The following is a 56,409-nucleotide window of genomic DNA, read 5'->3' on the forward strand; positions in this document are numbered from 1 at the left end:
CGTACTGCCCTCCGTGCCCCCAGTACACGCTCACCCAGTACGAAGGCTTCCGCCCGGCACGCCGAGAGCACGCCCCAGACGCCGCCCGGCCCGCCCTCCGGGCGGACGACGGGACTTTCGCAACACGCCCTAGTCGCTCACCGCCACCACCACATACCGCTCGTCCGCGACCTTCTTCCCCCACAACGCGGACTCCTCCGACAGCCGCTCCGCCCGCACCCGCGCCCCCGCGTCGAGCGACGCGAGCAGCCCGGTGAGCACGTCGGCCGGTATACCGACCGGGGCGACCGTCCCCCACACCCCCTCCACCAGCACCAGCCGCCCACCCGGCCGCAGCAACCCCCACCACCGCCTGAGCACCCGCCCCGGATCGTCCAGCGCCCACAGCACATGCCGTACGAGCACCACGTCGAACCGCTGCTCCCCCACCGGCGGCGCCTCGGCGGCACCGAGCAGGAACACCGCGTCCCGCCCCGCCAGCTTGGCCCGCGCGAGGCCGATCATGGCCGGGGACCGGTCGACCCCCGTCACCCGGTGTCCCTGCTCGGCCGCGAGGAGCGACAGACTGCCCGTGCCGCAGCCGAGGTCGAGGACGTCGCTCGTCCGCTCCGGCAGCCAGCCGCGCAGCCGCTCGGCCCAGGCCTGCCGCACCCGGGGGTCGCGCAGCCCGTGATCGGGTTCGTCGTCGAAGGTGGCGGCCTCCGCGTCCCAGTCCACAGCCGCCCTGCTCAGCCCGTCCCTGTCGTTGGTCATGGGCCCAAGAGTGACACCCGCCACTGACAGTCGATTCGTGACAGCGACCACAGACAGACCCGGACCGATGAGTCACTCTCCCGAAAAGGGTCTACCTCCGTGAGAACACGGAACTCGGTGGGCACTGAAGGAGGCAGCCATGCGCCGGACCACTGTGCACAAGCCCCTGAAGAAGACGGACTCGCGCAGGGTCCGAGAAGAGGCCGACGAGCGTCCCGCCGGACGCCCGGAGGTGCGCAAGGACATCGCACGAACGTGGTGGCCGGACGGGTGACCGGCCCTGGTCAGTCGAGCCGCTTGCGGTAGTGGACGCGGTCGTAGGGGCCGTCCACGCGCCGCTCGACGATCTCGTAGCCGTACTTCGGGTAGATCCTCTGGTTCTCCCACATCATCGCGTTCGTGTGGAGCCGGACCTCGGGCAGACCCAGCGCACGCGCGCGTGCGTCCACGAAGTGCAGCAGCCGTCGCCCCACGCCCGTCCCCTGAACGCCGGGGTGGACGGCGATGTTGTCGAGATACAGATGGTCCTGGTGCTCCTCCAGCACCACGAGGCCGACCACGGGATCGCCCGTGACGAACACCCGCCCCGCGGCCACGTCAGCCGCGTGGTCGCGCTCCATGGGCCGCGGCACCACCCCGATGCGCTCGATGTAGTGGTGGTACGCGGCATCGGTCACGGCCTTCACGGCCGCCACGTCGGCGGCCCCCGCCGCCCGGATCTCGTCGTCCGCCATGCCGGACACGCTCCCTACCTGATCCCAGTCTCAGCACTCCCTTAACGCGAGCATAAGGATCTCCCTCCCCCGTCCTCAGCAGGCGATTTCCCGGTTTCCCGGGGCTAGCTTCTGATCACACCCCACGGGATTCGCCCAGGACCGTTCCGAGGAGATTCCGCATGCCCGCACGCCTCCGCAAGGCCGTGACGATCGCCGCCCTCGGCGCGAGTCCGCTCGCCCTGACCGCCCTCGCCGCCGCCCCCGCGTCGGCGCACGGCACGATGGGCGACCCGGTCAGCAGGGTCGCGCAGTGCTACGCGGAGAACCCGGAGAGCCCGAAGTCGGACGCGTGCGGGGCGGCGGTGGCGGCCGGCGGCACCCAGGCGCTCTACGACTGGAACGGCGTCCGCATCGGTGACGCGAACGGCCGGCACCAGGCGCTGATCCCCGACGGCAGGCTGTGCAGCGCGAACAACGAGGAGTTCAAGGGCCTCGACCTGCCGCGCGCCGACTGGCCGGCGACCGGTGTGAAGAGCGGCTCGTACACCTTCAGGTACCGCGTGACGGCCCCGCACAAGGGCACGTTCACGGTGTACCTCACCAAGGCCGGCTACGACCCCGCCAAGCGGCTGGCCTGGTCCGAGCTGGACCTGGCGCACCCGGTGGCGACGGCCACCGACCCGGTCGCCTCCGGCGGCTTCTACACCTTCTCCGGCACCCTCCCCGCCCGGTCCGGCAAGCAGCTCCTGTACGCGATCTGGCAGCGCTCGGACAGCCCGGAGGCGTTCTACTCCTGCTCGGACGTGACGTTCGGCGGCGGCGGTGACAGCACGGGCGGCGCTGGTACGACGAGCAGCGCGTCCCCCGCTCCCGCCGCCCCGGCGCCCTCCGCCTCCGCGCCGTCCGACGAGCAGATCGCGGCGGGCGCCGACAGGTCGACGGTCGAGCACCACGGCCACGGCGACCAGGACGCGTCGACGCCCGAGGCAGAGGGCACTTCGCCGCACCTCGCCGCGACGGGAGGCGGCGGCAGCACCCCGTACCTCGCGATGAGCGGTGCGGCGGCGCTCGCGCTGGGGTCGGCGGCGCTGTTCGCCTCGGTCCGTCGGCGGGCGACGGCCGGAGGCCGTCGGTAGACCCCACGGGGGGCGGGGCCTGTCCGGCGGCTCAGGTCGGACAGGCCCCGTTCGTGCGTCAGCTCAGCACCGACGCGCAGGTGGTCGTGGTGGCGTGCGCCGGGTCGAGCGCGTTGGCCACCTCGTGGAAGGCGAGCCGGTCACTGAGACCCATCAGGACGTGTTCGGAGAGGTCCAGCGAGCACAGGCTCTGGATGAGGACGTTGTGCACGTCGGAACCGCTCAGGAACTGACTCGTGTACGGCGTGACGACCTCGTCGTACTTGCTGGCGATGACGGTGTAGTGGACACCGGGGACGGTGTCGCCGCCGGCGTTGAGCTTGGTGAGGAAGGCCGACCCGACGATCTGGTCGGCGAGGCCCGGAACGGACGAGGACAGCAGGTCCGACGCGCCCGGGAAGTACGGCAACAGGTTGGTGAGGCCGTCCAGGTCGGTTCCGTGGTTGTCGGGTGCGATGCCGACCAGGGCGTTCACCTTGGCGGCTCCGCCGAGGAACCTCAGGTAGTAGCGGGGCATCATGCCGCCCTGCGAGTGGCCGACGATGTCGGCCTTGGCGGCTCCGGTGGCGGCGAGCACCTTGTCGACGAAGGCGGAGAGTTGCTCGGCCGACTTGTCGATGGGGCCGAGGCCGTAGAAGACGGGGACGCCGGAGAGCTGGCCGTAGTCGAGGGAGAAGACGCAGTAGCCGCGGCTCTCCAGGTAGGGGGCGAGGCCCAGCCAGTTGTCGACCGAGTTGCCGAGGGTGCCGTGGACCAGGACGACGGGGCGGGGGTGGGCTGCGGAGGGCTTGCAGGAGTAGTCGTTCCAACCGCTGCTGGTGCTGGTGCTGCTGTCGGCGGCCTGAGCACTCGTGGCACCGGCGACGACGACGGTGGTCAGCAGTGCGGCTGCGAGGGGTCTGAGCAGTCGTTTCCAGGGCAGCATCGTGTGATCTCCTTGCGGCTCAAGGGAGTTGCGATGGCCTTACGCCCTGTGATCCGGATCACGAAGGATGCTGTTCACTCGTCAAGTTACGGGCGAGTAGCGCAAGTGTGAAGTTACGCGTCAGTAAAAACTTCCAGCGGTAACCGACCCGCCAGTAGCCACTGACAAACAATCACCAGGCGGGCCTGACAGGACCATAAGCCGCGATAAACCCCAATCAGCGACACAACACCCGCACTATGCCGCCAGCGCCCCCGGAAAGACCGCCCCCGCCCCGAACTTCGCCCGCACCCGGTCCGTGGCCTCCTCGATACGGCGGGCCTTCTCGTCCACCGGGTCGAAGGTGAGCTGGTAGGAGGCCTGTTCGGCCGGGGTGAGGGACTCGGCGCGCAGGGCGAGGGCGCGGACCCGGGCGCGCTGGAGGCCGAGGGCCTCGTACATGTCGTACGCCGTCCTGGTCAGCGCGGCCGAATGGGCGGTGGGTTCCTTCAGGGTGCGGGTACGGGTCGTCGAGGTGCGGTCGGCGTAGCGCGCGGTGAGGGTGAGCGTGCCGCAGACCTTGTCCAGGGCGCGCAGCCGGGCACCCAGTTCCTCGGTGGCCGAGAGCAGGGCACGGCGATGCCGCTCCGGGTCCAACTCGTCCAGGGGGAAGGGACGTTCGGCGACCAGGGACCGGGAGATCCCGTTCGGGACGACCCGGCCGCGGTCGACACCGTTCGCCTTCTCGTGCAGCTCACGGCCCGTCTTGGCGCCGACCAGCCGCTGGAGCGTGGCGAGCGGGGCGGCGGCGACCCGCCCCAGGGTGTCGAGGCCGTACTCGGACAGGGTGCGGGCGGTCGCCGTACCCACGCCGGGAAGCGCGGCCACCGGCAGGTCCGCGAGGAACTCCGCGATGCCCTCCGGATCACCGGGAACCTCGCAGGTCATCCCGGGCCGGGCGGCCCCTCGCGCCACCCGGGCCAGCATCGGTCCCGGCCCGGCGCCGATCACACAGTCGACGCCGTACAGGGCGAGGGCGCGGACCCGGATCACCGAGGCCAGTTCGACGGCGTCCCGCCCGAAGTACCGTTCGGCACCGCGCAGATCGGCCAGTGCCCCGTCCGGCGGCAGCGCCTCCACGACCGGGGTGAACTCCTCCAGCAGCCCGAGCAGTCCGGGCAGTGCGGCCTCGTCCGCCGCCGGCAGCTGGAAACGTACGCACACGATGGTCATCCCGCACTCCCCGGGCTCTGGTGCCACAACTTCCGTACCTGTGAGGGCTCCTGACCCGCCGGCCGCAGATCGGCCCACGGGTTGAGTTCGTATCCGGTGGGCAGCTGGATGCGCCGGCCCCGCGCCGGATCACCGCCCGTCCCCTCCGCCACCGGTTCGGCCAGCCGCTTCGCCACCTCGTCCAGCCCGCCCTCGGCCCGCAGTTCGACCAGCTCGGCGAGGTTCCAGGCGGCGGCGCCCACCACACTCAGGCTGCGCGGACCGCGCCGCTGCACCACTCCGCGCACCAGCAGCAGCCAGGAGTGGAAGACGGTGTGGGCGCAGGCGTCGTGGGAGTCGTCGAAGAAGGCGAGGTCGACCAGCCCCGTCCCGTCGTCCAGGGTGGAGAAGATGACCCGCTTGCCGGACCGGATCGGTGGCGTCTGCGTGGCCGCCTTGGCCCCCGCCACGAGGACCGTCTCCCCGTGCCGGGCCTCTCGCAGCCGGCGCGCGGACACCACGCCCAGCTCCGCCAGGAACTCCCGGTGGTCGTCCATCAGATTGCGCGAGGCGTCCATCGACAGCACCCCCAGCTCGGCACTGAGCTTCTCGGCCTCCGACAGGTCGGGCAGCCCGGCGGGCGCGGTCCTGCGCCCGCCGGCCAACGGCAGTTGACCGCCACCCGCACCCCGGGCCCCCCGCTGCAGCTCGGTCAAGTGCAGTTGCAGATCACGCCGGTTGGCCCCGAAGTCGTCCAATGCCCCCACCTGCGCGAGCCGCCCCGCGAGCGGCCGGCTCGGCCGCGCCCGTTCCCAGAAGTCCAGCAGGGAGGCATAGGGCTGCCCCTCCGCGATCCGCAGCGCCTCGCGCTCGCTGATGCCGTACACATCGGAGAGCGCCAGCCGCAGGCCCCACACCTTCTCCGATCCCTCTGATTCAGACACCAGTTCGATCCGATGAGCGACCGCCGACCGGTTCACATCCAACGGCAGCACCGGCACCCCCCGCCGCCGGGCGTCCGCGAGCAGCAACCGCTTCGGATACATCCCCGGGTCATGCGTGAGCAGCCCCGCGTAGAAGGCGGCCGGATGATGGGCCTTCAGCCAGGCGGACTGGTAGGTCGGCACGGCGAAGGCGACGGCGTGCGCCTTGCAGAACCCGTACGACCCGAAGGCCTCGACGATCTCCCAGGTCCGCTGAATCGTTTCTGCGTCATACCCGTTCTCCGCCGCGTGCTGCGCGAACCACACCCTGATCCGCCCCTGCGACTCCGGATCGGACAGCCCGCGCCGCACCCGGTCCGCCTCGCCCCGCCCACAGCCGGTCATGATCGAAACGATGTCGATGATCTGCTCGTGGAAGACGACGACCCCGTACGTCCCCTTGAGCGGTTCCTCCAGATCCGGATGCGGACAGCGCACCGGCGCCCGCCCGTGCCGCGCCTCGATGAACGGCCGCACCATGTCGGCGGCGACCGGCCCGGGCCGGAAGAGCGAGATGTCGACGACGAGGTCGTGGAAACCGGCCGGCTGCAACCGCCCCACCAGATCCCGCTGCCCCGGCGACTCGATCTGGAAGCAGCCCAGGGTCTCGGCCGACCGGATGAGCCGATACGTGGCCGGATCACCGCCCTCCACCCCGTCCAGGTCGATCCGCTCCCCCGTGGCCCGCTCCACTTCCGCCACCGCGTGCGCCATCGCCGACTGCATCCGCACACCGAGCACATCGAGCTTGAGCAGCCCGAGATCCTCGACGTCGTCCTTGTCGAACTGCGACATGGGAAACCCTTCTCCGCTGGTCGGCATGACCGGCGTACGGCTCAGCAGAGAGGCATCCGACAGAAGCACCCCACAGGGATGCATGGCGACCCCGCGCGGAAGGGCGTCGAGCGCCTCGACCAGCTCCCAGAGCCTGCCGTACCGCTCCTTCTCCCCCGCCAGCGCCTTGAGTTCGGGCAGTTCGTCCAGCGCGGCGCGGGCGTCCCGCGCCCGGATGTGCGGAAAGGACTTGGCGATACGGTCGATCTCGGCGGGATCCATGGACAGGGCGGCCCCCACATCCCGCACCGCATGCCGCACCCGGTATGTCTCCGGCATGGCGACGGTCGCCACCCGCTCCTCCCCGAACCGCGCGATGATCGCGCGATAGACCTCCAGCCGGCGGGCGGACTCCACATCGACGTCGATATCGGGCAGCACGACCCGCTCCTTGGACAGGAAGCGCTCCATCAACAGCCCGTGCTCGACCGGATCGGCGTTCGCGATCCCGAGCAGATGGTTCACCAACGACCCCGCCCCGGACCCACGGGCGGCCACCCGGATCCCCATCCCCCTCACGTCATCGACCACTTGAGCGACCGTCAGGAAATAGGAGGCGAAGCCGTGGTGAGCGATGATGTCCAGCTCGTGATGCATCCGCTCCCAGTACGCACGCCTGCCGGCATACCCTCGCACCACCATCCCGGCCGCCGCCCGGGAGGCCAGCGCCCGCTGCGCCGTACGGCGCCCCGCGCCGACGAGATGCGGCTCGGGAAAGTGGACCGCCCCCATCCCGAGGTCGTCGTCGGGATCGACCAGACACTCGGCGGCGGTGGCCTGCGTCTGCTCCACCAACCGATGCGCGAGGTCCCGCCGGTATCCGGCCGCCTCCACCACCCGCTCGGCGACCCGGAACATGTCCCCGGCCCCCTTCAGCCAGGCCTCCCCCGAGTCCAGCCCCTTCCTCGGGTCGATCGGCACCAGCCGGCGGGCGGCGTCCAGGACGTCGGCGACCGGCCCAAGGCCGGGGTCGGCATAGCGGACGGCGTTGCTGAGCACCGGCCGTACACCCTGCTCGGCGGCGAGGCCGACGGTACGGGCGGCCAGCCGCAGCGACCCGGGACCGGTGCCCTCACGCCCGTGCCAGACGGCTTCCAGCCGCAGGGCGTCGCCGTAGACCTCGCGCCAGGGACCGAGCAGCTTCGCCGCCCGGTCCGGGCGCCCCGCGGCAAGGGCCCGCCCCACGTCGGAGCCGGGACCGAGCAGAACCGTCAGGCTGTCCCCGTGGTTGTCGGACCAGGACAGCAGAGGAAGGGCTTCGGCCGTGTGGGCAGCCGTGACCAGCCGGCACAGCTCGCCCCACCCCCGAGCCCCGTCACGGGCCAGAAAGGTGACCCGCGGCGTCGACTCGTCGATGAAGGAACCCCCGCGCACCGGAGTACGCCGCCGATCACGCCGTACGGGATCCCCCTCTCGCACCCGCGCGGGCGGCTCCACCGCCAGCTCGGCACCGAACAACGGCCGCACCCCCGCCCGCGCACAGGCCTTGGCGAACCGCACCGCTCCCGCGAGGGTGTCGCGATCGGTGAGGGCGACGGCGTCCATCCCCCGCTCGGAGGCCCGCTCGGCCAATGCCTCCGGATGTGAGGCCCCGTACCGCAGCGAGAACCCGGAGACAGCGTGCAGATGAGTGAAGCCGGACATCACCCACCTCCACTCTCGAACATCAGTTCCCGACTACCCCACCCCCACCATAGACCAAAAACCGAACTGCTGTGCGACAACCCTTCGCCCCTCCACCACCTGCGAAAACGCCCAAAAGGGTGCCGCGCGGGACGGACCGCAAGCCGCCCGCGGCGAGAACCTGGGGACGGCCGCGGGCGCTACACAAGCCCCCACCGAACCCGCACCGGCGCCGCAGGCATACGAGACGAGACCTCAGCCCCGACCTCAGCCCCGATCACGGTCCTCCTGCGGAGGCGGCGAGGGAACCGCCGGCACCCCCTGCTGCGCCCTCTCCAGAAACCGCAACAACTCCACCGGAAACGGCAGAACAAGCGTGGAGTTCTTCTCGGCCGCGACCGCCGTCACCGTCTGCAGCAGCCGCAACTGCAACGCGGCAGGCGTATCCGCCATCTGCTGCGCCGCCTCGGCCAGCTTCCTCGACGCCTGCAACTCCGCATCGGCGTTGATGACCCGCGCCCGCCGCTCCCGATCGGCCTCCGCCTGCCGCGCCATGGACCGCTTCATGGTCTCGGGCAACGACACGTCCTTGATCTCCACCCGATCGATCGTGACGCCCCACTCCACCGCGGGACTGTCGATCATCAACTCCAGCCCCTGGTTGAGCTTCTCCCGATTGGACAGCAGATCATCGAGCTCGCTCTTGCCGATGATGGACCGCAACGAGGTCTGAGCCATCTGCGCCACGGCGAACCGATAGTCCTCGACCCGCACGACCGCCTCCGCCGGCCCGGTCACCTTGAAGTAGACAACCGCGTCCACCCGCACCGTGACATTGTCCCGGGTGATCCCCTCCTGCGCGGGCACGGGCATCGTCACGACCTGCATATTGACCTTCTGAAGCCGGTCCACGAACGGCACGATCATCGTGAACCCGGGCTCCCGCACCTCGGGCCTGAGCCGCCCGAGCCGGAACACCACACCCCGTTCGTACTGCTTGATCACCCGTGCGGCAGCCATCGCGTACACCACACCGGCGGACGCGAGGGTCACTCCCGCCGCCACCAGCTCCTCGACCATTCCGGCCCCCAGAGGACTGAGCCATCCGTCCTTCGACGGTAACCCCGCCCCCGGGCAAGAGGGAGCCCCCGCACGCCACTTGCGTGCGGGGGCCACCGCAGCCGAGGCTCACACCGCGAAACCCCGGCCTCGTACGACCAGGACCGTCAGCCGACGCTCACACCGTAGTAGCTCAGCGCCTCGGTGACCGGCTGGAAGAACGTCGTACCACCGGAGGTGCAGTCACCGCTGCCACCGGACGTGAGCCCGTACGCCACGGAGCCGCCGTACAGCGGACCACCGCTGTCGCCGCCCTCGGCGCAGACCGTGGTCTGGATCATGCCGTAGACGACGTCGCCGCCACCGTAGTTGACGGTGGCGTTCAGCGCGGTGACCCGGCCGCTGTGCGTACCGGTGGTGGAGCCGCGACGGTAGACCGTCGTGCCGACGCTCGGTGTCGCCGCGCTGGTGATGGTCTGGCTGCCGACCGCGCTCGGGTGCGCGATCGAGGAGTTGGTGTAGCGGACCAGCGCGAAGTCGTTGGTCGGGAAGCTGTAGCCGACGTTGGTGCCCAGCACCGTGGAGTGGCTGGAGTTGGAGTACCAGGTCGAGGCGACCTCACCGCAGTGACCGGCGGTCAGGAAGTAGTACGTGCTCCCGCTGTGCACGTTGAAGCCGAGCGAACAGCGGTAGGAGCCGCCGTAGATCGCGTCACCGCCGGTGATCAGCGGTTTGAACTGGCCGGCCGTGTGCTTGATGGTGAGGGCACCGGAGTTGGCGCCGGCCTGCCGCTTGATCTTCGCGATCTCGGCCTTGGAGACCGTGCTGTCGACGGTGACGACCACACGGTGGGTCTTGCTGTCGACGGCCCAGGCGGTGCCCGGCACGTTCGCCTTGAGCACGGAGGCGTTGGCGCTCTTCAGCTGGGCCGTGCTGAAGGGTGTGGCGGTGGACGCGTTCGCGCTGGGGACCGCGATCGCGGCGGCGGCCACGAGTCCGGTGGTGACGGCGATCAGCCGGGTCCGTCTCGAAATGCCGCTGCGGGGGGTTGTGCGCTTGATCCTCACGTTCGTTCCTCCCAAGAGGAGTCGGGGGCCCGCGTGGGGTCGGGGCCCGTGAGGCGCAGCCAGGGACCTGATCGTCCGGATTCCGGACACGCCGTGCCCCTGACAAGCGCTTGCGGGGAGTATTCGGCCGAACGACCGGTAGGCGCAAGGGCGCCTTTCGGCCCCACCGCGCCCGCGTTCAGGCCAGATTCCGCTCCCCCGCCTCGATCGCCAGGTCCAGGGTGTTGCCCGGCGGCGGGAAAGGGCAGATGAAGTGGTCGGCGAAGGCGCAGGGCGGCAGCTGGGCGCGGTTGAAGTCCACGGTCGTCCACCCCTCGTCGTCCGGAGCGGCGGGATAAAGGAAGCGGAATCGATAACTACCCCTTCCACTCCCGCCGTTCTCGCCACCACCCTCCCCACTACCACGGTCGGCGAAGACCGCCCACAGCACATCCCCCTGAGCGGCGACCTGAAGCGTCAACTCCCGCCCCTGCACCGCGAAAGCCAGCTCGCCCGCCAGCCCCAGCCCTCGCTCACGCCCGTCCGCGTTCTCGACACGGACGACCCGGTCCTCGCCGTACGGCGTGAAACGCCCCCGCACCGACCAGCGCGGATCGTACGGCGTGGCGTCGATGCCCCGGAACGCGCGGCGCGCCTCGGCCGCCGGATCGAAGTCCCGTACGCCCCACACGCCTTCCCGCACCAGCACGACCAGCCGCCGCTCGCCGTACGCGACCCGGGCCGCGTCCACCGCACCCGCGTCGGCCTCCAGCCGCACCGCGCCGTCGAGAGGCTCTCCGTCGACCGTCAGGCCATCGGCCGCCACGGCGGTCAGCGTGACGCCGTCGCTCTCGGGCGTCCAGATCCCCGGGATGTCCGGAAGTCGCCCGTCCGGATGGTCCTCGAACCAGTAGGTGCCCGTCAGCGCGAGCGGCCCGTAGGGCGCGGAGACGGACTCCACGCGCCGCTCGTGCCACTGCTTCCACTCGAAAGCCTCATCAATCGCCATATGACCAAACCTTCCGTTCCGGATCGCGCAACCCAAGATGTGAGCGCAGAGTGGCGCCCTGGTACTCCGTGCGGAACACCCCCCGCTCCTGCAGCAACGGGACCACCCGGTCGACGAACTCGTCGAGCCCGCGCGGGGTGATCACCGGCTGCAGGATGAACCCGTCGGCGGCGTCCTTCTGTACGAACTCGTCGAGCTCGGCGGCCACGGCCTCCGGCGTCCCGATGAAGGACTGCCGGGCGCCCGCCTCGATCACCGTCTGCCGGATGGACAGCCCCTTCTCCTTCGACAGGGCCCGCCACTTCTCGGCGATCACCCGGGTGTCGCCGCGCCGGGTGCGCCCCTGTGTGATCCCGGCCCCGGCCACCGGATCGATCTCGGGAAGCGGCCCGTCGGGGTCGTACGACGACAGGTCGACGCCCCAGATCTGCTCCAGGGCGAGGATCGCGTTCTGCGGGGAGACCTGCTGCCGGCGGAGCTCGGCGGCCCTCTCCCGCGCCTGGGCCGCGGTGTCGCCGAGGACGACGGTGACTCCGGGCAGGATCTTCACGTCCCCGGGCTCGCGGCCGTACTTGGCGAGCCGGCGCTTCACGTCGGCGTAGAAGGAACGCCCCTCCTCCAGCGAGCCGTGCCGGGTGAAGACGACGTCGGCCGAGGCGGCGGCGAACTCGCGCCCCTCGTCCGAGTCGCCCGCCTGGATGACGACGGGGTGTCCCTGGGGCGAGCGCGGCACGGTGAACTCGCCCGCGATGTCGAAGTGCCGGCCCCGGTGGGCGAAGGGCCGGGAGATGCCGTCGGGGGTCCAGGAGTCCCACAACTTCCGTGCCACGTCGAGGAACTCGGCGGCCCGGGTGTACCGGTCGGCCCGGTCGAGATAGCCGCCGCGGCGGAAGTTCTCACCGGTGAAGGCGTCGGAGGAGGTCACCACGTTCCAGGCCGCCCGGCCGCCGCTGAGATGGTCCAACGTGGCCAGTCTGCGGGCGAGTTCGTAGGGCTCGTTGAAGGTGGCGTTGACGGTGGCGGCGAGGCCGAGGCGTTCGGTGACACCCGCGAGGGCGTTCAGCACGGTGAGCGACTCCGGCCGCCCCACCACGTCCAGGTCATGGAGACGGCCCTTGTGCTCGCGCAGCCGCAGCCCCTCGGCGAGGAAGAAGAAGTCGAAGAGTCCGCGCTCGGCGGTGCGGGCGAGATGCTCGAAGGACGAGAACTCGATCTGCGACTTCGACCGCGGATCGGCCCATACCGTCGTGTTGTTGACGCCGGGGAAGTGCGCCGCGAGATGCATCCGCCTGCGCCCGTCGCGTCGTACGGTCATGACGTTCCCCCTGTCACGACGCTCCCCCGGTCCCGGCCGGCACGGCGTAGCGGTTGGCGGGCCGGGCGAGGCCCAGGTGCTCCCGGAGCGTGCTGCCCGGGTAGAAGGTGCGGAACAGACCGCGGTGCTGGAGCAGCGCGACGGTGCCGTTGACGAGCCGCTCCAGGTCCCGGCGCGGTTCGGTGGGTGTGAGGTGGAAGCCGTCGACGACGCCGTCGGCGTGCCAGGAGGCGATGAGCTCGGCGAGGTCGACCGGGCCGCCCCGGTACAGCGGTCCCTGCGCGGTCTGCCGTGGGCCGCCCCCGCCGTGGCCCCGCTCGGCCGCGTGTTCACCGTCGCCGAGGTCGACGACGATGCTCGCGAGGACCCGCGGGGTGCCGGGGGCACGGCCGAACTCCGCCGCGGCGGACCGGAGTCGGTCGCGCACCGCCGCCGCCTGAGCGGGGCTCGCGGCCCGTATCAGGGCCACGTCGGCGTACCGGGCGGCGGTGCGCCGGGCGGGTGCGTCGGTGGCGTCGACCACCCGGACCGGGTGGCCCTGCGGCGGCCGTGGCACGATCGAGGGGCCCTTCACCGTGAAGCCGGTGCCCTCGAAGTCGACGTGGTGCAGCTTGTCCCGGTCGATGAAGCGGCCGGTGGCCACGTCCCGTATCTCGGCGTCGTCCTCCCAGCTGTCCCACAACCGCGCGGCCACATCGGCGACTTCACCGGCCTCCTGCCACAGTTCGTCGGCGGGCGCGGCGTGCCGGCGGCCGAAGAGGCGGGCCTCTCCCTCGCTGGTCGACACGTCGATCCGCCAGCCGGCCCGGCCGCGGCTGGCCGAGTCGAGGGTGGCGACGGCGGCCTGCACATGGAAGGGCTCGGTGTGCGTGGTGGTGACGGTGGGCACCAGGCCGACGCGGCTGGTGGCGGGCGCGACCCGGGACAGCACGGCGAGCGCGTCGAGGCCGGGGCGGGCGAAGGTGTCGTCGAGGGTCACGAAGTCGAGCCCGCCGCCCTCCGCGAGCCGCGCCAGCTCGACGTAGGAGCCGGCGTCGTGGGCGGCCTCCTGATCGATGGCGGCGGCCAGGTGCAGCAGCCCCCGCCCGGGGGATGAGGTCATGAGGGGAGATCCTCTCGTTCGAAGACGGCTTCCCGGCAGGCGCGTTCGCACCGCCGGGAGGTCACGCGGCCGCCCGGGAGGCGAGTTCGGCCAGGAACCGCAGCACGGCCCGCGCCGCCCCGTCGTTCTGCCGGAACGCGGGCCCGCCGGTGCGCGGCCGGGTGAAGGCTCCGGGCGTACGTCCGTCGGTGAACGGGCCGAGCGCGAAGCGCCGGGGATGCGCCCGGCCGGCCCGGTCGAGGATCCGCCCGTCGTCCGGCCGCACCCGCAGCAGCCCCTCCGGTGTCTCGGCGGCCCCGTCGGCGCGCAGCTCCCTGAGCAGCCCGTCCCGCGCCCGCTCGACCGTCGGCTCGGGCAACCGCGCCTCCACCAGCGCCCGCGCCTCGACGAAGGCACCCGGCACGGTCGCGCTCGACGCCCGGAACACCCCGTCCTCGGCGGTGACGGCCATGTCGGCCCCCAGGAACCTCAGCACCCCGGCCCGGGACAGTGCGAGCATCTGCCGCAGCCGGGGCCCCGGCGGCCCCGACGCCAGATAGCTGAAGAAGCCGTGCCACCAGGGCCCGATGTCCCCGAGCCTGATGAGCTGCCCGTACACCGAGAGCAGCCCGAGGAAGACCGCCAGGTCGGGGCTGTACCGGGCGTCATGACGTCTGCTCAGGTCCTGCTCGACGTAGGTGCGCAGCCCGTCCTGGAACGCGTCGAAGGAGCCGTACCGTATCCCCTCCAGGGGATGGTCGAGCGCGACGAGGTCCAGCCGGTCGGCCGGATCGGGCACCGCGGACGCCACCAGCGCCTGGATCTCGGCCGCGCTCCCGGCGGCGTACTTCTCCTCGAAGTCGTCCCAGGCCATGTCCGTGCGTTCCGGGTGCACGGTGAACAGCCGGTGGTAGTGGGCGAAGCCCAGCTCCTTCTCCACCAGCGGCCACACATCCCGCCGGAACTCGAACCCGCCTTCCCTGCCGAGCAGTTCGTCCACCTCGGCCGGACCGAAGAACCGTGGCAGCGGCGGCCGCTCACCGCTCCAGTCGTAGCCGATCTTCGAGTGGTACGGCACTCCGCGCCGCGACCCGACGTGGAGCACCGGCTCCCGCCCGGACGGCACATAGGTGTCGCCCTCGTACCGTCCGCCGCGTCCCTCGGTGAGCAGCACCATCAGGTCGACGAAGGCGAGCCCGAATCCGCGCACCAGAACCGGCTCACCGGCCCTCAGCGCGGACAGGTCGCTGTCGGCGGTGTAGTCGGGCGGCAGATGGACCAGCCCGTGGGCCTCGGCGTAGGCCGCCAACGCGCGTTGCTGTTCGTCGAGTTCGGCGTCCACGTGACCGATGGCGAGGACGACGAGGTCGGCGAGCAGCGGTCGCGGCCGGCCCTCCAGCCACACCTGCTGCCGCCCCTCGCGCGGACCGCTCACCCGCAGGGCGCGCCGGGGATGGTGATGCACGGTGACGGACGGCGGAAGCGCCGCGACGGCCTCCTCGTGCACCCAGCTGAGATACGCGCCCTGCAGCTGCCGGTCCGCGAAGACCCGGCCGTCGATACCGGCCCACTCGTGCAGGGTGGGCCCCTCCCGCACCGGGCCCTCCATGACCACCGTCTCGTCGGTGAACATGGTGGTGTCCTCGGCGTGCGAGTTCATCCACAGCAGCGGTGACTGCGCCGCGCGCCAGATCCGCCCGGCGCCCGGTGGGTAGGGGTCGACGAGATGGATGTCGAGGCCCTGGCCGTCGTACAGCTCGGGGGCGTTGGCGGCGATCCGCTCGATGAGACCGGTCCCCCGCGGCCCGGCCCCGACGATCACCAGGGAAGCCCTCGGCTCGGGTGGGTACGGGAGTGCCGGGACGCCGGCCAGGGTGTCGGAAGACATGCGAAGGCTCCGTGACTCAATGGGTCGAACACGGGTGGATGCCTTCACACGGACGCGCCGCGCGGCGCGATACGGCCGAGCCCCTCAGCAGGGCCGTCCGTCGACTGTACGGCGCCGTTTCCCCTCACTGTCAAGGTTGTCCAGGATGTGAGCGGCACGTCTCAGCTCAGTTGACGCGGAACCGGATGCCTGTTCCACTTGGCCCATGCATCCACAGCAGTGGCTGGTCACGCGCTCCCACATCGACTTCGGTCGAGTGTGGTCCTCTTCCTGTTGAGCCGACACCACTGCGCGCCCGCGCCCTGACCCCTTGATTCCTCATGGGGCGGTCCCCGCGCTCTCCACGCTCCCAGGCCTTCACACGCGCACCCCCTCCCTCCCCTCGCGTTCCTCCAAGCCCGCGGTCGCGCCCGCGCCCCCAGTGGGGGCGCGGGGGCTGTACCGCCATGCGGCTCCGCCGCACGGGCACGGGCGACCACAGACCGCCCGCACACGACTAACGCACCATGGCCACCCGCTTCTTGGGCGCGGCCCGCACCCCGATCACCCGGTCCATCAAGGCCCCGAGCACATCCCGCACCGAAGCCCGCTCCCGGGCGTCACACTCCAGCACCGGCACATCCGCCCCGAGTCCCAAGGCCTCGCGCACCTCCTCCAGCTCGAACCGCTCGGCGCCATCGAAGCGGTTCACCGCCAGCACGAACGGCGCTCCCTGGGACTCGAAGTAGTCGACGGCCGGGAAACACTCCTCGATCCGCCGGGTGTCGGCGAGGACCACCGTCCCCAGCGCCCCCTCCACCAGGTCGTCCCAGAGGAACGAGAACCGGTCCTGCCCGGGCGTCCCGAACAGATAGAGCGCGATGGTCGGATCGAGCGTGATCCGGCCGAAGTCCAGCGCCACCGTGGTCGTCGTCTTCGACTCGATCCCTTCCAGCGAGTCGACCCCCACGGAGACCTGTGTGATCGCGGCCTCCGTGTCCAACGGCTCGATCTCCGAGATCGCCCCGATGAACGTGGTCTTGCCGACTCCCAGCCCCCCGCTCACCACGATCTTCACGGCGAGCGGCACGATCCTGTCAGAGCGCCCGGACATGGTCCCTGATCCTTTCGAGCATCTGGAGCGGCAGCTCCGCGGGTTGCCGGCAGTCGAGCCGGCCGGCCACGACGAGGTCGGAGACCAGCACCTTGGCGACTCCGAGCGGCACACCGACCCGCGACGCCACCTCGGCCACCGTCGTCGGCTCCTGGCACACCGCGACGATGTGCCGCCGTTCGAACGTCAGCGTGTCGTCGGCCGCACCGACGGCGACGACCAGCGTCTCCAGCCGCAGATCCGCCTGGAGCGGCTCGGCCCGGCCGCCGGTGATGATGAACGGCCGGACGAACGTCGCGTCCTCAACCGCTTCTACGTCCCTGGGGTGTTCGCCGTTCACCGCGGCAACGCCTGCCGCAGATCGGCGATGAGCGTGGGGGTGAGCAGATCGCCCGCCCGCTCGGCGAGCACGGCCATCTCATAGCCCACGAGCCCCAGTTCACCGCTGCTGTCGGCGAGCACTCCCAGACAGCTGCCGTCCCGGATCGCGGAGACGAGCAGAAAACCCCGGCCCATCTCGATCATGATGAGTTTGACCCCGTCGAAGCCGTACCGCTTGGACGCGCTGCGCGCCAGGCTGGACAGCCCCGACACGATCGCGGCGAGATGGTCGGCCTCGGTCCGCCCGAGCCCGTCCGACACGGCGATCAGCAGTCCGTCGGAGGAGACGGCGACCGCGTCCCGTACCCCGTCGGTGCTCCGGACGAAGTTGGCGAGCAGCCAGTTGAAGGTCTGCGAGTCGTTGTGGGCGTCGACGGTGGTCACTGGGCGTCACCCTCACTCTGCGCGGCGGACCGCTGCCTGTCCCGTTTCTCCAGTTGCTCCCTTTTCTCCTTCTCCACGCTGATACCGCCCCGCATATGGGCGCTGCGCAGGGTGGAGAGCATCCCGGAGATCTCCTCGGGGCTGCGGTCCGGCATCGGCTCGGCGGGGGCGATCCGGCCCTGCTGGTCGGTCTCGTGCACGGCGTCCGCGATGGCGCTGCGCTGCGGCCGCTTGACGAGCCCGTTACGGGTACGGGCGGCCGACGTGCCCTTGCTCTCGCTCACCTTCGCGTCCTCCTCCTTCTTCGCCTCCGCCGCGACGGTGACCAACTCCCTTTGCGGCTTTGCCTCTTCTTTGCGCGGCGCGGGGAGTGCCGGTGAGGTCCTGCCCTGCGGGGGCTCCGTCAGCAGCGCCACGGGGATCAGCACCCGCGCCACCACCCCGGCCGCCGGCGCCTCCCCGAGCCGCACCTCGATACCGCACTTGCGGGCGAGGGCGCCGACCACGAAGTGGCCGAGGAACCGGGTCGGTTCGGCCATGAAGCTGGCCGTCCCCGACAGCCGTACGTTCGCCTCGGCGAGTGCCTGAGTGTCCATGCCGAGCCCGTGGTCGACGATCGCGACCAGATATCCGGCGCTGGTGCGCCGCCCCTCGATCTCCACGTCGGAGTCCGGCGGCGAGAAGCTCAGCGCGTTCTCGATCAGCTCGGCCAGCAGATGGGCGACCTCGGCGACGACCGAGCCACTGATGTGCGCGGGCTCGACCCGCCGCAGGTTGACCCGGCGGTACTCCTCGACCTCGGACAGCGCGGCACGCAGGACGTCGGTGAGGGCCAGTGGGGTGGCCCAGGGCCGCGGGCTGGACTCACCGGCGAGCACCAGCAGGCTCTCGGCGTTGCGGCGCATACGCGTGGCGAGGTGGTCCAGCTCGAAGAGGTTGGCGAGGGTCGCCGGGTCGGCGTCCTCGTGCTCCAGCTTGTTGATGAAGCTGATCTGGCGGCGTACCAGGTTCTGGTTGCGGCGGCCGAGGCTGACCAGTGAGTCGGTGGCGTTGCGGCGCAGCACCGCCTGCTCGGTGGCGAGGTCGAACGCGGCCCGCTGCACCCGGTCGAACGCCTCGGCGACATCCCGCACCTCGGCGCCCGCCCGGCCCGACAGGACGAGCGGAGCCGGCGCCTCGGGGCTCTCGCCGGAGTCCGCGTCCTGTACGGCGGCCACGGCGCGCGGCAGCCGTTCTCCGGCCATCTCCCGCGCCTGCTGGGCGAGTTCGGCGAGCGGAGCGGAGACGGACCGTACACAGTCCAGGGCGAGGGCGCCGAGCGCCCCGACGGTCACCAGGGCGAGCAGCAGGAAGAGCAGCAGATCCCGCTGGGCGGCGCTCTCCAGCCCGGCGGCACGGTTCTCGACGTCCGTGCCGAGCCGGATCTGCACGTCCCGCAGTCCGTTGATGGTCGAGGTCGTCGCGTCCCACCAGGCCATCGGCCCGATCCGCCGCGCGCTCAGCTTTCCGCCGCCGCGCACCGCGACGCCCTCGTACGCCAGCATGCGCTCCGCGTCGGGCGTGGTCATGGCCGCGTTCAGGCGGCGCTCCTGGACGGCGGTGGCCGAGCGCGGGAAGGTGGCGAGGGCGGCCTGGCGGGAGGCCCTGATCTCCATGAAGCGGCTGTAGTCGGCGCCGCGGAAGCGGCCGCCGGAGGCCCGCACCGAGCCGAGCACGATGGCGCGCTCCTCGCCGGTGAACTCCTTCGCGTTGCCCAGGATCTGCAGGGCCTGGTAGGCGTTGCGCAGCGTGCCGTCATGGACCTCGTCGAGGCCGAGGTCGAGCCGGTCGAGGACGGTGATCGTGGTGGTGAAGTAGTCGAAGGTGTCCTTCACCACACCGGTGCGGTCGTCGGCGTGCCGGCGGATGCCCGCCAGCCCGTCGAGCCGCCCGAGCGACTCGCGCACGGAGCCGGCGGCGCTGTCGTCGCGACTCCTCAGTTCCGTGTCGAGCGCGGTCCGCGCGGCGTCGGTGGCCTTGCGCTGAGCAGGCAGTTTGGCCCTGAACTGCCAGACGCCGCCCACGTATCCGGTGGTGAGACCGCGCTCCTTCTGCAGCTCGTGGACGAGTCCCTGGAGGGTGATCTCCAGCCGTGCGTTGTCCTCGGTGGCGGCGGCGTTGCGATACACGGAGATCTGTTCGGCGGCCGCGAGACCGAGCAGGGCCAGCAGGACCGCCAGGGCGAGGATCAGGATCCTCAGCAGCCTGGCGCGGATGCTGGTGGTTGCTTTTGCTGTGTCGTCCACTGAAGTGCCTTATATGGGGGGCGATTTGGGACAAAGGCAGAAATGGTTCTGCTCCTGGCCAACGACCCTCGCGAGGCACCGGTCACCGGATCATGTTTTTGTTTTACGTTGCGGAAACAGGATCTCCACGAATCACCAGGTGACCACCGGCCCCGGCACCGGCCGTGCGTACTCCGTATACGACACCCTCAGTAACGGCCACCGCGATCGCCGCCCCAGCCGACACACCGTCAGCTCCCGTGTGCGACACGGCCCGCGGTTCACCCGTACGCCCCATCCATCACCCGTACGCCACGAAGAATCATATTTCACTCACAGTCAGCAGCGGTGTACGACAGGACCCTTGGGGCACCCGGGCTCTCGACGTATTCGCTGTGCACCAGTACCGTCACAAACCCCCCGCGCGGCGTCTATCCACTTGGCGCGCGATCCACATCATGGATGACCATAGGGATGCGTAAGCAAGAAGACCGCTGTGAGAGGAGGCGTCCATGGGATCGGTACGCAAGGCGAGCGCCTGGCTTGGCCTCGTTGACGACAACGATGACGAGCGTTACTACGACGACGACTACTCCGAAGGGACCGAGCAGCCCGGGGATGCCTGGGTCACCGACCCCAGGGTCAAGGTGGCCTCGGACGTCGCCGAGGAGAAGGGCCGCCGCATCGGCACGGTGACTCCGGACAGCTTCCGGGACGCGCGCGCCATCGGCGAGCTGTTCCGTGAGGGCGTTCCGGTCATCGTGAACCTCACGGCCATGGAGGCGTCGGACGCCAAGCGCGTCATCGACTTCGCGGCCGGTCTGACCTTCGGTCTGCGCGGCACCATCGAGCGTGTGGCCAACCGTGTCTTCGTGCTGACTCCCTCCAACACGGAGATCGTCAGCGGTGAGCCGGCCGCGCGCCGGGAGGACGGTTTCTTCAACCAGAGCTGAGGCAGGGCCGCTCACCGGCCCTGCCCCCGCTTCCGGGGTCAGGGGAAGGCATCGGTGAGCGCCTTGCCCGGCACGCGTGCCGGGGCTAGGCGGAGACGCGGGATTCGGCCACCTCCCGGGGGGCGGGCAGCTCCACCGGTCCGCCGACCTCCCCGCACTGCATGACCCGCGGCAGCCGCAGCGCCATCACGGCCCCGAGCAGCAGCAGTCCCGCGCTCACCAGCAACGTCACATGCAGGCCGTGCACGAAGGAGTCCCGAGCGGCCCGGCGCAGTGCCACTCCGACGGACCCGCCCAGACGCCCCGCCACGTCGTACGCCTCCCCCAGCGAATGCCCCGCCGCGGTCGACGCCGACGCCGGAACCCCCGGAACCGACGACAGCCCGGGCGCGTACGCCGCGTTCATCACGCTCCCCAGAAGCGCGATCCCGATGCCCGCTCCCAGCTGGTACGACGTCTCCCCGATCGCGGCCGCCCCACCGGCCTGCGCCGGCGGAGCCTCGCTCAGCATGGACTCGTAGGCCCCGAAGAGCGTCGTCTCCAGGCCGAAGCCGAGCAGCACGAACCCGAACACCAGCAGCCCCGGATTGTCCGTGCCGCCCATCGCGGTCAGCATCAGCACCGCGCCGGCCGTCAGACAGAACCCGAAGCAGACCATCAGCCGCGGCCCGAAGCGCCGCAGCATCCGCGCCCCGGCCAGCCCCGCCGCCATCGCGGCGAAGGTCAGCGGCAGCAGCCGTAGACCCGTCTGCAGCGGTGACAGCTCCAGTACCAGCTGGAGGTACTGCGCCGCGATCAGTTCGAGGCCCACCAGGGCGAGCATCGCCAGCACGATGCAGCCCACCGACGTGCTGAACGCCGGGCGCGCGAACATGCCCAGATCCACCAGGGGATGCGCCCGCCGCCGCTGCCGTCGTACGAAGAGAACCATCAGCACGGCGCCCACCGCCAGCGGTGCCAGCGTGAACACGCTCAGCGGCGGCTCCCCGCCACCGAGCCGCTTCACGCCGAGCACGACACCGAAGAGACCGGCCGCGGCCATCAGCGCGCCGACCACGTCCCAGGGTCCGTCGGCCGCGCCCTTCGACTCGGGCAGCAGCAGCCGCCCCACCGGCAGACTCACCAGCATCAGCGGGATGTTGACCAGGAAGACCGAACCCCACCAGAAGTGCTCCAGCAGGAAGCCGCCCAGCAGTGGTCCGACCGCCGCGCCGACCGCGGCGACCGCGCTCCACACGCCGATCGCCAGCGCCCGCTCGCGCCGGTCGGGAAAGACCTGCCGGAGGATCGACAGCGTGGCCGGCATGATCATCGCACCGCCGACGCCCAGCAGCGCCCGCGCGAGGATCAGGACCTGGGGGTCGTGGGCGAGGGCCGCGACGCCGGAGGCGACGCCGAAGAGGCCGTACCCGAGCAGCAGGATCCGTCTGCGGCCGACGCGGTCGCCCAGCGTCCCGAAGAGGATCAGCAGCGAGGCGCAGACCAGTGGATAGACGTCGACGATCCAGAGCAGCTCTATCGCGCCGGGCTTCAGGTCCTCGGTGACCGCGGGCACCGCCACGTGCAGCACCGTCGCGTCGACCGCGACCAGCAGCAGGCTCACACACAGGACGACGAGGACGACCCAGCGGTTGGCACCGGCCCCGGCCGCCCGACGGCGCAGCGCAGCGGCGGCCGTGGTCGTCCCGGACATGTACGTACCTCCCAGATGCTTCCTCGCGTTCGGCGGGCACATGGGGTGGGGACTCCCCATGATCTCGACCGGAGAGGAGCGGCTGTCTCCGGCCCGCGCAACGAAGGCGAGTGACACGTCAGCGTACGCGAGTTCGCGCCCCGGTCACGTGGCGGACCTCTCAGACTCCGTACGGAACTCGTGTGGCGTACACCACTCCCCCTCACCTGGGACCACGCTCCGCCCGGCGGCCCGGTTCCTCCGGGCGTCGATAATCGAGCCCGTGACCGATCTCGCGACGCGCGCCGCTCCAGAACGCGCCCCGGCCCTGCGCCGCGCGGCCCCCGCCCTGCTCGGGTACGCCGCCGTGCGCGCCCTGGGCCTGGTCGTGCTGGCCGTGTGGAGCGCCGCGCGCGGCAAGAGCGCGTACACCCTGCTGACGGCCCGCTGGGACTCGCTGTGGTACACGCGTGTCGCGGAGCGGGGATACGGCTACGAGGTGCGGCTGCCCGGCGGGGACGTGCACTCCGATCTCGCCTTCTTCCCGCTCCTGCCCTGGCTGGAGCGGCTGCTGCACGCGCTCACGCCCCTCGCCCACGCCGACGCGGGCTTCGTCGTCAGTCTGCTCGCCTCGCTCGCGGCGGCCTGGGGGATCTTCGCGGTGACGGAGCAGGTGTACGGCCGCAGAGCGGGCGTCTGCGCGGTACTGCTGTGGGCCGTGCTGCCCGTCGGGATCGTGCAGTCGATGGCGTACAGCGAGTCGCTGTTCACCGCGCTCGCCGCCTGGGCGCTGTACGCGGTGCTGACCGGCCGCTGGGCGGTGGCGGGCGCGCTGGCGGCGCTCGCCGGGCTGACCCGGCCGGTCGGGCTCGCGGTGGTGGCCGCCGTGTGGGCGGCCGGCATCGCCTCTTTCGTGCGGGACCGAGGCGCGGCGGACGCGCACGGCGCCCACGCGGGCGTGCGCGCCCCCTCAACGCCCACGGAGGGCCCCCTGGGGCGCGTTCCGGCGCCCGACGGCGCGCGGGGCATCTCGCGCGCCTCCAGCGCCGTAGAACGCGCCCTGGGCCTTCTCCTCGCCCCGCTGGGCGCCGCCGGCTACGTCCTGTGGGTCGGCCACCACACCGGCAGGGGGCCTCTCGGCTATCTCGACGTCCAGGCGGGCTGGCGCAACGGCTTCGACGGCGGCGCCGCCTTCGCCCGCTTCGTCGCCGAGAAGTTCACCTCGGTCCCGGGCGCCCTGGCCGGCGCCGGGATCGTCCTCGGCGTCGGACTGGTGATCCGGCTGTACGTCGTCTGTGTGCGCCGGCGCCAGCCGCTTCCCCTCCTGGTGTACGCGGGGGTGGTCACCGTCCTCGCGCTGTGCGCGTCGAGCTACTTCGGCTCGAAACCGCGTCTGCTGATGCCCGCGTTCCCGCTGCTGCTGCCGCCGGCGCTGGCGCTGGCCGGGCTGCGGACGTCCAGGTCGGCGCTGGTGGTGGGCGGTGCCGCGGTGCTGTCGGCCGTGTACGGGGCGTTCTGGCTGAACGGCTCCGGGCCACCATGACCGGCCCGCCGGACGCGTGAGCGCCGGGAGAAATCCGTCCCAGCATTCGGTGAACGAATTCAAAAGTCCAACAAAACTCATTCGACGAATGATCAAAGGAATTGAAGGGGCCGGCCGCCCGGCATTGCGGATTCCCTGGAAATTAAGCCGCCCTGAGAGCAATCCCACATCACATCGTCATCACAAAGACGTTGTATCGACGGAGAACTGACCTCACTCGCTGTAACGTCGATTGGGTGCGTACCGAACGAAACCTCACCCGTCTGGACCGGGTGTTCGCCAGACTCGACAGGGAGCCGGAACGACCGGCCCACATCGATGTGCCGAAGATGAGCCGGCACCGGGTGGCGCTGCTGGTCGGCACCCTGGCGTTCTATCTGGCGATCGTGTGGGCCGTGGTCACGACCTCCTGGCTGGTCCGCCTGGACTGGCAGGTCATGTTCTTCCGGCCGTACCAGCAGTGGGCGGGCATCCACTGGTTCGTCGACTACTACGTGGTCCTCGGCCAGCGCGGCCCGACCGCGGTGATGGTCGCCGCCTGGCTGGGCTGGCGCTCCTGGAGGCAGCACACGCTGCGCCCCCTGCTGACCCTGGGCGCCTCGCTGCTCCTGCTGAACATCACCGTGGGCGCCGCCAAGTACGGCATGGGCCGGCTCGGCCCGCACTACGCCACCACCATCGGCTCCAACGAGATGGGTCTGGGCGGGGACATATTCCCGAGCGGTCACACCGCCAACGCGGTGGTGACCTGGGGCATCCTGGCCTATCTCGCCTCCACCCCGAGGGCCCGCCGCTGGCTGTCCGCCCTCTCCGCGCTGACCGCGCTGGGCGTCGGCATGGCCACCGTCTACCTCGGTACGCACTGGCTGAGCGACGTCCTGCTCGGCTGGGCCGCCGGTCTGCTGGTCCTGCTCGCCCTGCCCTGGTGCGAGCCGCTGATCGCCCGCGCCGAGGTCGGGCTCTTCGACCTGCGCGACCGCTGGCGTGCCCGTGGCGGCGCCACCGCGCCCGCGCCCGCCCCCGCCGGGGCGACGCCGGTGCTGCTCAAGCCGCGCGTCGGCGCCCAGGACGAGGCGCGCGAGCCGGCCGCCCACCCGCCCAGGGCGGCGCCCGCCTATCTCGCCCCGGGCCCGCACCTGGCCCGCTCCGAGCGCACCCCGGTCACCCCGGTCGGCAGCCGTCGGCCGGCGCACGCGGACCGCGTCCCGCGCGCCGCCCCCACTCCGGCCCGCCCCATGACGGGCGGCTGACCGGCCACAGACGCCACCCGCACCACGGACGAACGGACAACACGGACGAGCGGGGTCCGGTACGCACAACCAAGCCCCGCACGGCGAAGGCCCCGGCACCCTCTCGGGAACCGGGGCCTTCGTCCTGCCTCAGCCCTTCCAGGCCCGCTGCACCCGGCCGTCCTTCACCTCGAAGTTCAGCCGGCCGCTCCGGTACTCCATGGTGATGATCGCCCCCGACGGCAGCGAACGCACGGTCGACCACCCCCGCTCGCGCGCACGCCGCTCGGCGCTCGCGGCATCGAGGCCGACGTACCCGTCCGGACTGTCCTGGGGCTCCCCTGAAGGAGTGGGAATCGGTGCCATGCCGCCACGCTAGGCGCTGCCCCGCGAGCAGGGAAGCCGGGTCCGTCCCAAAGGCCACGCGTCCCCCTCCGGTCACACTTCTGTCACAGGATCACGACACGCGTTTCGGCCTCGGTGCGTCACACGTTCGAGCGGTTCCCTACGCCTTGGGCAGGCAATCGGCCGTAATTCCTGCGTGTCGTGACGGCTTGTCGAATACCCCGTCGGAAAGTGCCGTGAGAAGTGGCGCCGGACGCCCCCGGATTCGAATCCCGCTCGATTCCGGGCCGAGGTCGCGGGGCCTGACACCGCATAGGAAATGCACGGATCCAGCACGGAACCCCCGCACACCCCCTGTCGGAACGTGTGACGGCGCGAGCACCATGACAGGAGCTCGCGGGCACGCGCGCGTGGGCTCGGGCGGACCCGGTACGCGACGAGCGAAGGGGCGAGCGAGCGATGGGGACCCAGACCGTGCAGGCGGCGGCGCGACCGGTACGAGGCAAGGAACGCGGCCGGTTGATCGTGGACTGGCTGACCACCACCGACCACAAGAAGATCGGTCACCTCTATCTCGTCACGTCGTTCGTCTTCTTCCTGATCGGCGGGGTGATGGCGCTGCTGATGCGGGCCGAGCTCGCCCGGCCGGGTCTGCAGATCATGGACAACGACCAGTTCAACCAGTTGTTCACCATGCACGGCACGATCATGCTGCTGCTGTTCGCGACCCCGATGTTCGCCGGCTTCGCCAACGAGCTGATGCCCCTGCAGATCGGCTCCCCCGATGTCGCCTTCCCACGGCTGAACATGCTGTCGTACTGGTTCTTCCTGTTCGGCGGTCTGACCGTGCTCGGCTCGCTGCTCACACCGGACGGTGCCGCCGCCTTCGGCTGGTTCGCCTACGCTCCGCTGAACGACTCGGTGCACTCCCCCGGGATCGGCCCCGACATGTGGATCATGGGGCTGGCGCTGGCCGGCTTCGGCACGATCCTCGGCGCGGTCAACTTCATCACCACCATCATCGGGATGCGCTGCCCCGGCATGACGATGTTCCGGATGCCGGTCTTCACCTGGAACACGCTGTTCACGTCGATCCTGATCCTGATGGCGTTCCCGGTGCTCGCCGCCGCGCTGCTGTGTCTGGAGGCGGACCGGAGGTTCGGTGCGCAGGTCTTCGCCTCGGCCAACGGCGGGGCGCTGCTGTGGCAGCACCTGTTCTGGTTCTTCGGCCATCCCGAGGTGTACATCATCGCGCTGCCGTTCTTCGGCATCATCACGGAGATCCTGCCGGTCTTCAGCCGCAAGCCGCTCTTCGGCTATCTGACGCTGATCGGCGCGACGATGGCGATCACCGGGCTGTCGGTGGTGGTGTGGGCGCACCACATGTTCGTCACCGGCGCGGTGCTGCTGCCGTTCTTCTCCTTCATGACCTTCCTCATCGCGGTGCCGACCGGTGTGAAGTTCTTCAACTGGATCGGCACCATGCTGAGGGGCTCGCTCTCCTTCGAGACGCCGATGCTGTGGGCCAACGGCTTCCTGGTGACCTTCCTGTTCGGCGGCCTGACCGGGGTGATCCTGGCGTCGCCGCCGCTGGACTTCCATGTCTCGGACACCTACTTCGTCGTCGCCCACTTCCACTACGTCGTCTTCGGCACGGTCGTCTTCGCGGTCTTCGGCGGCTTCTACTTCTGGTGGCCGAAGTTCACCGGCAGGATGCTCGACGAGCGGCTGGGGAAGATCCACTTCTGGACGCTGTTCGTCGGCTTCCACACCACGTTCCTGGTGCAGCACTGGCTGGGCGCCGAGGGCATGCCGCGCCGGTACGCCGACTACCTGGCCGCGGACGGCTTCACGGCCCTCAACACGGTCTCGTCGATCGGCGCGTTCCTGCTCGGCATGTCCACGCTGCCGTTCCTCTACAACGTCTGGAAGACGGCCAAGTACGGCGAGAAGGTCGAGGTCGACGACCCCTGGGGCTACGGCCGCTCCCTGGAGTGGGCCACCTCCTGTCCGCCTCCGCGGCACAACTTCAAGACCCTGCCCCGGATCCGCTCCGAGTCCCCGGCGTTCGATCTGCACCATCCCGAGTACGCGGCGACCCCGGACGAGCCGCTCGGAGCGGAGCGCGGGACAGCCGGACCCGGGCGCCCCTGATCCCCAGCGGCGCCCGGTCAGGGGGTGTACGGCAGTTGCGGCACGTCGAAGCAGTTGCCGTTCATGTCCCCCTGTGACACCCACCCCTTGCCGTCCTGCCAGCGGGCCACCGACAGACAGGTCCGGCGGGTCCTGGGCGGCTCGGCGAGGCGCTCGAAGGAGACGGGAAGCAGCAGCCCGCCGGCGGTGTAGTCCTCGCTCCGGTTCATGAAGGCGTCCACGCACGCGCGCGTGATGCCCGTGCCCGCGCAGGACCTGGCGGCGTCCGTGAACCACATCGCGGCCGCCCAGCCCTCCAGCTGCCACTGGGAGTGCGTCTTCAGGCCCTTGGTGGCGTCCCGGAACTCCCGTACGGCCGCGTCGCCCGTGTCCTCGTAGTTGCGGCTGGAGCCGGTCGCCCAGAGGGCGTTGCGGCACCGCGGTGAGTCCCTGTAGTCGGCCGGGACGGTGGAGGTCCAGTTCTGCACGTTCGTCACCTTGGCGATGACCTTCGCGCCGACCTCGTCCATCGCCTTGCACAGTTCGGCGTTGCCATGGGTGTCGATCGCGTCGAAGACGAGGTCGGCGCCCTGCTCCTTCAGGTCGGCGGCGGCGGCACGGAAGTTGGGCAGCGCGAAGTCGACCTGCTCGGTGACCACCTTGTAGCCCTCGGCCTCCAGGCCCCGCCGCACCAGCCGCGCGTAGGCGGCGGAGGCGGCCTGGTTGTACGAGACCACGGCGGCGGTGCGGGCGCCCTTCTCGCGCTTGAAGTACCGGTAGACCTCGGTGCCGCCGTACAGCTCGCCGTCCCAGCCCGGCGTGCCGTTCCGGGGCGCGAGGCTGCCGTAGATGCCGTAGAGGTGCGGCCAGGTGTCGTAGGCGGGACCGATGGGCTGGCCGCCGATGTCGGGCACGCGCGCGTGGGAGACGCGGGACGCGCCCGCGTACTCCAGCGCGGTCGTGGCGACCAGGGCTACGACCCGGTCCTCGTCGACCAGCTGGTGCACGCAGGTGTTGTCGCCGACACCGCTGCCGCCGTCGTCGCACTCGCGCACCTCGACGGGGTGGCCGTCGATGCCGCCGCGCGCGTTGAGGCGGTCGAAGTACGCCTTGGCACCGTCGCGCGGGCCGGTGAAGGTGGTGCCGCCGACCGGGCTGGTGGCGCTGGTGATGATGCCGACCGGGATCGGCGTGGCATCGCCGCGCGCGGTCGCGGGTGAGCGCGTGTCGTGCTCGAAGTCGCTCTCCGGCAGGCGGCTGCCGCAGGCCGTGCCCATCAGGAGCAGCAGCACCGCGGCAGCGGCGCCCTCAGCAGCCCGGTGCCGGCGTACCCGACGCATCGCCGCTCAGCTGGACCAGCGCGCACAGCGTGTTGACGGACACCTTCCAGGTGCCGCCCTGCTCGACGGAGGTCCCGGAGGCGTTCGGCAGGGCGGTGGCGCCGTTCAGGGTCAGCGCGTACGTCACGGTCGCCCGGGTCGGCGAGGTGAACTCGATCTTCTGGACCTGCGCCCGCACCTGCCCGCCGCGCTTGTCACCGCTGAAGGCCTTCAGCACGGGCTGCATCGTGTCGCCGTTCTCCAGCACCTTCTGTTTCTCGGCGAGGGAGGTCTTCGGATCGAAGAACTTCTGCCAGTTCGCGGTGACCTCCCGCTTGGCCGCGGCCGGGTCGGCGGGCGCGGTGGCGGGCGCGCCGGTCGCCGTCTTCTCCACGGACGGGGTGGGCGGGGCGCTGGAACCGCCGCCGCCGCTGTCGTCGCCGCAGGCCGCGAGGGCCGGGGCCAGGAAGAGAACAAGAGCGGCGAGCGCCGCCGTCCCCCGTCCCCCCTCCCGTGGGCCGCGCCCCCTTCGTGCCTTCCGCCGCCTGAGGTCGCTCCCGAGAACCATCTGGCTCACCACCGGGTGTCGGTCCGGGCAAGGTGCGCCCGGTGCTTTCAGGGTCAGCTTGCAAGAGGCATAGTGCAAGTCCATCGGCGGACTTGGAAGACAGCCAGACACACGACGTGTGTGAACGGACGAGGAGCCAAGGATGCGGACAGCGCGACTGCGGACCGTCCACCCGACCGTGTGGGCCGGCTGGGCCGCGCTCGCCGCGGGCGCGGTGCTGTGCGTCATCGGCTGGTACGGCGTCTCCGGCGAGCGCTACGCCGAGCGCCAGCTGCCGTATCTGGCCTCCTGCACCATCCCCGGCGCGGCGCTGATCATCGCCGGCGCGGTCCTGCTCGCCCATGGACGCGACGCGCTCGCCGCCGCGCGCGTGGAGGAGCTCCACGAACTCCTGGTCGCCGCCGAACCCGCCGGTGCCGAGGAGTCCGCGCAGGCGGCCGCCCTGCCCCTGGCGGTCAGCCGTGATCTGCTCATGGTGCCGGGCGGCACCCTGTGGCACCGCGCGGACTGTCCGCTGGTCTCCGGGAAGGTGGAGGCGGTCCCGGTGGACACCAAGCTACTGACCAGCGGCGAGCTGGGCCCCTGCCCCATCTGTGAGCCGTCCGGGGAAACCGGCTGATGTCCTCGCTGACGTACGACCTCACCCTCGCCGGTCTCTCGGTCGGCAGCGCCGCCGCGCTCACCGGGATCGGCCTGGTGGTGACGTATCGCGCCACCGGTGTGCTCAACTTCGCGCACGGGGCGATCGCGATGGTGTGCGCGTATGTGCTGCGCCAGTGCGTGGTGGAGTGGGGCTGGCCGCTGTGGCTGGGCGCCACGGTGACCCTCGTCGTCCTCGCTCCGGCGATCGGGGTGGTGCTGGAACGGTTCGTCTTCCGGCCCCTCGCCGTCCTCGGCAGCGATCCCGCGCAGACGCTCGTGGCCTCCATCGGGGTGTTCGTGCTGCTGGTGGGCGGGGCCGCGCTGCTGTGGGGCCAGGGGGCGCGCGACGACGCGCCGGAGCTGGTGTCGGAGGATCCGTGGGGCCAGCTGGCGGTCGTGCTGGTCCTGGCCGTCGGGGTCGGCGCGGTGATCCGCTGGACGCGCTTCGGGCGTGAGCTGCGGGCCGTGGTGGACGACCGGCAGCTCGCCGTGCTCGGCGGGATCGACGCGGACCGGGTGGCCGCGGCGGGCTGGGCGTTCGGGGCGTTCACGGCGGGGCTGACGGGCGCGCTGCTGGCGCCGTACGTCCGTCTGGACCCGTACGGCCTGCCGCTGCTCGTCATGGAGGTCGTGGCGGTGGCGGTGGCGGCGCGGATGCGGAGCCTGCCGGTGGCGGTGCTGGTCGCGCTGGGCATCGGCGTGGCGCAGAGCCAGCTGACGAGGCTTCACCCCACGGGCTGGGGCGAACCGCTGCTGCAGGCGGTCGGCGCGAACCTGTTCGTGGTGGCCCTGCTGGTCGCGGCCCTCGTACTCCCGCGCGTCGGCACCCGTGACGCCCTTCCGCGCACGGCCACCGCGCGCGTGCCCACGCCTGCCGGCGCGTGGATCGTCGCGGTCGTCCTGTTCCTGCTGCCGCTCGGCTTCGCGGGCTCGGACCTGCACACCTCGGTCCAGGTACCGGCGCTGGGGGTGGTCCTGCTCTCCCTGGTGGTGGTCACCGGCCGCGGCGGCCAGATCTCCCTCGGCCAGTCGGCGTACGCGGGCCTGGGCGCCCTGTTCACGGCCCTGCTGGCGGCGGGCCGCTTCCCGGGCCTGCCCCGGCTGCCCGAACTGGCCGCGCTGGCCGTGTCGGTGGCCCTGGTGGCCCCCCTGGGCCTGCTGACGGGCTGGCCGGCGATCACCCGCCGGGGCCTCGCACTCGCCCTGGCGACCTTCGCCGTGGGCGTCGGCGTGAGCCGCTTCGTCTTCGCCCAGCCGTACGCCACCTCGGGCCTGACCCTGGACCGCCCGTCCGGCTTCGACGGCGACCGCGCGTACTACCTCCTCGAACTGGTGCTCCTGTTCGCCGCGCTGCTGCTGACCCGCGTGCTGCGCGGAGGCCGCACGGGCCGCGCCCTGGCGGCCATGCGGGACCACGAGGCCGGGGCATCCGCGGCGGGCGTCCAGGTCCCGGCCCTCAAACTCCTGGCCTTCGTCGCGGGCGCCGCCCTGGCCGCCCTCGGCGGCGGAATGCTCGGCATGGGCGTACGGGCCTTCGACCCCACGGCCTACGACCCCGTACGGGGTCTGCTCTGGTTCGCGGCCGTCGTGGTCCTCGGCGCCGACAGCGCCCTGGGCGCGCCGGCCGCGGCGGCCCTCCTGGTCGGCCTGGACGCGGGCGCGCGCGGCGGGGTGGCGGCGGCCCTGATCGGCGTCCTGGCGGTCCTGGTGGGGCGCTTCCCCGGGGGCCCGTACGAGGCCCTGCGAACGGCGACGAGCCGGCTGCGCCCGAGGCGGGCGGCGAGGCTCACACCGCTCGGAGAGCGGGTACGGGAGCGGCTGCGGCCGACGGAACAGGGGCCCGCGCTGCCCTCGCACGCCGGCGACACAGCAGCCCCGCAGGAGCCACCCGCACCCGACCAGGCAGGTCGCACGGGAGGCGCCGCAGGTGTGGGGGGTGCCGGTGGGGTGAGGGATGTCGGTGGTGTGAGGGGTGCCGGTGGGAGGGACAAGCCCGCGCGCCCCCACCGGCCCGCACTGACCGCGCACCGTCTGCGGGCCCGCTACGGCACCTTCACCGCCCTGGACGGAGTCGACCTCACGGTCCTCCCGGGTCGTATCACGGCCATCGTCGGACCCAACGGTGCGGGCAAGAGCACCCTGTTCCACTGCCTGGCCGGCACCGTTCGTCCCACGGACGGCCGAGTACGCCTCGGTTCGAGGGACATCACCCGCCTGCCCGCCCACGCCCGCACCCGCCTCGGTATCGCCCGCACCTTCCAGCAGCCGGCGATCTTCCCCTCCCTGACCGTGGCCGAGAACGTCCGGGTGGGCGCCGAACAGGGCCGCGGGAAGGACCCCTCCGCGGTGGACCGGGCGCTCGCCCTGCTGGCCCTGCCCGGCCCCCTCCCCGCCGCGGCCCTCCCCACCGGCACCCTCCGCCGGGTGGAACTGGCCCGAGCCCTCGCCGGCGGCCCCCGCGTCCTGCTCCTCGACGAACCCGCGGCCGGACTGGACGGCGCCGAGGTCGACGCCTTGGCCCGGGTGCTGAAGGCCCTGGCGGCGGACGGCACCGCGCTCCTCGTCGTGGAGCACGACCTCGATCTGGTCGCCGACCTCGCGGACGTCGTGCACGTGATGGCGGCCGGCCGCATCGTCGCCTCCGGCCCACCGGCCCGCGTACTGGACGAGGTCGGCACATGAGCGGTGTCTCCCTGCGTCACGCCCGCGTCCGCTACGGCCCGTTGGAGGCCCTGCACGGCGTCACCCTCGCGGCCCCGGCCCGCGCCCTCACCGTCCTCCTCGGCCGCAACGGCTCCGGCCGTACGACCGCCCTGCGCGCCCTGGCCGGAACGGTGCCCCTGTCCGGCGGGGCGGTGGTCTGGGACGGCACGGACGTGACCCGGACGCCGGCGTACGAGCGAGCCCGCCGCGGCCTCTGCCTGGTTCCCGAACGGCAGGCCGTCTTCGGCTCGCTGACCGTCCACGAGAACCTCGAACTGGCCGCGAGGGACTACGCCTTCGCGCTCACCGCGTACCCCCAGCTGCGGCCTCTCCTCCCCCGCCGCGCGGGCACCCTCTCCGGCGGGGAGCAGCGGATGCTCGCCCTCTCCCGCGCCCTGCTGGCACACGCGCGCGTGGTGCTCGTCGACGAACCCGCCCAGGGCATGTCACCGGCGGTCGCGGCCCGCACGTACGAACTGCTGGGCGCTCTGGACGCCTGCGTGGTCGTGGCCGAACAGCGCCTGCCGCCCGGCCTGCGCGAGCGCCCCGACGTCCTGGTGTACGAACTCCGCCGCGGCGCCGTCGTGTTCGGCGGACAGGCGGGGGAACTGGCGCGGCGGGGGCCGGGCCCCTCCGGATGAGCGGCCGTGTCCCCGCGTCCGGCGGCCCCGGCGGGCCGGGAACGGCGGAAGGCCCCGTCCGGTCGGACGACCGGACGAGGCCCCGGGCCCGGATCAGGGGGGAGCGGCTCAGACGACGAGCTGCTGGCCGGGCACGATCAGGTCGGGATCACCGCCGATGACGGCCTTGTTGGCGGCGTAGAGCTTCTGCCAGGTGGTCCCGTGCCGGGCGGCGATCTTGCTCAGGGTGTCGCCCTCGCGGACCGTGTAGTCACCGCGCGAGGCACTGCGGGAGGAGTGCTCCGACGCCCGGACCGGCGCCTTGTGCGACGGCTTCCTCACCGGCTTCTTCGCCGGGGCCGCCTTGGTGGTCTTCACGGAGTCGGTGGTCACCGAACCGGAGGAGGCGGGTGCGCTGCCGTACGCTCCGGCCCGCGCCGAACAGACCGGCCAGGCGCCCCAGCCCTGGGCGTGCTGGACCTTGGTGGCGACGGCGATCTGCGCCTGCCTGGACGCCTTGTCGGCGGTCGGGGCGTAGGCCGAACCGCCGTACGCGCGCCAGGTGCCGGCGGAGAACTGGAGCCCGCCGTAGTAGCCGTTGCCGGTGTTGATGTGCCAGTTGCCGCCGCTCTCGCACTGGGCGATGCGGTCCCACACCCCACCGTCCGCCGCGGCGGCGTTGCCGGTGGCGGCCAGCAGTCCGAGGGGGGCGAGCAGTGCCGCCCCGGCGAGGACCGCCGCCGTACGGGTCTGGGTCTTACGAGCGTTGTCGCGGTTGGTATCGGCACACTCGGACATGAAGTTCCCTCTCCAACAACCCGGGGTCCCCCGGGCGGGGCGCGCTTTCCACGTGTCGACGCGGTCCTCGCGCTCCGCCCCGTCCGCTGGAGGTGGTGCTGTGGTGCTGGCTTTGGTGCGGCCGGCGGACGATCCCGAGCGGTGCTCGTTGCACACGGCCGAGGAATCTAAGGAGCCTGGCGAGGCGTCAGCAACCAACCGCCCGTCATTCCAGGCCAGTTCGCCGTTACCGCCGGTATTGACGATTTCCGGCCACCCACTTCATTCGCCGATTTCCTGATTTGTCGACCAGCGGTCTCGATGATCTGTGACTCACTTCACGCAACCAACTTCCTTGGGTTTCCGAGGAATTGACGGTGAGTGACCAATTCCGCACCTCTCGCAACCATCCGCGTCGGATGGATTGATTCCGTTCGCCCTGGAGCGTGACTCCCGCCACAGATCGCCCGTTGTCTTCTTCATGAGCCCGGGACCCACCCGGGCACCGCTTCCCGAGGGAGTCACCCGTGCCGCGCATGCTCGACGTCAGCGACGAGGTACGCGCCGAGATCGGCGACGAAGAAGCCGACCGGCTGCTCGCCGGAGAGAACGCCCCCGGCAGTTACGACTGCACGTCCTGCCGCACCCAGGGCGACTCCGAACAGGAGCGCACCAGCACCGTCCTGTTCGTCGGCGACGAGACCGCCGTCCTCGCCTTCGCCCACGCCACCTGCCTGCCCTCGCAGGTCGTCCAGGTCACCGAGGAGCAGCTCCGGGGAGCCGTGAAGTCCATCTCCGGCGACACCGTCGACCTGGACCCCGACAAGGTCGTACCCGAGCAGGCCGTGCTCGGGGTCACCAGTGGACTCGTCCTGATCGCCGGGGAGTTGCACCCGGCGCTGGTGGTCGAGCCGACCGGCCCGATCGTCCGCCCCGGCACGACGGGACTCGGCGACGACTTCCTGCCGCTGCTGATCGAGCAGGGCTTCATGCCGCTGACGCAGATCACCGAGGTGCCTCCGGTGCTGCACGGCTGGTCGGTGCTGCTCGCCGTGGGCCGGCTGCACGCGGTGCTGCAGCCGAGCAGCACCGGTGGTCAGCCGGTCGCCTGGTGGCAGGCGCACCAGCCGCTCCAGGTCACGGAGAGCTGGCGGGCCGCCGCCAACAAGCACCAGCAGGTCCTGATGTTCGCGGCTCCGGTGGGGTCGATCGGGCGGCAGCCGCGCGAGGACCTGCTGCGGGACGCGCTCGACAAGGCCGCCGCCAACGGCAAGTTGGTCGCCGCCGCCATGCCCCTCGCGGGGACGTGAGGAGCGCTCGGGTGCACCCGCATCCCGAGTGACCTGCGGTCGTTTGGACATACGTGCACACCTACGACGTTCCGCGCCGCCCGTCCCTCCAGTCGATTCCGTCCTCGCGGTCGGCTCCGGACTATCCGGGCGGCCCATCGGCCACGCCGATCTATGACGCGCTCTACGCGGAGTGGGTCAAGTCGTTCCGTACGCTGCCGGGCGACCGGAGCGGCGAGGAGGAGCTGGGGTTCACCGCCTTCGGGAACATCCCGCACAGCACGGGGACGTATCCGGTGCATCGGCCGGGGTCGTTCAGCAGCTCCTACGGTGCGTACAGCGCCGGGGCGCAGAGCGCCCGGCAGCAGTCGCAGTGGCAGCGGGTCGGGCAGATCGGGCCGCAGGGCACGGGCATGCACCATGTGCCGGCGGCGCTGCCGCCCGGCTCGCTGAGAAGGGTCTGAGCGGCGGCGACGGAGAGGAGGGCGGCCCCCGTGGGGGCCGCCCTCCTCTCCGTCGTCCTTCGGCTACTTCTTCTTGTTGCCGCGCTTCTCGCGCACCCGCACCGAGATATGGATCGGGGTGCCCTCGAAGCCGAACTCCTCGCGCAGTCGCCGCTCGATGAAGCGCCGGTAGCCCGCCTCGATGAAGCCGGAGGCGAAGAGCACGAAGCGCGGGGGCTTGGTGCCGGCCTGGGTGCCGAAGAGGATGCGCGGCTGCTTGCCGCCCCGGATGGGGTGCGGGTGGGCGGCGACCAGCTCGCCGAGGAAGGCGTTGAGCCGGCCGGTGGGGACACGCGTCTCCCAGCCCGCCAGGGCCGTCTCGATGGCCGGGACCAGCTTCTCCATGTGCCGCCCGGTGCGCGCCGAGACATTGACCCGGGGCGCCCACGCCACCTGGCCGAACTCGGTCTCGATCTCGCGCTCCAGGTAGTAGCGGCGCTCCTCGTCGAGGGTGTCCCACTTGTTGTAGGCGATGACCATCGCGCGCCCGGCCTCGACGGCCATCGTCACGATCCGCTGGTCCTGCACCGAGATGGAGTCGGAGGCGTCGATGAGGATGACCGCGACCTCGGCCTTCTCCACGGCGGCCGCGGTGCGCAGGGAGGCGTAGTAGTCGGCGCCCTGCTGGAGGTGGACCCGCTTGCGGATACCGGCCGTGTCGACGAACTTCCAGGTGACGCCGCCGAGTTCGATCAGCTCGTCGACCGGGTCACGGGTGGTGCCGGCCAGTTCGTTGACGACGACGCGCTCCTCGCCCGCCACCTTGTTGAGGAGGGAGGACTTGCCGACGTTCGGGCGCCCGATGAGCGCGATACGGCGCGGCCCGCCGACCCCGGCGCCGCCGAAGGTCTGCTCGGGCGCCTCCGGCAGTGCCTCCAGAACGGCGTCCAGCATGTCGCCGGTGCCACGGCCGTGCAGGGCGGAGACGGGGTGCGGCTCACCGAGACCGAGTGACCAGAGGTACGCGGCATCGGCCTCCCCGCTGGGCCCGTCCACCTTGTTGGCGGCCAGCACGACCGGCTTCCCGGCCTTGCGCAGCAGTCGTACGACCGCCTCGTCGGTGTCGGTGGCGCCCACCTTGGCGTCGACGACGAACACGACGGCGTCGGCCGCCTCGATCGCGTACTCGGCCTGGGCGGCCACGGAGGCGTCGATACCGAGGACGTCCTGCTCCCAGCCGCCGGTGTCGACGACCTTGAAGCGGCGGCCCGCCCACTCGGCCTCGTAGGTCACCCGGTCCCGGGTGACGCCGGGCTTGTCCTCGACGACGGCCTCACGGCGCCCGATGATGCGGTTGACGAGGGTCGACTTGCCGACGTTGGGCCGCCCGACCACCGCCAGGACCGGCAGCGGCCCGTGCCCGGCGGCCTCGATGGCGCCCTCGACGTCCTCGAGGTCGAAGCCCTCTTCCGCGGCGAGCTCCATGAACTCCGCGTACTCGGCGTCGCCAAGCGCCCCGTGGTCGTGCTCCTCGCCCGAGCCGTCGGAGTGGATGTGGTCGTTCATGAAGTCCGTACCTCGTAGTTCATCGTGGTGATCGGTGGACCAGCCGGTTCCTCCGGACTGATCCACTACTCAGTGTCGCCTAGCGGCCGGTCAGCCGCCTGGCGTTTTCCAGGTGCGCGGTGAGCTGCTTCTGGATGCGCTCGGTCGCCTCGTCGAGCGCCTTGCGCGTGCGCCGTCCGCTTCCGTCGCCCGCCTCGAAGGGGTCGCCGAAGACGACGTCGATACGGCTGCGCAGCGGAGGCAGCCCCTTCATCAACCGTCCCCGCCGCTCGGAACTTCCCAGCACCGCGACCGGGACGACCGGCGCCCCACTGCGGACGGCGAAGTACGCGAGGCCGGCCCGCAGCGCGGCGAAGTCGCCGTCACCACGGGTGCCCTCGGGAAATATGCCGAGGACCCCGCCGGCGGCCAGCACGTCCAAGGCCTGGGTGATCGCCGTGCGGTCGGCTCCGGAGCGGTCGACCTTGACCTGCCCGATGCCGAGCAGGAACGGGTCGAGCGGTCCGACGAACGCCTCTTTCTTGATCAGGAAGTGCGTGGGCCGGGGCGCCACGCCCATGACCATCGGCCCGTCGATGTTGTGCGAGTGGTTGACGGCGAGGATGGCGGCGCCGGTCGCCGGCATCTTCCAGGCGCCGAGGACCCGCGGCTTCCACAGCCCGTACATCAGGCCGACGCCGATACGCCGTCCGACCTCGGCGCCCTTCTCGGAGGGGACTGTCACTTCCCGGCCCGCTTCTCCTCGACGAGGGTGACCACGCACTCGATGACCTGCTGGAGCGTGAGCTCGGTGGTGTCCACCTCGACCGCGTCGTCCGCCTTGGCGAGCGGCGAGGTCTTCCGGGAGGAGTCGGCCGCGTCCCGCTTGATCAGGGCCTCACGGGTGGCGTCGACGTCGGCGCCCTTCAGCTCGCCGCTGCGGCGGGCCGCACGGGCCTCGGCGGAGGCGGTGAGGAAGATCTTCAGGTCGGCGTCGGGCAGCACGGTCGTACCGATGTCCCGCCCCTCGACCACGATCCCCTTCTCCGCGCCCGCCGCGACGGACCGCTGCAACTCGGTGATCCGCGCCCGCACCTCGGGCACCGCGCTGACCGCGCTGACCTTGGAGGTGACCTCCTGGGTGCGGATCGGTCCGGCCACGTCGGTCCCGTCGACGGTGATCGTCGGGTCGTTCGGGTCGGTACCGGAGACGATCTCGGCCTTTCCGGCCACGGCGGCGATCGCGGACGGGTCCTCGATGTCGATGCCGTTGTTCACCATCCACCAGGTGATCGCCCGGTACTGGGCACCGGTGTCCAGGTAGCTCAGACCGAGCTGCGCGGCGACGGCCTTCGACGTGCTCGACTTGCCGGTGCCGGAGGGACCGTCGATGGCGACGATCACGGGCTGGGCGGCGCCGTTTTCCACGGAGGGACACCTTCCTGGTGCGATGCGGTGGGTGCGGGGCGCGAAGATGCCCTGCACAAGGTTACTGGCTACGCCGGTCGGGCGAATCCAGCCCACCCGGCACTCCGCATTCAGCCCGTCTGGGGGGTGCCCCCTCCGGGGGAGTTTGAGGACGAGGCCGCAGGCCGACAAGCGGGGGCCTGGGGGCGGCAGCCCCCGGACGGCACGGCAGACCCCGGCACCACCTACTGCCGGATCGCCCACCCCCGCTCCCGCAGCGCAGCAGAAAGCACGGCCGCCGCCTGCGGCTCCACCATCAACTGCACCAGCCCCGCCTGCTGCCCCGTCGCATGCTCGATCCGCACGTCCTCGATGTTCACCCCGGCCCGCCCGGCATCGGCGAAGATCCGGGCCAGCTGCCCCGGCTGGTCGTCGATCAGCACCGCCACCACCTCGTACGCCCGTGGAGCCGACCCGTGCTTGCCCGGCACCCGCACCTGCCCGGCGTTCCCGCGCCGCAGCACGTCCTGGATCCCGGCGACGCCTTCCCCCCGCTTGGCCTCGTCCGAGGACTGGAGCGCCCGCAGCGCCCGCACGGTCTCCTCCAGGTCCCCGGCGACATCCGACAGCAGGTCGGCCACCGGTCCGGGGTTCGCGGACAGGATGTCGATCCACATCCGGGGGTCGGAGGCGGCGATCCGGGTCACGTCCCGGATGCCCTGCCCGCACAGCCGTACGGCCGACTCCTCCGCGTGCTCCAGCCGCGCGGCGACCATGCTGGAGACCAGGTGCGGCATGTGCGACACCAGCGCCACCGCACGGTCGTGGGCGTCCGCGTCCATCACCACCGGAACGGCCCGGCAGTGCGAGACCAGTTCGAGGGCGAGGTTCAGCACCTCGGTGTCGGTGTCCCGGGTCGGCGTCAGCACCCAGGGCCGCCCCTCGAAGAGGTCGGCGGTCGCGGCCAGCGGACCGGACTTCTCCCGGCCGGACATCGGGTGCGTGCCGATGTACGCGGCCAGGTCCAGGCCCAGCGCCTCCAGTTCGCGCCGTGGGCCGCCCTTCACGCTCGCCACGTCGATGTAGCCGCGGGCCAGCCCGCGCCGCATGGCGTCGGCCAGCACCCCCGCCACATGCGCGGGGGGCGCGGCGACGATCGCGAGGTCGACCGGGCCGCCGGGCGCCTCGTCCGTGCCGGCGCCGAGCGCCGCCGCCGTACGGGCCTGCTCGGGGTCGTGGTCGGTGAGGTGGACGACGACGCCCCGCCCCGCGAGGGAGAGCGCGGCGGACGTGCCGATGAGGCCGGTGCCGATGACGAGTGCGGTTCTCACTGGGCGATGTCCTTGCGCAGAGCGGCGGCGGCGCCGAGGTACACATGCGCTATCCCGGCACGCGGCCTGTCGGACTCGATGTGCGCGAGGATGCGGACGACCCGGGGCATGGCGCCCTCGATGTCCAGCTCCTGGGCGCAGATCAGCGGCACGTCGACGATGCCGAGCTTGCGTGCGGCGGCCGCCGGGAAGTCGCTGTGCAGGTCCGGTGTGGCCGTGAACCAGATACTGATGAGGTCGTCGGCGGTCAGTTCGTTCCGCTCCAGGACGGCGGTGAGCAGTGCCCCGACCTGCTCGTCCATGTGCCCGGCCTCGTCCCGCTCCAGCTGGACGGCTCCCCGGACCGCTCGTACCGCCACGGCTCGACTCCTTGCTGCTGTACATCCCGGCTCTGTGCCCGTCCAGCCTAGTCAGCCCGGCTCGCGGGGGCTCCCGCCGCCCGACCGCTGAGACGCCCCGGCGATCAACGACAATGTCACCCGAATGTCTCTATTCCGCTACTTGGTACGAGCGCAGCCCGTGCGCCTCTTTACGCCGGGCCCGCCGGTCCGCTCTCATGGCAGGAAACCCGCCTCGGGGGAGGCCCGTGATGAAGCGTCCTGGACCGCTGCTGACTCTGTTGGCGGGACTGCTGTTCGGCCTGTTCATGCTCACGCTCAACGCGACCACGGGGACGAAGACCGTGTCCTCCCCGTACAAGGAGAAGTCGCCGGCCGTCTCCGCGTCGCCGACGCCCTCCGCCGCGAGCTCCTCGGCCAGCCCATCGGCCAGCCCCTCGCCGTCCAGGCCGACGGCGGCCGACGGCGTCTACACGGGTCGTACCGACGACGACTCCTCGGCGGTCGCCGTCTCGCTGCGCGGCGGCAAGGCGATCGCGTACTTCTGCGACGGCCACAACATCGAGTCGTGGCTGCGGGGCGAGGTACGGGACGACGGCAGCCTGAGCCTGAGCGGGGCCCACGGCGCGAAGCTGACCGCCGCGCCGAAGGGCGGCAAGCAGCTGCGCGGCACCGCGGACCTCGGCGGCGGGCACTACACGTTCACCATCGACAGGGCGAAGAAGCCGTCCGGGATCTACCGGGCGAACAGCCAGGTGGCCGGCGCGAAGATCGTCGGCGGCTGGATCGTCCTGCCCGGCGGCAGGCAGGTCGGCATCGTCACCCGCGACGGAGCGCCGTCGGCCGCGCCCAGCATCGACCCGGAGACAGGTGTGACCACGGTCGACGGCCAACGGCTCACGGCACATCCCGTAACGCCCTGACCCCCATCCCCGCCCACGGACCTGACCTTCTCCGCCTGCCCAGGGAGCCGACATGAGCGTCGACCCGAACGCCGCGACCCAGAGTTTCCCGCCCCGGCCACCGGCCCACCGCGCGCCGGGCCCGGCCCGCTTTCTGGTCCCGGCCCTGGTCGCCGCCGCGGTGGCGGTCGGGCTCGGGGTGTACGGCCGGACCCACGACCCGGCGGGCACCGCCTTCAACCTCGCCGGTTTCAGCAGCACGGGCGCGGTGAAGTCCTGGCTGGCCTCGACCGCCTTCTTCTTCGCCCTGGTCCAGCTGGTCAGCGCCTTCATGGTCTACGGAAAGCTGCCGGGCCCGAGCTGGTCGGCGACGCTGCACCGCTGGTCGGGCCGTGTCGCCTTCCTGGTGGCCGTCCCGGTCGCCGTGCACTGCCTCTACGCGCTGGGCTACCAGACCTACTCGACACGCGTGATGTGGCACTCGGTCCTGGGTTGCTTCTTCTTCGGTGCCTTCAGTGCCAAGATGCTGCTGCTCCGCTCGGAGCGGCTCCCCGGCTGGCTGCTGCCGTTCGTCGGCGGGCTGGTCTTCTCGGTCCTCACCCTCCTCTGGCTGACCTCCGCCTTCTGGTTCTTCCGTACGTTCGGAGTGACGACATGACCCACCGCGAGACGCGGCGCACGGTTCTCCTCGCGACGGGCGCGGCCGCGCTCGCCGCGGGCTGCAGCAAGTACGGCGACAGCGGCAGCGGCTCGGGTTCGTCCTCGGCGCACGCCTCCGGCGGCCAGGAACTCGCGAAGACCACCGAGATCCCGGTCGGCGGCGGCAAGATCTTCAAGGATCAGAAGGTCGTGGTCACCCAGCCGAAGCAGGGCGAGTTCAAGGCCTTCTCGGCGATCTGCACCCACCTGGGCTGCACGGTGTCCGAGGTCTCCGGCGGCACCATCGACTGCCCCTGCCACGGCAGCAAGTACCGCATCGCCGACGGCTCGGTGGCCGGTGGCCCGGCCCCGAAGCCGCTGCCCGCGGAGCAGATCAAGGTCGAGGGGGACTCGATCCGCCTGGCGTGACGGGGCGAGCGCTCAGGCGTCCCAGAGCGCCCCGAGGGTCATCAGGTCGCCCCGGTACTCGATCCGGTCGGCCCACTCCGTGGGCCAGGCGTCGGCCCCGTGCCAGGCGCCGGCGAAGGCCCCGGTGAGACAGGCGATGGAGTCCGAGTCGCCGGAGGTGCACGCGGCCCGCCGGATGGCGGTCACGGGCTCGTCGGTGAAGAGCAGGAAGCACAACAGGCCGGTGGCGAAGGCCTCTTCGGCGATCCACCCGGCGCCGGTGGCCAGGCAGGGATCGGCCTCCGGGTCGGCCGTCCGCACGGCGGTCTCCAGTCGGTCCAGGATCGCCAGGCAGTCGTCCCAGCCCCGGGCGATGAAGCTCTCGGCGGTGGCGTCCTGGCCGCGGGTCCACAGGTCGCCGAGCCAGCGGTGGTTGTAGTGCGAGCGGTTCTCCTCGGCGTACGACCGTAGCAGGCCGAGGAGTGCGGCCGGCTCGGTGCCGTGCGCGAGCAGCCGTACGGCACGGGCGGTGAGGTCGGACGCGGCGAGCGCCGTGGGATGCCCGTGGGTGAGCCCGGACTGCAACTGGGCGGCCCCCGCCCGCTGTTCGTCGCTCAGCCCGGGCACGAGTCCGATGGGCGCGACCCGCATGTTGGCCCCGCACCCCTTGGACCCGACCTGACTGGCGTCCTGCCAGGGCCTGTTCTCGTCCTTGAGCAGATGGCAGGCCCGCAGACAGGTGTTCCCGGGGGCCCGGTTGTTCTCCGGCGACTGGTACCAGTCCACGAACTCCTCGCGCAGCGGCCGCTCCAGCCGCTTCGGCGCGAGCACCCCGCGGTCCATGGCCGAGCGCAGACCCCGGCCGAGCGCCAGCGTCATCTGGGTGTCGTCGGTGACGATCGCGGGCGTGGGCAGCCTCATCTGCCGCCACGGCCCGCACTTGGCGAGGATCGAGGAGACGTCGTTGAACTCGGTCGGGAAACCGAGCGCGTCGCCGAGGGCGAGCCCGACGAGCGCGCCGGTCGCGGCCCGTTTGGCGACGGTCGTGGTGGTGGTCATGCGGGGCGTCCTTCCGGGGGTGGTCTCAGGAGCGGCGGCGAGAGGCTTGTGGCCGGTCCCGCGCGATACAGGGCGGCGGGTTTGCCGCGCCCGCCGGTCAACCGGGCCGCCCCCGGCACGGGTTCGACGAACCCGGGCGTGGCGAGCACCTTGCGGCGGAAGTTGGGCCGGTCCAGGTCGGTCCCCCAGACCGCCTCGTACACGTGCCGCAGCTCGCCCAGGGTGAACTCGGGCGGGCAGAACGCGGTGGCGAGGCAGGTGTACTCGAGCTTGGCGCCGACGCGTTCATGGGCGTCGGCGATGATCCGGTCGTGGTCGAAGGCGAGCGGTCGCGCCGAGTCGTACGGCAGCCACTCGGCCCGTGCCGCGTCACTGCCGGCGTGCGGTTCGGGGGCATCGGGCAGCAGGGCGGTGAAGGCCACGGACACGACCCGCATACGGGGATCGCGGCCGGGCTCGCTGTAGGTCCGCAACTGCTCCAGATGCAGCCCGGTCACGTCCGACAGCCCGGTCTCCTCGGCGAGTTCACGCCGTGCCGCGGTCTCGGCGGACTCGTCCGGCTCCACGAACCCGCCCGGCAGCGCCCAGTGCCCGGCGTACGGCTCCTGCCCCCGCTCCACGAGCAGTACCCGCAGCACGCCCTCGCGCACGGTGAGGACGGCGAGGTCGACGGTGACGGCGAAGGGCTCGTAGGCGTACTTGTCGTAGGCGTACCCGGCGTACTTCGTGTACCTGCCGTCGTCCGACGTGTCGCGGGCCAAGCCACCCACCCCCCTTTATAGTCACTACGACTATAAATACGCGGGGCGTGCTTCCACAACCCTTCCGGGGGTAACCGGCACCCCATGGGCGAGATCCTCGTGGGCACGTGTTCCTGGACCGACCGCGCGCTGGTCGACAGCGGCTGGTATCCGCCGGGCCGGCGCGACCCGGAGGGGCGGCTGCGCCACTACGCCGAACGCTTCCCGGTCGTCGAGGCCGACAGCACGTACTACGCGCTGCCCAACCCGCGCATCACCCGGCAGTGGGCCGAACGCACGCCTGACGGCTTCGTCTTCGACGTGAAGGCCTTCTCGCTGCTGACCGGGCACCCCACCCGCCCGTCCACGATGCCGAAGGGCCTGCCCGCCGACCCCCGCAGCCCCAAGGTGCTGGACGAGGTCTGGGCGCGTTTCACCGAGGGGATCGAACCCCTCCTGGCGGCCGGCCGGCTCGGCACGGTGCTCTTCCAGTTACCCCCGTGGCTGCGCCCCGGAAGGAGGGCCGGGCAGTTCCTCCACGACTGCGCCGAACGGACCGCGGGCTGGCCCGTGGCCGTGGAGTTCCGCCACCCCGGCTGGTGGCGGGACGAATGGGCGGAGGCGACCCGGGCCCTGCTGAGCCGTCATGGCATGACCGCCGTGGCCGTGGACATGAACCAGTCCCTCCCCCGCTCCATCCCGCCCGTCACGCCGGTCACCTCGCCGCAGCTGTCCGTGGTCCGCTTTCACGGCCGGAGCCCTGCATGGGGCACCGGGACGAAGGAGGACCGATTCCGCCACGACTACACCGAGCCCGAACTCCTGGGCTGGCTCCCCCGGTTGCGCGACCTGGCCGCCCGAGTCGACCAGCTGCACGTCCTGTTCAACAACTGCTGCGGCACCGCCGCGGTGCGCGCCGCGGAGAGCATGGCGCGCCGCACCGCCCGGGACGCACCCGGTACTCCTACAGGTCGACTTCCTTCATCAGCATCCCGACCTCCGTGTTGGACAGCCGCCGCAGCCACCCCGACTTCTGGTCGCCCAGGGTGATCGGCCCGAAGGCGACCCTCACCAGCTTGTCGACCGGGAAGCCGGCCTCCGCCAGCATGCGGCGCACGATGTGCTTGCGCCCCTCGTGCAGGGTCACCTCGACCAGGTAGTTCTTGCCGGTCTGCTCGACGACCCGGAAGTGGTCCGCCTTCGCGTACCCGTCCTCCAGCTGGATGCCGTCCTTGAGCTGCTTGCCCAGGTCGCGCGGGATCGGGCCCACGATGTGCGCGAGGTAGACCTTCTTCACGCCGTACCTGGGGTGGGTCAGCCGGTGCGCCAGCTCGCCGTGGTTGGTGAGCAGGATGACGCCCTCGGTCTCGGTGTCCAGCCGCCCGACGTGGAAGAGCCGCGTCTCACGGTTGGTGACGTAGTCGCCGAGGCACTGCCGGCCCTCGTTGTCCTCCATCGTCGAGACGACACCGGCCGGCTTGTTCAACGAGAAGAACTGGTACGACTGCGTCGCGACCGTCAGGCCGTCGACCTTGACCTCGTCCTTCTCCGGGTCGACCCGCTTGCCCTGCTCCAGGACGATCTCGCCGTTCACCTCGACGCGCGCCTGCTCGATCAGCTCCTCGCAGGCACGCCGGGAGCCGTAGCCCGCGCGCGCGAGCACCTTCTGCAGCCGCTCGCCCTCCTGCTCGGCGCCCGGGAAGGTCTTGGGGAGCTTCACGTCCTTCTTGCCCGCGTACCGCTCCCGGTTGCGCTCCTCGGCACGCGCCTCGTACTCGCGGGAGGTCGCGGGCACCGAACGGCCTCGCCCCGTGCCCTGGCCCTGCTTGGGGCCGCCCTTGGCGCCACCGCGCGCCGAGGCGCCGCGCCCCGACTTCGGGCCGTCCTGGGTGCCGCCGGGGCCCACGTCGTAGCGGCGCTCCTCGGGGCGGGGCTTCTTCGGCCGGCCGCCCTGCTTGTCGTCGCGGTTGTTGCCGGCGCCGCGGGAGTTCCCGCGTCCACCGCTGCTCCCGCCGCGGCCGCCGCTGTTGCCACCACGGCTCCCGCCGTTGTTTCCGCTGCTGTTCCTGCCGCTGCTGCTTCGCATCAAAGTTCCGTCTTGTCGTCTGCTTCGTCGGAATCCGGAGCGTCCGGATCGAACGACGGCACCCCTTCCTGGGTCTCGGCCTCGATCGCCTCCGCCTCCGGGAGGAAGGGCGCGAGCTCCGGGAGCTCGTCCAGACCGCGCAGGCCCATCCGCTCCAGGAAGTAGTTCGTCGTCCTGTACAGGATCGCACCTGTTTCGGGTTCCGTGCCCGCCTCCTCGACCAGACCCCGCTGCAGCAGGGTCCGCATGACCCCGTCACAGTTGACTCCTCGTACGGCCGAGACGCGGCTGCGGCTCACCGGCTGGCGGTAGGCGACGACGGCGAGGGTCTCCAGGGCCGCCTGGGTGAGCCGGGCCGTCTGGCCGTCCAGCACGAGCCGCTCCACGGCCGGCGCGTACTCGGCCCGGCTGTAGAACCGCCAGCCACCCGCGACGAACCGCAGCTCGAAGCCGCGGCGCTGCACCGCGTACTCGTCGGCCAGCGCCCGCAGCGCGTCGCCGATCTGCCGCTTGGGCCGCTCCAGGATCTTCGCCAGGTGCTCCTCGGTCGCGGGCTCGTCCACGACCATGAGGACCGCCTCCAGGGCGGGCTTGAGGTCGAGGTCGGCGACGCCACGGAGGCCCGCCGGGAGCTGAGTCGTCTCCTCGCTCACGCCTTCTCCTTCCTGCCTTCGTCCTTGGGCACCTCGGGTGGCCGGTCGAACTCGTCGGTCACGGTCGGCGTGCGCTCCCCCTCGCCGCCGGTCCACCGCACGATCAGCTCCCCGAGGGCGGCCTCCTGGTCCAGCGCCACGGCCTTCTCCCGGTACAGCTCCAGCAGCGCCAGGAACCGGGCCACCACGGTCAGCGTGTCCTCGGTGTCCTCGACCAGGGCGCGGAAGCTGGCCTCCCCCAGCTCCCGCAGCCGCGCGACCACGATCTGGGCCTGCTCCTGCACGCTGACCAGCGGCGCGTGGATGTGGTCGATGTACACCTGGGGCTTCGGCCTGGGCTGCATCGCCTTGACCGCGAGCCTGGCGAACCCCTCCGGCCCGATGCTGATGACCACCTCGGGCAGCAGCTCGGCGTGGTGCGGTTCGAGTCCGACGGTACGGGGGTAGCGCCGGGCCTCCTCGTCCAGCCGCGCGTTGAAGATGTCGGCGATCTGTTTGTACGCCCGGTACTGGAGCAGCCGGGCGAACAGCAGGTCCCGGGCCTCCAGGAGGGCGAGGTCGCCCTCGTCCTCGACCTCGGCGGAGGGCAGCAGCCGGGCGGCCTTGAGGTCGAGCAGGGTGGCGGCCACGACCAGGAACTCGGTCGTCTCGTCCAGGTCCCAGTCCGGCCCCATGGCGCGGATGTGGGCCATGAACTCGTCGGTCACCTTGGACAGGGCGACCTCGGTGACATCGAGCTTGTGCTTGGAGATCAGCTGGAGCAGCAGATCGAAGGGGCCCTCGAAGTTGGACAGGCGCACCTTGAACACACCGTCACCCGAGTCGGCCGGTTCACCGGGTCCGGCCAGTTCGCCGGGTCCGGCCAGTTCGCCGGGTCCGGCCAGTTCGCCAGGTCCGGCCAGTTCGCCAGGTCCGGCCAGTTCGCCAGGTCCGGCAGAAGCGTCGGGTCCGGCAGAAGCGTCGGGTTCGCTGGGTCCGGCAGTTTCGCCGGGGCCGGCAGGATCGCCGGCCTCTGCCGGATCGCCGGCCTCGGTAGGAAGCGCCTCCTCGACAGAGACCGCCGTCTCGACCGGCACCGCCGTCTCGACGAGGGGCTGCTCGACACTCGCCGGGGGCTCCGCCTCGGCCAGGGGCTGCTCGACCGGTGCCGGGGGCTCCGGCTCCACCTGGGGAGCGGCCGCGCCACGCCCCAGCGCACGTCGGCGGCCGGCGGAGCCGCCGGTGCCGGGGACGGGAACGTCGTTCGAGGTCATAGCCCCCGCAGGCTACCGCCTACCGCCCCCGCAGCCGGCGTACGAGAATGCTCGCGTCCCCGCGGGACTCCAGGTCGGCCAGGACCACGGCGACCGCCTCCCGGACGATCCGCCCGCGGTCGACCGCGAGGCCGTGCTCGCCCCGCAGCACCAGACGCGCGTGCTCCAGGTCCATCAGCTCCTCGGCGGACACGTACACGGTGATCTTCTCGTCGTGCCGCTCGCGTCCGCTCGGACGGCGTGAGGCCGAGGAGCGACCGCGCTTGCGCGGCTGGGCGCCCGCGGCGGGGGCAGAACCTTCCTGCGCCGCCTGACCTCGTCCGGAGCGCTCCGCGCCCCGGCTGCGGGACTGCCCGGCGTCGATCGGCTCGGGCTCCGCCGCCACATGCTCCGCGCCCTCGCCGTCGCCGCCCTGCGCGGGCACCGACTGCGGCGCGTCCTCGGACGCTCCGGCCGGGTCGCTCTCCCCCGCGGGCGCGGGCACACGGGCTTCGCCGTTGGCCCCCCGCCGCGGAGTGGACGGCTGGAGCGCCATTCCCCCTGTCGTACGGAAGAGTTCGTCGGCCCCCGGCAGACTCACTCGGCGTGACACCGGGCGAGCACCTCCCTGGCGAGCTGGCGGTACGCGGCGGCGCCGACGGAGTTGGAGGCGTACGTGGTGATCGGCTCACCGGCGACCGTGGTCTCCGGGAAGCGGACCGTGCGGCCGATGACCGTGTGGTAGACGTGGTCGTCGAACGCCTCGACCACCCGGGCCAGCACCTCGCGGCTGTGGACCGTGCGCGAGTCGTACATCGTGGCGAGGATCCCGTCGAGCTCCAGCTCGGGGTTGAGCCGCTCCTGGACCTTCTCGATGGTCTCCGTCAGCAGCGCGACACCACGCAGCGCGAAGAACTCGCACTCCAGAGGCACTATCACCTTGTGCGCGGCCGTCAGCGCGTTCACCGTGAGCAGACCCAGCGAGGGCTGACAGTCGATCACGATGTAGTCGTAGTCGGCCATGAGCGGCTTCAGGGCCCGCTGCAGCGTCGACTCGCGCGCGACCTCGGAGACCAGCTGGACCTCGGCGGCGGACAGGTCGATGTTGCTGGGCAGCAGGTCCATGTTCGGGACCGCGGTCTTCAGGAGCACCTCGTCGGCCGCCATGCCCCGCTCCATGAGCAGGTTGTAGACGGTGAGGTCGAGCTCCATCGGGTTGACGCCGAGACCCACCGACAGCGCGCCCTGCGGGTCGAAGTCCACGAGCAGCACACGCCGGCCGTACTCCGCGAGCGCGGCACCCAGGTTGATGGTCGACGTGGTCTTGCCGACGCCGCCCTTCTGGTTGCACATCGCGATGATCGTCGCGGGACCGTGGCTGGTCAGTGGACCCGGGATCGGGAAGTACGGCAGCGGGCGCCCGGTCGGACCGACGCGCTCACGGCGCTGCCGGGCGGCGTCGGGCGCGAGCGTGGCCGCGTACTCGGGGTCCGGCTCGTACTCCGCGTCGGGGTCGTAGAAGTGCCCCTCGGGCAGTTCGTCGTAGTCGGCGAAGTGGTTGTGGGGCGCGCCACTTCCGTCGCCGGCCATGGCGTTCACGTGATGGCCATCCATGCTCTGGTGTGCAGTCCGGATCAGCTGCGGACCCGGGCTCTGATGGGCTGCGAAGGTGCGCACAGCGACGGAGCCGACAGCCTCGAACCCCGCGGGGTCCTGGCCCCGTACCGGCGTTCCTGGTTGACCACCCCCGGGAGAAAATGTCGACTCATTCACAAGTCGTCTTACCTCCTTGGTGACCAGGAAACTTCTAGACAGGTCAGCGTGGCACCATGCCGACGGTTGGCGACTCTATGGCGTGTCGGGCGTCCGCAGCAACACAATCCGCCGGACCCGGCAGGATGTGTCGGCAATGAAACATCCCTCTGTCAAGGGCGTACGGCCGTCGCACGGCAGGTTTCGCCGGTGTACGAATCGGTTCAAGGGTTACGTTCGACGCGAGTTGACCTAGAGCCGCAAAGTGACCATACACACACTCGGCCGGACCTTGTGGGACAAGGTCCGGCCGCGCGCACGGTGTTGACGACCTGTGTTGACGTATCGACCTTTACCAAAAGGAGACTTAACGTCGTGGGTCAGCCGAGCAGTGTGTCGAGCTCCACGTGCTCCAGTCCGTGCGCCTCCGCGACCTCGCGGTAAACGACCTTGCCGTCATGGGTGTTGAGACCCTTGGCGAGCGCGGGGTCGCGGCGCAGCGCCTCCACCCAGCCGTGGTCGGCGAGTTCGACGATGTAGGGCAGCGTGGCGTTGGTGAGCGCGTAGGTCGAGGTGTTGGGCACCGCGCCGGGCATGTTGGCGACGCAGTAGAAGACCGAGTCGTGGATCCGGAAGGTCGGCTCGGCGTGGGTGGTCGGACGTGAGTCCTCGAAGCAGCCGCCCTGGTCGATCGCGATGTCGACAAGAACACTTCCCGGCTTCATCCGGGCGACCAGCTCGTTGGTGACCAGCTTCGGGGCCTTGGCGCCCGGGATGAGCACCGCGCCGATGACGAGGTCGGCGTCCAGGACGGCCTTCTCCAGCTCGAAGGAGTTGGACATGATCGCCCGGACCTTGGTGCCGAAGACCTTGTCGGCCTCGCGCAGCTTGTTGATGTCGCGGTCCAGCAGCGTGACGTGGAAGCCCATGCCGACGGCGATCTGGGTGGCGTTCCAGCCGGAGACACCGCCGCCGATGACGACGGCACGCGCGGGCTGGGTGCCGGGGACACCGCCGGGGAGCACACCGCGGCCGCCGACCGATCGCATCAGGTGGTAGGCGCCGACCTGCGGGGCGAGCCGGCCCGCGACCTCGGACATCGGGGCGAGCAGCGGAAGCGCGCGGGAGGGCAGCTCGACGGTCTCGTAGGCGATCGCGGTGGTGCCGGACTCGATGAGCGCGTCGGTGCACTCCTTGGAGGCGGCCAGGTGCAGGTACGTGAAGAGCGTCTGGTCCTTGCGAAGGCGGTGGTACTCCTCCGCGATGGGCTCCTTGACCTTGAGCAGCAGGTCGGCGGTGGCCCACACCTCGTCGGCGCCGGCGAGGATCTTCGCGCCCGCGGCGACGTACTCCTCGTCCGGGATCGAGGAGCCGAGGCCGGCGCCCTGCTCGATGACGACCTGGTGGCCGTGGCGCACCAGCTCGTGCACACCGGCAGGGGTGATGGCCACCCGGAACTCGTTGTTCTTGACCTCGCGGGGGATGCCGACCTTCACGTGGATCACGGTCCTTGGCTCAGTGGATGTGGGGCAATACAACACGTACCCAGGCATGACGGAACACACCGGGAGACACCGCAGGAGAAGGTGCGGCAGAGCCAGTCTAATGAAGGTGTTCCCGCTGTCTAGCCTTTCATTGCATCAATCTTCAGCGGATGTACTACGGATTTCGTAGGCGTCAGCGCCTTGTTTCGGAACTTCGATCTCGTCGGCCCCCTCGGCGTCCTGGGATTCCTCCCCCAGCAGCCGCTGGGCGGTGGCCCGGTGCAGCTGGGCGGCGGCCGGATCGCCGAGGTGCTCCATGGTGTCGGCGAGCCGCAGCTGGAGCGCAGCCTGCAGCCGTACGTCCTCGGCGCGGCGCGCGAGATCCAGCGCCTCGTGGCAGGTGCGCAGGGACTCCTCGGGCCGTCCGGCGTACTCCTGGACCCGCGCGAGCTCGCTCAACGCCCTTGCGTGGGCGGCCACATCACCGTCCTTGCGGTACCCGGCGACCGCGGCCCGCCAGTTCCGCAGGGCCTCGCCGTAGCGGCCCGCGTAGGTGTGCGCGGCGGCGATACGGCCGTACAGCCGGGCGGCGTCCGTCCGCTCGTCCCGGGCCTGCCGCTGGGCCAGGGCGCGGCCGAACCAGTCGGCGGCCCGGTCGTAGTCCCCGAGCTCCAGGTGCGCACCGCCTACGGATTCCATCGCGCGACCGGTCGCGTACGGGTCATTCGCCTCGCGTCCGGCGTCCAGTGCCGCCCGGTAGCGCACCAGCGCGTCCGCCGTACGCCCGGTCCGGGCATCGAGATCGCCCAGGTTCAGCAGCGCCGCCGCCTTCTCCCTGGGCAGTCTCCGGCGCTCGGCGACGTCCAGGACCAGACCGTGGAGGCCGTACAGATCGGGCGCGGCGGCCTGCGTCCCGAAGTGCGCGACCATCGCCCTGACCAGCTGGGACATCAGCCGGCGGGCGAGCGTGTCCAGCTCGCCGTCGGCCACCGCGGCCCGGGCGGCGGCCAGCAGGGCGGGCCGGCGGACGCGCAGCCAGTCCTCGGCGGCCCGGGGGCTCGGGAAGCGCAACGAGCGGGGCATGCCCTGGAGCTTCTCGCGGGCCTCGGGGTCGTCGGTCTCGGTGATCGCGCGGGAGGACTGCAGCAGCCGTACGGTCCGCTCCAGCATCCTGGCCCGGGCCAGCTGCAGCTCCCCGGGCCGGTCCTGGGACTCGGCGAGGGCCTTGAGCAGGGGGTGCAGACAGGCCGGGACCTCGTACTGCGGGAGCGGGGAGTCCACGGCGCGCAGGAAGCCGAGGGCGACGAAGTCGTCCAGGGTGGTGCGGGCGCCGTTCACCGAGCAGCCGGCGAGCGCGGAGGCGGTGTGCGGGTCGACGAGGCCCGCCGGGGCGAGGGAGAGCAGTCGCAGTATCCGCGCGGCGGTCGAGGGCAGCGAGCCGTAGGCGAGCCTGAAGACACGGCTGAGCGGGGTGCCCTCGTCCTCGGTGTGCAGATGCTTGGCGAGGTCGGCGACGGCGGCCTGGGGCCGGGCGGCGAGCCAGCCGCCCGCGAGCTCCAGCGCGGCCGGCTGCCCCTGGCACTCCTCGACCAGGCCCTCGGCGGCCCGCGGGTCCACGGTGATGCGGACCGAGCCGGTGTACCGGGTGAGCAGCTCCAGGGCGGACTTGGTGTCGAGGCCGCCCAGGGTGCAGGGGCGGACGTCGGAGATGCCGGTGAGCGGACCGCCGGAGACGGCGACGACCAGGGAGTCGGGTGTGTCCGGGAGCAGGGCGTCGACCTGCTCGGCGTCGGCCGCGTCATCGAGCAGGATCAGCGTCCGGCGGTCGGCGAGGGCCTCCCGGAGCGCCGCGCCGAGGTCGTCGGCGTCCGCTCCGGCGGGGGTCGGCCGCTCCAGGGCGGCGAGCAGCTCACGGGCGGCGCGCTCGACCGGGACGGGGGTGCCGTCGGGCTCGCTGAGCCGGGCGCGCAGCACCCCGTCGTCGTAACGGTCCGCGACCTGTCGGACGAGCTCCTCGGCGAGCGTGGTCCGTCCCGAGCCGGGGCGGCCGGCGATGAGCAGCACGCGCGCGCGTGGGGGTTTCTTCCCGGACAGGGTGTCCAGACCGGCGCGCTCGATGTCGGCACGCAGGTCCTTCAACTCCCTTGTACGGCCCAGGAACTGACTTTCCGACAGCCGTGCGCCGCCTGCCGTGTCCACCGCCTGATCCGTCACGGGCCACACTCCCGTCCCACCGCACGCGCAAGCCCGCCGGGACTCCGGTCCGGGCATGGGTCAGAGCCTAGTTCACGCTCTGCAACGTTCCTGGTGGAGCGCGGCGGACAGGTCCCTCGATCGGATCAGCCGATGGTCACACCGGCGCGCCGGGAAGTGTTCAGGACTCGAACGGACGCGCGGGCCACGGGGCCTCGGCCGGACGCAGCGCGTCGAGCCCGTCGCCGTGCTGGGCGGCGAGGAGCGCGAGGACGCCCACGACAAGGCAGTTGTTGTGCAGTTCACCCGCGAGGACACCCCGGGCCAGCTCGTCGAGCGGCACACGGTCGTACTCCAGGTCGATCTCCTCGTGCTCGACCTCGAAGCGCTCGCCCTCCGCCTCGGACAGATCCCGGGCGAGGAAGATCCGCACGGCCTCGTCGCAGCCGCCCGGCGTCGTGTAGACGTCGGCCAGCACCCGCCAGTCCTCCGCCTTGGCGTGCGCCTCCTCGTAGAGCTCGCGCTGGGCCGCGTGCAGCGGGTTCTCGCCGGGCACGTCGAGCAGGCCGGCCGGGATCTCCCAGAGCTTCTGGCGCACGGGATGGCGGTACTGGCGGATCACCAGGACGCGTCCCTCGTCGTCCAGGGCGAGGACGCCGACCGAGCCCGGGTGGACCTGGTAGTCGCGGTGGACGACCGTGCCGTCGGGCATGACCACGTCGTCCGTGCGGACGGAGGTCTTGTTGCCCACGAAGGGGGTCTCCGTCGCCCGGATCTCCCACTCCTCGGGAGCGTCCTTGATCGTCATGCCCTGTCCTCCGCGCTCTTGGAACAGATGAAGCCGGTAAAACAAATGAAGCCGGGGTGCCCGCCTTTGAATGCGGGCACCCCGGCCACCGTACAACTCTCGTGTTACTCGGAACTCTTCCGCTCGACCGCGGCCTTCACCAGGCCCGCGAAGAGCGGGTGCGGGCGCGTCGGGCGCGAGCGCAGCTCGGGGTGCGCCTGGGTGGCGACCAGGTAAGGGTGCACCTCGCGCGGGTACTCCACGTACTCGACGAGCTTGCCGTCCGGAGAAGTGCCGGAGAACAGGATGCCCGCCTTCTTCTCGAGCTCGGCGCGGTAGGCGTTGTTGACCTCGTAGCGGTGCCGGTGCCGCTCCTCGACGTACTCCTTGCCGTCGTAGACCTCCCGGACGATGGAGCCCTCGGCCAGCTTGGCCGGGTACATGCCCAGGCGCATCGTGCCGCCCATGTCGCCCTCGCCGGCGACGATGTCCAGCTGCTCGGCCATGGTGGAGATGACCGGGTGGCCGGTGGCGGAGTCGAACTCGGTGGAGTTGGCGTCGGGGATGTCGGCAAGGTTGCGCGCGGCCTCGATCACGATGCACTGCAGGCCCAGACAGAGCCCGAGCAGCGGGATCCGGTTCTCGCGGGCGTACCTGATCGCGCCGACCTTGCCGAGCACACCGCGGTCGCCGAAGCCGCCGGGGATGCAGATGCCGTCGACGTCGGCGAGCTGGGCCGCCGCGCCCGCCGGGGTCTTGCAGTCGTCGGAGGTGACCCACTTGATCTTCACGCGGGCCTTGTTGGCGAAGCCGCCGGCGCGCAGCGCCTCGGTGACCGAGAGATAGGCGTCGGGCAGGTCGATGTACTTGCCGACCAGGGCGAGGGTGATCTCGTGGTCGGGGTTGTGGACGCGGTCGAGCAGGTCGTCCCAGGTCGTCCAGTCCACGTCGCGGAACGGCAGGTCCAGCTTGCGGACGACATAGGCGTCCAGGCCCTCGCCGTGCACGGTCTTCGGGATGTCGTAGATCGAGCGGGCGTCGGGGCAGGCGACCACGGCGGCCTCGTCGACGTCGCACATCAGGGAGATCTTGCGCTTGATCGCGGTGGGCACCTCGCGGTCGCAGCGCAGCACGATCGCGTCCGGCTGGATACCGATGTTCCTGAGGGCCGCAACCGAGTGCTGGGTCGGCTTCGTCTTCAGCTCTCCCGACGGGCCGATGTAGGGCAGGAGGGAGATGTGGACGACGAAGACGTTGTCCCGGCCGACCTCGTGGCGGACCTGGCGGACGGTCTCCAGGAACGGCAGGGACTCGATGTCGCCGACGGTGCCGCCGACCTCGGTGATCACGACGTCGACCTCGTCGGTCGCCATGCGCCGGATGCGGTGCTTGATCTCGTTGGTGATGTGCGGGATGACCTGCACGGTGTCGCCCAGGTACTCGCCGCGCCGCTCCTTGGCGATCACCGTCGAGTAGACCTGGCCGGTGGTGACGTTGGCGGAGCCGTCCAAGTCGCGGTCAAGGAAGCGCTCGTAGTGTCCGATGTCCAGGTCGGTCTCGGCGCCGTCGTTGGTGACGAAGACCTCACCGTGCTGGAAGGGGTTCATCGTGCCGGGGTCGACGTTCAGATACGGGTCGAGCTTCTGCATGACCACCCGCAGACCGCGGGCCTTGAGCAGCATGCCCAGGCTGGAGGCCGTCAGGCCCTTGCCGAGCGAGGAGGCGACACCCCCGGTGACGAAGATGTGCTTGGTCGTCGTGGCTTTCGGCGGCATGGCCAAGAGGGGGCTCCCGTGGTCGCGATCTGGAGGTGCGGTTCGGGGGATTCGTGCCCACCGGTCCACGGGCTACCAGGGTATCAGCGCCTCGGCGAGATGGCTTCCGGCCACGCTCCGCGCACGGGCCGCCACAGACCCGCACTCTCTCGACTCTTTCC

The 56,409-nt window shown here is 71.4% G+C and carries 51 protein-coding genes; 15 read left to right on the forward strand and 36 right to left on the reverse strand.

The features are described from left to right. Positions 1–129: 129 nt before the first annotated feature. A complete protein-coding gene (locus ABZT17_RS28465) occupies positions 130–753 on the reverse strand; it encodes a class I SAM-dependent methyltransferase (protein ID WP_356352727.1) in 624 nt (207 codons plus the stop codon). 139 nt (positions 754–892) lie between these two features. On the opposite strand from ABZT17_RS28465, the gene ABZT17_RS28470 reads away from it, so the two are divergent. Then, entirely contained in the window at positions 893–1,027 is a 135-nt protein-coding gene (locus tag ABZT17_RS28470) for a hypothetical protein (RefSeq protein ID WP_356352728.1), read from the forward strand. Between the two features lie 10 nt (positions 1,028–1,037). On the opposite strand, the gene ABZT17_RS28475 is transcribed toward ABZT17_RS28470, so the two are convergent. Further along, positions 1,038–1,487, reverse strand: a complete 450-nt coding sequence (locus ABZT17_RS28475) for a GNAT family N-acetyltransferase (RefSeq protein ID WP_356352730.1) — start codon at positions 1,485–1,487, stop codon at positions 1,038–1,040. Positions 1,488–1,648: 161 nt separating this feature from the next. On the opposite strand from ABZT17_RS28475, the gene ABZT17_RS28480 reads away from it, so the two are divergent. Beyond that, positions 1,649–2,605, forward strand: coding sequence for a lytic polysaccharide monooxygenase (locus tag ABZT17_RS28480; RefSeq protein WP_356352732.1), 957 nt, complete (start codon positions 1,649–1,651; stop codon positions 2,603–2,605). A gap of 58 nt (positions 2,606–2,663) precedes the next feature. Here ABZT17_RS28480 and ABZT17_RS28485 read toward each other — a convergent pair whose 3' ends face one another. The 13 genes from ABZT17_RS28485 to ABZT17_RS28545 form a co-directional block, all read right to left on the reverse strand. Continuing rightward, positions 2,664–3,530: an alpha/beta fold hydrolase gene (locus ABZT17_RS28485; protein ID WP_356352734.1), complete on the reverse strand. Its 867-nt coding sequence runs from the start codon at positions 3,528–3,530 to the stop codon at positions 2,664–2,666. A gap of 237 nt (positions 3,531–3,767) precedes the next feature. Continuing rightward, on the reverse strand, positions 3,768–4,742 hold the full coding sequence (locus ABZT17_RS28490; RefSeq protein ID WP_356352736.1) for a hypothetical protein: 975 nt from the start codon (positions 4,740–4,742) through the stop codon (positions 3,768–3,770). After that, the gene (locus ABZT17_RS28495) at positions 4,739–8,182 is read right to left on the reverse strand and encodes a DNA polymerase III subunit alpha (RefSeq protein ID WP_356352738.1); all 3,444 of its coding nucleotides are present in this window, start codon (positions 8,180–8,182) and stop codon (positions 4,739–4,741) included. Before ABZT17_RS28495 ends, ABZT17_RS28490 begins: the two co-directional genes overlap by 4 nt. A 246-nt stretch (positions 8,183–8,428) precedes the next feature. Then, entirely contained in the window at positions 8,429–9,241 is an 813-nt protein-coding gene (locus ABZT17_RS28500; protein WP_356352740.1) for a slipin family protein, read from the reverse strand. Positions 9,242–9,387: 146 nt separating this feature from the next. Then, entirely contained in the window at positions 9,388–10,287 is a 900-nt protein-coding gene (locus tag ABZT17_RS28505) for a S1 family peptidase (protein ID WP_356352742.1), read from the reverse strand. Between the two features lie 178 nt (positions 10,288–10,465). Continuing rightward, the gene (locus ABZT17_RS28510) at positions 10,466–11,275 is read right to left on the reverse strand and encodes a DUF1684 domain-containing protein (protein WP_356352744.1); all 810 of its coding nucleotides are present in this window, start codon (positions 11,273–11,275) and stop codon (positions 10,466–10,468) included. Beyond that, positions 11,265–12,560, reverse strand: a complete 1,296-nt coding sequence (locus ABZT17_RS28515; RefSeq protein ID WP_356352803.1) for an NtaA/DmoA family FMN-dependent monooxygenase — start codon at positions 12,558–12,560, stop codon at positions 11,265–11,267. Before ABZT17_RS28515 ends, ABZT17_RS28510 begins: the two co-directional genes overlap by 11 nt. A 43-nt stretch (positions 12,561–12,603) precedes the next feature. Next, the gene (locus ABZT17_RS28520) at positions 12,604–13,692 is read right to left on the reverse strand and encodes an LLM class flavin-dependent oxidoreductase (RefSeq protein WP_356352745.1); all 1,089 of its coding nucleotides are present in this window, start codon (positions 13,690–13,692) and stop codon (positions 12,604–12,606) included. 61 nt (positions 13,693–13,753) lie between these two features. Continuing rightward, a complete protein-coding gene (locus ABZT17_RS28525) occupies positions 13,754–15,559 on the reverse strand; it encodes an FAD/NAD(P)-binding protein (RefSeq protein ID WP_356352746.1) in 1,806 nt (601 codons plus the stop codon). Between the two features lie 496 nt (positions 15,560–16,055). Further along, positions 16,056–16,652 (reverse strand): ATP/GTP-binding protein, encoded by a 597-nt coding sequence (locus tag ABZT17_RS28530; RefSeq protein WP_356352747.1) that lies wholly within the window; start codon positions 16,650–16,652, stop codon positions 16,056–16,058. Further along, positions 16,636–16,992: a DUF742 domain-containing protein gene (locus tag ABZT17_RS28535; RefSeq protein ID WP_356352748.1), complete on the reverse strand. Its 357-nt coding sequence runs from the start codon at positions 16,990–16,992 to the stop codon at positions 16,636–16,638. Before ABZT17_RS28535 ends, ABZT17_RS28530 begins: the two co-directional genes overlap by 17 nt. After that, positions 16,989–17,417, reverse strand: coding sequence for a roadblock/LC7 domain-containing protein (locus ABZT17_RS28540; RefSeq protein WP_208785709.1), 429 nt, complete (start codon positions 17,415–17,417; stop codon positions 16,989–16,991). Before ABZT17_RS28540 ends, ABZT17_RS28535 begins: the two co-directional genes overlap by 4 nt. Next, positions 17,414–19,702, reverse strand: coding sequence for a nitrate- and nitrite sensing domain-containing protein (locus tag ABZT17_RS28545; protein ID WP_356352749.1), 2,289 nt, complete (start codon positions 19,700–19,702; stop codon positions 17,414–17,416). Before ABZT17_RS28545 ends, ABZT17_RS28540 begins: the two co-directional genes overlap by 4 nt. Positions 19,703–20,193: 491 nt before the next feature. Here ABZT17_RS28545 and ABZT17_RS28550 point away from each other — a divergent pair, with 491 nt between their 5' ends. Next, complete coding sequence (locus ABZT17_RS28550) at positions 20,194–20,634, forward strand: cell division protein SepF (RefSeq protein WP_356352750.1); 441 nt, start codon at positions 20,194–20,196, stop codon at positions 20,632–20,634. Between the two features lie 85 nt (positions 20,635–20,719). Here ABZT17_RS28550 and ABZT17_RS28555 read toward each other — a convergent pair whose 3' ends face one another. Then, positions 20,720–22,327: an MFS transporter gene (locus ABZT17_RS28555; protein WP_356352751.1), complete on the reverse strand. Its 1,608-nt coding sequence runs from the start codon at positions 22,325–22,327 to the stop codon at positions 20,720–20,722. 262 nt (positions 22,328–22,589) lie between these two features. Between ABZT17_RS28555 and ABZT17_RS28560 the strand changes: the two genes are divergently transcribed. After that, positions 22,590–23,849: a glycosyltransferase family 39 protein gene (locus ABZT17_RS28560; protein ID WP_356352752.1), complete on the forward strand. Its 1,260-nt coding sequence runs from the start codon at positions 22,590–22,592 to the stop codon at positions 23,847–23,849. Positions 23,850–24,085: 236 nt separating this feature from the next. Continuing rightward, positions 24,086–25,099, forward strand: a complete 1,014-nt coding sequence (locus tag ABZT17_RS28565; RefSeq protein ID WP_356352753.1) for a phosphatase PAP2 family protein — start codon at positions 24,086–24,088, stop codon at positions 25,097–25,099. Positions 25,100–25,228: 129 nt separating this feature from the next. On the opposite strand, the gene ABZT17_RS28570 is transcribed toward ABZT17_RS28565, so the two are convergent. After that, positions 25,229–25,444, reverse strand: coding sequence for an I78 family peptidase inhibitor (locus tag ABZT17_RS28570; protein WP_356352754.1), 216 nt, complete (start codon positions 25,442–25,444; stop codon positions 25,229–25,231). A 438-nt stretch (positions 25,445–25,882) separates the two neighbouring features. On the opposite strand from ABZT17_RS28570, the gene ctaD reads away from it, so the two are divergent. After that, a complete protein-coding gene (gene ctaD, locus ABZT17_RS28575; RefSeq protein ID WP_356352755.1) occupies positions 25,883–27,577 on the forward strand; it encodes a cytochrome c oxidase subunit I in 1,695 nt (564 codons plus the stop codon). A 17-nt stretch (positions 27,578–27,594) separates the two neighbouring features. Here ctaD and ABZT17_RS28580 read toward each other — a convergent pair whose 3' ends face one another. Both ABZT17_RS28580 and ABZT17_RS28585 read right to left on the reverse strand, forming a co-directional pair. Next, on the reverse strand, positions 27,595–28,896 hold the full coding sequence (locus ABZT17_RS28580; protein ID WP_356352756.1) for an ABC transporter substrate-binding protein: 1,302 nt from the start codon (positions 28,894–28,896) through the stop codon (positions 27,595–27,597). Then, the gene (locus tag ABZT17_RS28585) at positions 28,865–29,443 is read right to left on the reverse strand and encodes a hypothetical protein (protein WP_356352757.1); all 579 of its coding nucleotides are present in this window, start codon (positions 29,441–29,443) and stop codon (positions 28,865–28,867) included. Before ABZT17_RS28585 ends, ABZT17_RS28580 begins: the two co-directional genes overlap by 32 nt. 142 nt (positions 29,444–29,585) lie before the next feature. On the opposite strand from ABZT17_RS28585, the gene ABZT17_RS28590 reads away from it, so the two are divergent. The 3 genes from ABZT17_RS28590 to ABZT17_RS28600 are packed head-to-tail and all read left to right on the forward strand — an operon-like array spanning position 29,586 to position 33,429. Continuing rightward, entirely contained in the window at positions 29,586–30,062 is a 477-nt protein-coding gene (locus ABZT17_RS28590; protein ID WP_356352759.1) for a hypothetical protein, read from the forward strand. Beyond that, entirely contained in the window at positions 30,062–32,767 is a 2,706-nt protein-coding gene (locus ABZT17_RS28595; protein ID WP_356352761.1) for an ATP-binding cassette domain-containing protein, read from the forward strand. Before ABZT17_RS28590 ends, ABZT17_RS28595 begins: the two co-directional genes overlap by 1 nt. Beyond that, positions 32,764–33,429 (forward strand): ATP-binding cassette domain-containing protein, encoded by a 666-nt coding sequence (locus ABZT17_RS28600; RefSeq protein WP_356352763.1) that lies wholly within the window; start codon positions 32,764–32,766, stop codon positions 33,427–33,429. The genes ABZT17_RS28595 and ABZT17_RS28600 overlap by 4 nt, the downstream gene beginning before the upstream one ends. 108 nt (positions 33,430–33,537) lie before the next feature. Here the strand turns inward: ABZT17_RS28600 and ABZT17_RS28605 are convergent, their stop codons facing one another. Next, positions 33,538–34,206, reverse strand: a complete 669-nt coding sequence (locus ABZT17_RS28605; RefSeq protein ID WP_356352765.1) for a transglycosylase family protein — start codon at positions 34,204–34,206, stop codon at positions 33,538–33,540. A gap of 506 nt (positions 34,207–34,712) precedes the next feature. Between ABZT17_RS28605 and ABZT17_RS28610 the strand changes: the two genes are divergently transcribed. Continuing rightward, positions 34,713–35,495: a hypothetical protein gene (locus tag ABZT17_RS28610; RefSeq protein WP_356352767.1), complete on the forward strand. Its 783-nt coding sequence runs from the start codon at positions 34,713–34,715 to the stop codon at positions 35,493–35,495. Positions 35,496–35,548: 53 nt separating this feature from the next. After that, a complete protein-coding gene (locus tag ABZT17_RS28615; RefSeq protein WP_356352769.1) occupies positions 35,549–35,938 on the forward strand; it encodes a hypothetical protein in 390 nt (129 codons plus the stop codon). 63 nt (positions 35,939–36,001) lie between these two features. Here ABZT17_RS28615 and der read toward each other — a convergent pair whose 3' ends face one another. The 5 genes from der to aroH all read right to left on the reverse strand — a co-directional run bounded on the left by der (position 36,002) and on the right by aroH (position 40,559). Next, positions 36,002–37,483 (reverse strand): ribosome biogenesis GTPase Der, encoded by a 1,482-nt coding sequence (der, locus tag ABZT17_RS28620; RefSeq protein ID WP_356352771.1) that lies wholly within the window; start codon positions 37,481–37,483, stop codon positions 36,002–36,004. Between the two features lie 79 nt (positions 37,484–37,562). After that, on the reverse strand, positions 37,563–38,150 hold the full coding sequence (locus ABZT17_RS28625) for a lysophospholipid acyltransferase family protein (protein WP_356352804.1): 588 nt from the start codon (positions 38,148–38,150) through the stop codon (positions 37,563–37,565). Between the two features lie 53 nt (positions 38,151–38,203). Further along, on the reverse strand, positions 38,204–38,890 hold the full coding sequence (gene cmk / locus ABZT17_RS28630; RefSeq protein ID WP_356352773.1) for a (d)CMP kinase: 687 nt from the start codon (positions 38,888–38,890) through the stop codon (positions 38,204–38,206). A 224-nt stretch (positions 38,891–39,114) separates the two neighbouring features. After that, on the reverse strand, positions 39,115–40,200 hold the full coding sequence (locus ABZT17_RS28635) for a prephenate dehydrogenase (RefSeq protein ID WP_356352775.1): 1,086 nt from the start codon (positions 40,198–40,200) through the stop codon (positions 39,115–39,117). Continuing rightward, a complete protein-coding gene (aroH, locus tag ABZT17_RS28640; protein ID WP_356352776.1) occupies positions 40,197–40,559 on the reverse strand; it encodes a chorismate mutase in 363 nt (120 codons plus the stop codon). Before aroH ends, ABZT17_RS28635 begins: the two co-directional genes overlap by 4 nt. Positions 40,560–40,789: 230 nt before the next feature. Between aroH and ABZT17_RS28645 the strand changes: the two genes are divergently transcribed. The 3 genes from ABZT17_RS28645 to ABZT17_RS28655 are packed head-to-tail and all read left to right on the forward strand — an operon-like array spanning position 40,790 to position 42,508. Beyond that, positions 40,790–41,461 carry a hypothetical protein gene (locus ABZT17_RS28645; RefSeq protein ID WP_356352778.1) on the forward strand — a complete coding sequence of 224 codons (672 nt, stop codon included), beginning with the start codon at positions 40,790–40,792 and terminating at the stop codon, positions 41,459–41,461. A gap of 52 nt (positions 41,462–41,513) precedes the next feature. Then, the gene (locus ABZT17_RS28650; protein ID WP_356352780.1) at positions 41,514–42,098 is read left to right on the forward strand and encodes a DUF6529 family protein; all 585 of its coding nucleotides are present in this window, start codon (positions 41,514–41,516) and stop codon (positions 42,096–42,098) included. Next, positions 42,095–42,508 (forward strand): Rieske (2Fe-2S) protein, encoded by a 414-nt coding sequence (locus ABZT17_RS28655; RefSeq protein ID WP_356352782.1) that lies wholly within the window; start codon positions 42,095–42,097, stop codon positions 42,506–42,508. Before ABZT17_RS28650 ends, ABZT17_RS28655 begins: the two co-directional genes overlap by 4 nt. A 12-nt stretch (positions 42,509–42,520) precedes the next feature. On the opposite strand, the gene ABZT17_RS28660 is transcribed toward ABZT17_RS28655, so the two are convergent. Then, positions 42,521–43,546, reverse strand: a complete 1,026-nt coding sequence (locus ABZT17_RS28660; protein WP_356352784.1) for an ADP-ribosylglycohydrolase family protein — start codon at positions 43,544–43,546, stop codon at positions 42,521–42,523. Beyond that, a complete protein-coding gene (locus ABZT17_RS28665; RefSeq protein WP_356352786.1) occupies positions 43,543–44,307 on the reverse strand; it encodes an NUDIX domain-containing protein in 765 nt (254 codons plus the stop codon). Before ABZT17_RS28665 ends, ABZT17_RS28660 begins: the two co-directional genes overlap by 4 nt. 84 nt (positions 44,308–44,391) lie before the next feature. On the opposite strand from ABZT17_RS28665, the gene ABZT17_RS28670 reads away from it, so the two are divergent. Further along, entirely contained in the window at positions 44,392–45,336 is a 945-nt protein-coding gene (locus tag ABZT17_RS28670; protein ID WP_356352788.1) for a DUF72 domain-containing protein, read from the forward strand. Here ABZT17_RS28670 and ABZT17_RS28675 read toward each other — a convergent pair. From ABZT17_RS28675 to ABZT17_RS28715, 9 genes are all read right to left on the reverse strand, one after another. Then, positions 45,251–46,372 carry a pseudouridine synthase gene (locus ABZT17_RS28675; RefSeq protein WP_356352790.1) on the reverse strand — a complete coding sequence of 374 codons (1,122 nt, stop codon included), beginning with the start codon at positions 46,370–46,372 and terminating at the stop codon, positions 45,251–45,253. The genes ABZT17_RS28670 and ABZT17_RS28675 overlap by 86 nt on opposite strands. Beyond that, positions 46,372–47,025, reverse strand: coding sequence for an SMC-Scp complex subunit ScpB (gene scpB / locus ABZT17_RS28680; RefSeq protein WP_356352791.1), 654 nt, complete (start codon positions 47,023–47,025; stop codon positions 46,372–46,374). The genes ABZT17_RS28675 and scpB overlap by 1 nt, the downstream gene beginning before the upstream one ends. Then, positions 47,022–48,278 carry a segregation/condensation protein A gene (locus ABZT17_RS28685; protein ID WP_356352793.1) on the reverse strand — a complete coding sequence of 419 codons (1,257 nt, stop codon included), beginning with the start codon at positions 48,276–48,278 and terminating at the stop codon, positions 47,022–47,024. Before ABZT17_RS28685 ends, scpB begins: the two co-directional genes overlap by 4 nt. Positions 48,279–48,297: 19 nt before the next feature. Continuing rightward, positions 48,298–48,870: a hypothetical protein gene (locus ABZT17_RS28690; RefSeq protein WP_356352795.1), complete on the reverse strand. Its 573-nt coding sequence runs from the start codon at positions 48,868–48,870 to the stop codon at positions 48,298–48,300. After that, positions 48,855–50,030, reverse strand: coding sequence for a ParA family protein (locus ABZT17_RS28695; protein ID WP_356352796.1), 1,176 nt, complete (start codon positions 50,028–50,030; stop codon positions 48,855–48,857). The genes ABZT17_RS28690 and ABZT17_RS28695 overlap by 16 nt, the downstream gene beginning before the upstream one ends. A gap of 359 nt (positions 50,031–50,389) precedes the next feature. Then, entirely contained in the window at positions 50,390–51,505 is a 1,116-nt protein-coding gene (ald, locus tag ABZT17_RS28700; RefSeq protein WP_356352805.1) for an alanine dehydrogenase, read from the reverse strand. 144 nt (positions 51,506–51,649) lie between these two features. After that, a complete protein-coding gene (locus ABZT17_RS28705; protein ID WP_356352798.1) occupies positions 51,650–53,707 on the reverse strand; it encodes a tetratricopeptide repeat protein in 2,058 nt (685 codons plus the stop codon). A 160-nt stretch (positions 53,708–53,867) separates the two neighbouring features. After that, on the reverse strand, positions 53,868–54,494 hold the full coding sequence (locus ABZT17_RS28710) for an NUDIX hydrolase (RefSeq protein WP_356352800.1): 627 nt from the start codon (positions 54,492–54,494) through the stop codon (positions 53,868–53,870). A 104-nt stretch (positions 54,495–54,598) separates the two neighbouring features. After that, a complete protein-coding gene (locus ABZT17_RS28715; protein ID WP_356352802.1) occupies positions 54,599–56,248 on the reverse strand; it encodes a CTP synthase in 1,650 nt (549 codons plus the stop codon). Positions 56,249–56,409 lie beyond the last annotated feature (161 nt).

It is taken from the genome of Streptomyces sp. NPDC005648 (assembly GCF_040605395.1).
GTDB lineage: Bacteria > Actinomycetota > Actinomycetes > Streptomycetales > Streptomycetaceae > Streptomyces.

What these genes read in the sequence shown, in the direction of transcription:
- ABZT17_RS28685 (WP_356352793.1), bottom strand. Translation starts at nt 48,278, where the DNA reads ATGACCTCGAACGACGTTCCCGTCCCCGGCACCGGCGGCTCCGCCGGC.
- ABZT17_RS28595 (WP_356352761.1), top strand. Translation starts at nt 30,062, where the DNA reads ATGTCCTCGCTGACGTACGACCTCACCCTCGCCGGTCTCTCGGTCGGC.
- ABZT17_RS28525 (WP_356352746.1), bottom strand. Translation starts at nt 15,559, where the DNA reads ATGTCTTCCGACACCCTGGCCGGCGTCCCGGCACTCCCGTACCCACCC.
- ABZT17_RS28470 (WP_356352728.1), top strand. Translation starts at nt 893, where the DNA reads ATGCGCCGGACCACTGTGCACAAGCCCCTGAAGAAGACGGACTCGCGC.
- ABZT17_RS28555 (WP_356352751.1), bottom strand. Translation starts at nt 22,327, where the DNA reads ATGTCCGGGACGACCACGGCCGCCGCTGCGCTGCGCCGTCGGGCGGCC.
- ABZT17_RS28465 (WP_356352727.1), bottom strand. Translation starts at nt 753, where the DNA reads ATGACCAACGACAGGGACGGGCTGAGCAGGGCGGCTGTGGACTGGGAC.
- ABZT17_RS28490 (WP_356352736.1), bottom strand. Translation starts at nt 4,742, where the DNA reads ATGACCATCGTGTGCGTACGTTTCCAGCTGCCGGCGGCGGACGAGGCC.
- ABZT17_RS28475 (WP_356352730.1), bottom strand. Translation starts at nt 1,487, where the DNA reads ATGGCGGACGACGAGATCCGGGCGGCGGGGGCCGCCGACGTGGCGGCC.
- ABZT17_RS28500 (WP_356352740.1), bottom strand. Translation starts at nt 9,241, where the DNA reads ATGGTCGAGGAGCTGGTGGCGGCGGGAGTGACCCTCGCGTCCGCCGGT.
- ABZT17_RS28670 (WP_356352788.1), top strand. Translation starts at nt 44,392, where the DNA reads ATGGGCGAGATCCTCGTGGGCACGTGTTCCTGGACCGACCGCGCGCTG.
- ABZT17_RS28480 (WP_356352732.1), top strand. Translation starts at nt 1,649, where the DNA reads ATGCCCGCACGCCTCCGCAAGGCCGTGACGATCGCCGCCCTCGGCGCG.
- ABZT17_RS28590 (WP_356352759.1), top strand. Translation starts at nt 29,586, where the DNA reads ATGCGGACAGCGCGACTGCGGACCGTCCACCCGACCGTGTGGGCCGGC.
- ABZT17_RS28675 (WP_356352790.1), bottom strand. Translation starts at nt 46,372, where the DNA reads ATGCGAAGCAGCAGCGGCAGGAACAGCAGCGGAAACAACGGCGGGAGC.
- ABZT17_RS28650 (WP_356352780.1), top strand. Translation starts at nt 41,514, where the DNA reads ATGAGCGTCGACCCGAACGCCGCGACCCAGAGTTTCCCGCCCCGGCCA.
- ABZT17_RS28580 (WP_356352756.1), bottom strand. Translation starts at nt 28,896, where the DNA reads ATGCGTCGGGTACGCCGGCACCGGGCTGCTGAGGGCGCCGCTGCCGCG.
- ABZT17_RS28485 (WP_356352734.1), bottom strand. Translation starts at nt 3,530, where the DNA reads ATGCTGCCCTGGAAACGACTGCTCAGACCCCTCGCAGCCGCACTGCTG.
- ABZT17_RS28510 (WP_356352744.1), bottom strand. Translation starts at nt 11,275, where the DNA reads ATGGCGATTGATGAGGCTTTCGAGTGGAAGCAGTGGCACGAGCGGCGC.
- ABZT17_RS28625 (WP_356352804.1), bottom strand. Translation starts at nt 38,150, where the DNA reads ATGTACGGGCTGTGGAAGCCGCGGGTCCTCGGCGCCTGGAAGATGCCG.
- ABZT17_RS28585 (WP_356352757.1), bottom strand. Translation starts at nt 29,443, where the DNA reads ATGGTTCTCGGGAGCGACCTCAGGCGGCGGAAGGCACGAAGGGGGCGC.
- ABZT17_RS28530 (WP_356352747.1), bottom strand. Translation starts at nt 16,652, where the DNA reads ATGTCCGGGCGCTCTGACAGGATCGTGCCGCTCGCCGTGAAGATCGTG.
- ABZT17_RS28495 (WP_356352738.1), bottom strand. Translation starts at nt 8,182, where the DNA reads ATGTCCGGCTTCACTCATCTGCACGCTGTCTCCGGGTTCTCGCTGCGG.
- der (WP_356352771.1), bottom strand. Translation starts at nt 37,483, where the DNA reads ATGAACGACCACATCCACTCCGACGGCTCGGGCGAGGAGCACGACCAC.
- ABZT17_RS28550 (WP_356352750.1), top strand. Translation starts at nt 20,194, where the DNA reads ATGGGATCGGTACGCAAGGCGAGCGCCTGGCTTGGCCTCGTTGACGAC.
- ABZT17_RS28715 (WP_356352802.1), bottom strand. Translation starts at nt 56,248, where the DNA reads ATGCCGCCGAAAGCCACGACGACCAAGCACATCTTCGTCACCGGGGGT.
- ABZT17_RS28655 (WP_356352782.1), top strand. Translation starts at nt 42,095, where the DNA reads ATGACCCACCGCGAGACGCGGCGCACGGTTCTCCTCGCGACGGGCGCG.
- ABZT17_RS28660 (WP_356352784.1), bottom strand. Translation starts at nt 43,546, where the DNA reads ATGACCACCACCACGACCGTCGCCAAACGGGCCGCGACCGGCGCGCTC.
- ABZT17_RS28515 (WP_356352803.1), bottom strand. Translation starts at nt 12,560, where the DNA reads ATGCATCTCGCGGCGCACTTCCCCGGCGTCAACAACACGACGGTATGG.
- ctaD (WP_356352755.1), top strand. Translation starts at nt 25,883, where the DNA reads ATGGGGACCCAGACCGTGCAGGCGGCGGCGCGACCGGTACGAGGCAAG.
- ABZT17_RS28600 (WP_356352763.1), top strand. Translation starts at nt 32,764, where the DNA reads ATGAGCGGTGTCTCCCTGCGTCACGCCCGCGTCCGCTACGGCCCGTTG.
- ABZT17_RS28605 (WP_356352765.1), bottom strand. Translation starts at nt 34,206, where the DNA reads ATGTCCGAGTGTGCCGATACCAACCGCGACAACGCTCGTAAGACCCAG.
- ABZT17_RS28570 (WP_356352754.1), bottom strand. Translation starts at nt 25,444, where the DNA reads ATGGCACCGATTCCCACTCCTTCAGGGGAGCCCCAGGACAGTCCGGAC.
- ABZT17_RS28645 (WP_356352778.1), top strand. Translation starts at nt 40,790, where the DNA reads ATGAAGCGTCCTGGACCGCTGCTGACTCTGTTGGCGGGACTGCTGTTC.
- ABZT17_RS28520 (WP_356352745.1), bottom strand. Translation starts at nt 13,692, where the DNA reads ATGACCTCATCCCCCGGGCGGGGGCTGCTGCACCTGGCCGCCGCCATC.
- ABZT17_RS28710 (WP_356352800.1), bottom strand. Translation starts at nt 54,494, where the DNA reads ATGACGATCAAGGACGCTCCCGAGGAGTGGGAGATCCGGGCGACGGAG.